This window comes from Niabella hirudinis (genome assembly GCF_051201075.1).
Taxonomy (GTDB): domain Bacteria; phylum Bacteroidota; class Bacteroidia; order Chitinophagales; family Chitinophagaceae; genus Niabella; species Niabella hirudinis.
Map to the genome: position 1 here is coordinate 213,423 of NZ_JBPEHJ010000001.1, position 57,671 is coordinate 271,093.

The following is a 57,671-nucleotide window of genomic DNA, read 5'->3' on the forward strand; positions in this document are numbered from 1 at the left end:
ACAAAGAGCTGTTTTAACCCCCGGGGACACCAGGGTTACGCTAAGTTCGCCAAAGCTATTTCCTTATTTCTTTTTGCGAGCGTTGCGAATTCCTTGTGCACATTGCGGTTAAACGTGAGGCACTGAAACACTGAATACTTTTGTTTTGCCACAAAGAGCTGTTTTAACCCCCGGGGACACCAGGGTTACGCTAAGTTCGCCAAAGCTATTTCCTTATTTCTTTTTGCGAGCGTTGCGAATTCCTTGCGCACATTGCGGTTAAGCCTGAGGCACTGAAACACTGAATACTTTTGTTTTGTCACAAAGAGCTGTTTTAACCCCAGGGGACGCCAGGGTTACGCTAAGTTCGCCAAAGCTATTTCCTTATTTCTTTTTGCGAGCGTTGCGAATTCCTTGCGCACATTGCGGTTAAGCGTAAGGCACTGAAACACTGAATACTTTTGTTTTGTCACAAAGAGCTGTTTTAACCCCCGGGGACGCCAGGGTTACGCTAAGTTCGCCAAGCTATTTCCTTATTTCTTTTTGCGAGCGTTGCGAATTCCTTGCGCACATTGCGGTTAAACGTTTTGTCTTCTAAAAAACACGCTGCACGGTACCGGGCAACCCGGCTGCATGGGCCTTTATATCCAGGCGACCGGCGGCTTCTGTTGTACGGACCAGGAAGGTGGCGATACCCGCTTCTGCCTGAACCGTAGCAGGGCTTTCCAGCGTTGCATTCCCTTTTATTTCCAACGTGACAGCAGAAGTAGCATTGACCGCCAGGTTGCCTTTTTCATCCGTGATCTTCGCGTATATAAAAACCAGGTCGGTAGTATGGGCTTTTAACGGTTTACCGTTTTCGGCCACCTGCAACAAGATCTTTGAAGCTGGTCCCGCCGTGGAGACCTGGTTGCTGGCAACCACCTTTCCAACAATATAACCGATGGCTTTAAGCGTGCCGGGTGCAAAGGAAATATTGCGGAAGGTGAACGGCGGATGCAACAAATGATTAGCGTTCCCCCCATCAAATGGTTTTCCCCCGTTTGAAAAATCCGTTCCATAGCCCGTTTCCGGTCCCCGGTCCGGTTTCTGGCGCCCGATCAGTTTGCCATCCAGGTACAGGGCAACTTCATCGCAATTGCTATATACCGTTACTGTTTGCCAGCGATTAGCCTGCTGCCAGTAATGGGCTATGGAAACCATGGGCCCGGTTGCAATAGCCGCACCGGTTAAGCGGTCAGCATCGCGCTGGCTTTGAAAGAACGCATAGGAAAACTTGGGAATGCGGAAAATATCTGCCACACCCCATCCTTCAATCCCCACAACTACCCCGGCCAACCCGTCAAAGAAGGCCCAGGTCAGATCGCCAATGGCACGCGGATAGTTTTTTTGATTCTTATTATGTTCCCACTGCAGGTTCCATGCCTGCTGCAACAGCGCATCCTGTCCATCGCCCCGTAGTTTGCGCGTGGTACTGTTGCCTCCTCCAAACTCATAATCGCCATATTCCCGGATCAAAAAAGGATGATCAGGGTAGGTCGTATTATTCCTTGCACCGGGGTCCCCGTTCCAGTCATCATAAGGTACATCCCAGCAGGCTTTGGTGAAATAGGAATCGCCGCTGGTAAAAAAGTTCGCTGTGCCCTTCCATTCGCTCCGGGCCACTTCGGCCTGTCTGCAGCGAAATGCAGCCGGCGGGTATGATTCATTCAGGCTAACCTCCCAAAGCAATACGCTGGGATGGTTACGATCCCTCCGGATCGTTTGGCGGATGTCCTCCATCACATGATCCTGGAAAGCGGCCGAGCGGTTGAAGAACTGCCAGCCCGGGATACAGTTGATGATCAGCAGCCCCAGTTCATCGGCGGCCTCCAAAAACGCCGGGTCGGGCGGATAGTGGCCGGTGCGTACCGCATTCATCCCCGCATTTTTTATCAGCCAGGCATCGCGGTAGCTGGCATTGCCTGACAATGCATTACCCACATAGGGGTAATTCTGATGCCGGTTAGTACCCGTAATCTTAAATGGCTCGCCGTTAATGAGCAGCCCCCTTTCTTTTGTAATTTCAAAGCTGCGGATGCCGATCGGGGTTATTCTTTCGTCAACGATCTTATTGCCGGATCTGATAATGGTTTTTAGCCGGTACCGGTAAGGATGATCCGGATGCCAGAGCAGCGGGCGTACAACAGTGAGCTGCTGCTCATAGTGGGCAGCGCCTGCCGCCACCAGGTTGTTGCCGGCCGAAACGGCACGGGCCGTCACCTGGTTCCGTTCATTTAACAACAGCTGCTCTACCGTAAACCTCCGTGCCCTTGGGTATTCATTGATGATATGCGTTTGTACCTGCACCGTAGCCTGCGCTTTGTTTACCTGCGGGTAGGTAACAAAAATACCGCCGCCCGCGGGCTGGCCGGCAGCAACAGCATCCGTAATATGCAGCGGGTCCTTTACATCCAGCCATACGCTGCGGTACAGACCGGAGTAATAGATAAAGTCCAGCTTTTCTACCGGCTTGCCAGGCGGCACTACCGGGTTGGCTTTATTGTTCAGCTTCAGGTAGATGGTATTATCCGCATTAAAACGGACCAGCTTTGTTATGTCGATCACAAAAGGAAGGTACCCCCCTGTATGCCGGGTTATATAAGTTCCGTTTACCCAAATATCGGCTACCTGCATGGCTGCTTCAAAATAAAGCGAGACCGATTTTCCGCGGTTCCCTTCAGGCAGGCGAAATGTTTTTTTATACCAGGCGATCCCTTCCCGGGGCTTTACGATCACCAGTGGCTCCGGAAAAGCGGTATGCGGAAGCGCCACCCGCTGCCAGGTCTTATGCGCAAGGGTGCGAAGCTGGAGGTTCAGGTTCCTTGCCTCAGCCGTTACCGTTGTATCTGTTACATTGGTTTGCTCCACCAGAAACTGATCATTCCAGTTGTTGCCCAACCGGCGAAAAGAATCGATCTGTTGCTTTGATACATATTCCTGCCCAATGAATTGCCAGTTGCCGTTAAAAGAACTGCGCTGTGCAAAACCCACCTGCAGCAATAGCAATGTACTTATGAACAGGCCAACTTTTTTATATTGCATAAAATCCTATTTTAATGCCACGAATGCACGAATATTAGATGTAAACACCTGCTGCGGATCGCCTACTACGGCACTTTAATACGATGCGATCTCCATTGCTTTTAATACCGCACCGTTCATGGTCTGACGCAGACCGATGGCAATAATATTGGTTGCTGCCGGCCCGGTCTTTAGCCAGCACTCCGGCAGGTAAAAGGCCCGTTGAGGTCCTACTTCCCAATGACGGCCGATATTATGTCCATTCAGATAAATATCGCCCACGCCCGATGCGTTGATCAGGGCTTTCCAGGTGCGCTGCTGTTCCGCTTTTGATGCGGGGATCGAAAAAGCAACACGATACCAGGTCATCAATGCCTCCTGCGTTCCTTTGGGTTGCAGGTTATTGCCTTTTGCCGGAATTTTCATTTCCGTATCAAGCGCCACCGTCTTCCAGCCGATGTTTGAAACCTTGCTACCCGTCCACCCGTTTTGGATACCGGAGAGCTGGCCTCCCAATTGCCAGCTCAGTTCCTGGCTAATGCTGCTCAACGTATCGCTGAGCCCCGCCCGGCGGATGCCGCAAAGTTCCTCCATGGGCACATAGCCATGTTCGTGACCAATATTTTCATACAGGGCGATGATCTCGTTCTTGCCGGGTTTCAACAGTCCGCTGATGTCAAATGCATTATCGAATTCATCCGGCCGGATGCGCGCAAAGGATTTGCCCACATTACGCGTAGCTTCCGCCGCATACTTATCCGATGGATACAGGCGGGGTGCTATTTTCCCATTTACCTGCACGCTGATGATATCCCGGGAATAGGTATTGAACAAGAGCCGCGTAAACGTTGCGGGATCCCTGACAACCGGCGCAGAACGGTACAACACATACCGGGGATCATTGATGTTCAATTCCGGCAGGGATTGCCCGTTTATGTTCTTCCAGGTCACTTTAAAATCCTCATCTCTTTTCAGTGCTGTTTTAATACGGATGTTTATCGGATCGCTCTTAACCACGGGATCCATCACCTGGTCTTCAAACCACCAGGTACCCTGTGCCGCCTGCTTTCCCGGGGGGATCACCAGTACTTTGGTACCCAGTCCGTCCAGCTGATAGCTGATATCAAAAGCAGGCAGGCCCTGCACCGACCGGTTTGCGGTATCGCCGCCGGCTAAAAGAAATACTTTATTACCGTTTTGATCAATATTATAGATTGGATCTTTAATAAGGGCGGTTGAACCGGGGATCAGGGTTGCCCTGCCCGATACAGCGCTATCCGGATGGGTATTGTGCAGGAACACAAAACGGGTACCATTGGCCGCCGTTCTTACGCCTCCATAAACACTGGCAGGCACCCCGGTAATACTGCAGGGGCCGCCCTTGCTGTGCAACAGCTGGTCCTGGTAGGTTTGAATAAACCGGCTTACCAGCTTTGCCACTTCATATTTTTTACTCAACGCTCCGTTTTCACGAATCGGGGCATTGTAATCATAAGTAGCCGTTTGCCCACGGGCGCCCCAGTTTGCAAAATGGGTACCTCCAGCAAACATGTAGGTATTGATACCTGTAGCGCCCCCCAGTATCGACATTAATGTAATGGCGCGGTAATGCCGGTAGTCCGAATAATGATCTTCGCTTAGAGCGCCTTTGGTGGTGGAGAACCAGCCGCCCTGCAGCTCCGTTACAAATGCCGGCGCACCGGGCTGCCGCTTCCGGAGCGACATGATGCGCTGGGCGCAGCTGGGCGCTTCGCGCAAGCCCACATAAAAATTGTCGGTATCAAATACCTCCTTTAGTACAGGGTCCTTGCTGCCCCGGGTTTCGTTGGTTAAACAGGTAAATACGGGAAGGTTAATCCCTGCATTGCGCACCGAATGGTACAGGGCTTTCAGAAACTGATCTTTTCCTTTGGCGCCATGGGCATTGTACTCATTTTCGATCTGTACCATGATGACACCCTTACTGCCGCGTGGTTTTGCCGTAAGCTGGTAGCCAGCCAATACCTTATTAACCGCATCAAACCAATGCAGGCTCCATTTTACATGCTCCGGTTCATTACTGCGCAGCCAGAATTCATCCGGAATATTTTTGGGCAGGAACTTTGCCAGCCAGCGCGGGTAGCCGCCGCCTGCCCACTCCGCACAAATAAAGGGCCCGGGGCGGGCTATTACGTACAGGCCAAACTCATCCGAAGCCATTTTCAGGTATGCCTTCAAAGTGGTGAAATCAAATTTCGACTGATCAGCCACACCTGATGGCATATTCAATTCCGTAATATTCCAGGGTATATAGGTCTCTACCGTATTGATGCCCGCTGCTTTTATTTTCCGGAAACGGTCGCGCCACAATTCCTGCGGGGTAAGGTAATAATGAAAGGCCGCGCTATAAATAAAAAGGTCCTTTCCATCGATCCTCATGCAATCGCCACTATAACTGATGCGGTCATTCATCGCCGGAAGCTCATTACTTCCTGTAAAACGAAACCAGTTAAAGTCTGCATAGCCGGCATTGGTGGCAGACCGGGTATTGAAATGAAACAGCATGAACCGGTTGGCCGTCCAGGTAAGTCCCAGCCCCATTTTCAGTTCGTTGCCAAAGGGACGAAAGTCCTTTCCATCGAGGCTATAAAAAAAAGTTGCTATAAAACCTTTATCCGTAGCAGCGGCTTTTAACCAGATCTTCGTGGTTTTGGGCAACGCAACACTATCCACCGTTTTTCCATTGTTGATCATCACCAGCTGCCGTTGCGCTCCTTTTTGTTCAACACCTACAAAGGCATAGGGTTTTTCAAATACGGCCAGCCCCGCCATATCCCCATCCTTCATGTGACCAAAATCCAGCTCGGTTACAGCAGCCGATGCCGGCCCCTGAACGCGCTGCGAAAGGGAGTTGCGGGCATTGAGCAGATCTTTGGCATAACCGCCATGCAGGCGCAGATAACCGGGACGCTCTGTTAATGACCATTTGCTGTTATCCGGGTTATGGTTCCATTGCCATTGCAGGCCAAGCTTTTTTGAACTGAACTCATCGGAGGTAGCAGGCACTATAACCGGGTAGGTTTTGCCTACACCGGGTTTTGTATGCACAACCACTCCTTTACCCTCCCCGTTCTTCCCAATCATGGGCCAGCCCTCCTTCCATACCACCGGCTCCAGGTGCGGCACCCGGCCCATGGGTCCGCGGTCCTGCATGATGATAAACCACCAGCTTCCATCCTGCACCTGTATCATGCCGCCCTGGTGCAACCCGTTTTGAGGGTAAGACGACTCATCCTGCACAATAATCTTACTTTCATAAGGCCCGTAAATATTCTTACTGCGCAAACAAACCTGCCAGCCTTCTGTACCGCCGGCCGGACAGGTAATATAATAGTACCCGTTGATCTTAGACACATGCGAACCTTCCATACCATAGTTTCCCTTTGGCGCCGATGATCCCTCCGGTACCGGGATGCCTTTATCCCAGATCAGCTTTTTTTCACCTTTTACAGAAAGCGCATCCGCAGCCAGTTCGGTTACATATAAATGATGCTGGCCATGTACCACGTATACTTTTCCATCATCATCAAAAAACAATCCGGGGTCATAGAGGTATTCAGGAAATACCGTGCGTTTCCAGGGGCCCTTTATATCTTTAGCAGTACAGATGGAGAACTGCCCTTTTTCCTTTCCCCAGTTGGGCGTACAGAACCCTACATAGAACAGGCCCTTGTGATGCCGGATGGTGGCCGCCCAGGAGCCCCGCAGGTACATTTCGCCTCCCTGCAGGTTATAGCGGGGGTCCTCATCATACCGTTCTACCGCATAGGAAGCCAGCTCCCAGTTGACCAGGTCTTTTGATTTTAATACCGGACATCCGGGAACATAATGCATACTGGTGGAAACCATGTAATATTCATCTCCTACCCTGGTAATATCCGGATCGGGCCAGTCGCCCCAGAGAAAGGGATTTTTATAGGTACCATTACCATTGTCTGCCGTCCATACGGCGGGTACCTGTTTTTGTCCATATACGGCCGGTATAGCAGCCAGTCCCATCCACAAAAGCAATAAATAAATTCCTGTAATGCGTCTCATTCGTTTGTTTTCTTGTTATGCAGATTGCAGTGCGCCGCACTGTCTGCTGTCAAAAGATCCAATCTTTTTGGCCCAAAACTATCAAATATGCCAAGACCTAATCCAATGGAATATTGACCAAAGCTGATGTTTTTTTTGCCCATTTGTAATCCAAAATGCCTGCTCACCATATCCGCATTCTTTGCGGTCCATCACTGCTCCATTCAAACGGACCGGGTTGCGGATGCCCGCTTCTTTGCCGCCCCAGGTAATCTTTATCAAATACGAGCGGCTGGCCGTCCGGGTCTTCAAATCCCTGTTGGGGGATCACCGCCATTCCAAGCTTCCCGGTAGTAATGATAGTCGTGTGCAGCTCATTGGCCCAGGCCTTTTTTATATCGATAGCCAGGTACCACCGACCGTCCTTTTCTTCCACCCGCAGGCCCGGGTCATAGCCGGTAAGTACCAGCGGCGTTTTTTCGTGCCGGGCAGGTTTGGTATTCATTAAATATACATTACCCTCCATGGCAATGGGCAGTGATGCCTGGTCATAAGGACGGAGATCGGCCTTTCCTATAAAAACATTATTATAAAAACGGGTATCGCCGCAGGGATTGCTGTGAAGGCCCGCCAGGGTTGTTGTATGCGGCTTTAAGAACGGGGTCTTCCGGTGGTCGATGCTGTCTGTAGGCCAGAGCTGCCAGGCGATGAGATTATGTATAAAGGCAACACCCTGCGAAAGCCGGACCTGCGCCAGCTGCGGCGAAAGAAACATATTATTATCAATGATCACCGGGCCATGATTCACTTCAAGAGAAAGATCCTGCACCCTGTTATCATGCAGAAAGTTCCCGGTAACCCGGGTGCCCTGCGCCATCCAGTCGAGCCAGATGCCGCCTTCTGTCTGAAAGATATGATTATGGCTGATTTCAACATCTACGGCCCCGTGTAATTTTATCCCCGCCAGTTCATACCCCCAAAAAAGTCGCTGAACGCCAATTCGATGAATCGTGTTGCCTGCAATTCTACTGTATACCGCACCCAGGCTTCCGGCAATGCCTGCCTGACCGCAATCGCTGATTTCATTATCCTGTACCTGGTGACTGCCCACATGCGCTTTATCCCAGCCATTATCCGCCGCCCTTTCGATGGTTTTAATATACCCCTCCACTGATTCCGACCGGTTGTCCCAGGCATCGCCGTATTTGCCCAGGGTTATACCCACGCACTTCGAGTTGCGAACGGTATTTTTTTCAATCACCCAGCCCTTGCTCCAGTGGGTGCCGATGAGCCCTATTTGTTCGGCCGTTGGCGGTGCCCAGGGAGTTGCCGCCTGGCTTAGCCGGAATCCTTTAACGCCAATATAATCGATCCCGGTCTTTGAAGGATAGAAGACGGCCTGCCGTACATTGATCTCCACCTGTGCCCGGTTGGGGTTTATGCCGTTAAAACCGGCCCATATACTGGTTTCATTTTCCGTTACCCGGCTATACCAGAAAGCAGTATCACCCCGCCCCGCCATCAGCTGGTCCAGGTTTCTTGCTTCCGTAAGCGCCTGGTCATTTAGGTACACTTCACCGGTATGGCACCAATTTCCTTTGGCAAGCCAGTCGCCATAAATGGTGTCCTTATACGGATTAAATCCTTTAAACAATTTATTGGGAATGGTTGCTTTCCAAACGGAGCCGGACACGCGCTTCCATCCTTTTACAAGTTCGGAGCCTTTGATCTCCACCTGTTCCCCGGGCGCAGCCAGGTACCAGATCCGTTCATTGGCTGCGTTTCCCCCACGCGGAGGATCTACCCGCTCCCGGTACACGCCGGCATGCACCAGCACGGTATCGCCCGGCATGGCCTTGTTGGCTGCAGCGGTGATCGTTCGCAGCGGGCGCAGCCGGTTGCCCGTATTGCTATCTTTTCCCTTAACGGATACATGAATGGTTTTTTGTGCTATTCCTGTCTGTAGTATACAAAATGAGCCTAATAACAGGGCCAACAGGCATTTGATTGAAAATGTAAAATAGGAAATACCCAATGAAAAATGCTGAACTGGGTCCCTGATTAAAGCCAACAAGTTTATTTTCGTAAACAAATATTTATTTTCCATTTTTCAAATTGATATCATCCTTCATCTAACTTTTTAGTCTGCGGGGCGGGCAACCTATTAAAAGTATAAATGCCCTCCGGCCAAACCCGCCTATGTCCCAGGTTCCGAAAGATCGGATCAGAAATGCAACCGGGTATTCAGTTGTTCATCCAGTGCGATCCGGCGACCGGCAACGAGGTTGATCTTTTTGCTGATTTTGCCATAGGTGATTGTGCAAACATCGTTTTTGCCGGGCAATAATACGGCCTGCTTTAACTTACCGTTTGTCCAGGAAACCGTTAGCTTGTGCCCGCCATGGACCCGTATCCCGGATAGGGTTCCTGCCGGAAAATCTGCCGCACACGCCGGTAGTAGCTCCATTCTTCCGGGCTGCGAAAAAACCAGCATTTCTGATAGCAGCCGCGGCAGGCTTAGCACTGCATCCAGGTTATAAACGGAATGATTGAGATTATGGGAGGTAACCAGTCCGTTGTAAACATATTTGCGATGGGCAAACCGGTTGAGGTTATCCATTACCTTGCCCGCATCCTGCAATCTTGCAGCCATTAAGGAAATATGGATGAGGCCATGGGCCGATTCCGTATCGTATTTAAAACGCTTATTCAGGGCCACCCTTGCCGCCTGCAGCAATGCCGGACTGGTACCTGGTTGTAAGAACTCCGTTCCGGGAAACACCGGGTATAGATGAGAGTTATGACGATGCGCATAATTATCCGGGTAGTTGGCGGGAGCCCATTCCGCCAGGGCGCCATCTGCATTGATCCGGTAGGGCAGCATCTGATCATGATAGTGCTGCCAGCGGTCCATGTCCTGCTTGCCGGCACCAAACATTTTACCCAATACCAGCAAATGTTCAAAAACCTCGCGGGCAACAGCAATATCAATGGTGCAATCCTTTGCCAGGTTGGATGACTGGTGCCCCACGTTGTTCTCCGGTGAAATACCGGGAATAATATGATAATACCCATCCTTCATTTTTACCAGGTAGTCTTCATAGAACTGCGCCATTTCCTCGTACAGGGGTAATACCCTTGTACGCAGAAAAGCCGTATCGCCCATCAGCATTCCATGTTCATAAAAAGGCATCAGGTTCCAGCCCGCCCCGGAAGGCCAGTACATCCAGGGATAATCGCGGCCAAAATGATTTAAGAATCCCCGTTCGGGGTCGCTGTAATGCGGCACCAGGAAGCCCCTGCAACCCAGGTAACTTTTAGCATTCAACCGCCACGCGGGCAGGAGGCGTTCCACATAACCAAAATAAGATGCGGCACATTCCTGCAGATCGCCGGTGGACATGGCTGCTATAGCCAGGTTTACGTTGGAGTCAAATACAAAGCCACCGTTCCAGGCCGGCGTCCAGCCCCCGCCCCATATACCCTGCAGGGGAGGCGGGTATTTACCGCAGGAAGAGATCAGCAGGTAGCGGCCCATGGCATGCAGCTGCTCCAGGAAAAGCGGCGTAATCCCCTCTTTATCGGCAGCGGCAAGCATTTCTTCCGTGGGCGTGCGGGCCCACTGCGCTTCAGCCCCCAGGTCCAGTACCACCCTCCGGAACATTTCTCCATGCTGTGCAGCATGCGGGCGCAGGAGTTGTTCATAGCTCAGGGGCAAACGGCTCAATTCATTTTTTACCGGCACGGCCTGCGAAGTGTTGCCATACTGCAGCGGCGTAATGCGTAGCACCACCAGGATCTCCGTTGCGTCTTCAATGCGGAGCTGGTTACCGCTTCGGATACGGCGCCCCCCAACGGTTGTTACCCTTGCCAGCCCTTCATAGCCGCCCGGGTCGTTGGTGTATTGTGCATGATAGCTAAGCCAGCCATCATCTGTAGCTGCGGAATTTATAGATCGAAAAGCCTTGCTGATGTCCACACCATCGATCTGCCCCGTCCTTCCTGGTGTTTCATCAAGGCTCAGGGATACGCTCAGCTTCCGCCCCCCTAACCCTCGGATCCGGAGCACATTTACATTGTTTACCCGTGAAGAAAAAACGGTCTGTTCCAATTCCCCTTTATCATCTCCCCAGCGGATCAACGACTCGCCCGTTTCCATATTCAGCTGCCGCCGGTAATTGCCTGCCGTACCAAAGGTTGCGGTTTGAATATTGAGATCAAAGGCGGGATGCGGCGATACCGGCCAGGCCTGCGGCGCTCCCATCGCTTCCAGCTGTTTGCGGGCGGCTTCGGTTGCAAAGCGGGCGGCTTCGGTGAGGCTGTCGTTCTCCGCCATCCGGCGTACCTGCGGCAGCAGTCCCGCAATATTTGCCACGGCGACCTTGTTGCGGTCCCAGGCCCTCAGGAACAACTCTTCCTGTACACAGATGATCCGCTCTTTACCGGGCGTGCCCAGGTGCATGGCGCCTACGCTTCCGTTGCCGGTAACAAACGCATCCTGCCAGGCCAGGGCCGGCTTTTTTGACCAGGCGATCCAGCGACCGGTTTCCGCTGTGCGTTGTGCTCTTTTTTTAAGACTAACAGATTGGGGAGCCCCTCCGGAACCCGGCTGTGCGGCTGCATAAAAAAACAGGGCTGGCAATAGCAATGAGGTCGTAAAAAACTTTTTCAATTGGAAACAATTTTATTCGGGTGTTATGGTTACCCGCCGGGTAACCATAACACCCGAATGTATTTAGCTGCGGTTCATCCATGAACCCGGCAATTCATTAATAGCCGTTATTTGGTAAAAGATTCTTATTAATGTCGATCTCTTTCTGTGGGATCGGCCACAAATAAAATTTATCTTCAAATGATCTTGTACCGGCTACATAGTTAGAGTTTGGCGTAAGCGTCAATGCTCCGTTTGTTGTATTTACGGTTCCTTTGAGGCTCCCTAACACCTGTCCATTCAGTGCCTGTGCACCTATTTTCCAGCGCTGGATATCATACCACCGCAATCCTTCACCCGCCAGCTCCACGCGCCGTTCCCTGCGTACAAGGGTACGCAATGCATCCTGCCCCGGATACTGAACTGCAGTTATCAGAGGCATCTCTACCGTTGCCCGCCGCCGTATCTTATTAATGGCATCATAAACGGACGCATCAATCTGTCCGTCTTCAATCTTTGCTTCTGCAAAGGTAAGTAATACCTCGGCATACCGGATCAGGATCATGGCTCCACCGGTATTCCATACATCCGTTCCATAGGCTGTGCCATCATAGTCATCGATATTTGCCACATACTTTTTAAAATTAAAACCGGTGGGCGATGCATTGTTATTGCCTACCAGGTCGAGCGAGCCATTGTTTAACGGAGCAAAATATTTGCCCATGTATAGCTGGCCGGGCCTGATAACGGTGGCATCCAACCGGGGATCCCGGTTGCCATAGGGCTGCAGGGCATTATAGGTGGGATCTTTGTCGATCGTTAACCCGTTGCGAGTTTCAAAAGCGTCTGCCAGGGATTGTGTGGCCGCCATCGAGCTCCAACCGCCAAAGGAGTTGGGAAGCATAGCACCCAATACCCATTGTGCATTGTCGTTCTGCAGGTATTGCACATCCAGGATCACTTCCGTATTGTTCGCATTTTGCGGGCGAAAGAGATCTTCAAATCCTCCCTGGTAAATATCATAGGTATACGGCGCCTTCATCAGTTGCTGGCAGGTGGCAATACAATCCTTGTACTGTGCATTATACAATTGTATTCTTGCCTTTAATGCCAGGGCCGCACCGCTGGTAATGCGTCCGATATCGCTACCCGAATAGCTGATCGGTAACACCGCTGCTATTTCAGTTAGTTCTTTCAATACGAACGCTGTTATTTCCGCCTTCGCTGTTTTGCCAATGGTCTTCGATTCATCGGGGGTCACATTCTTTGTTACCAACGGTATATCACCATATACCTGGCTCATCTTCCAATAACGGTAGGCCCTTAAAAACCGGGCTTCGGCCTTCATCCTATTCTTCAATTCATCGTCCAGGGAGCTGGTGGGTACTTTATCCACATTCTCCAGGAACCAGTTGCAGCGCTGTATAGTAAGGTAGTCAAATCTGTCTACGCCGGGATTGCTTGGACTGGCCGAGCCGGAAGCAAATACCTCGTATCCTTCCCAAGGAAACTGGTCGATGCCATTATCTGAGATACAATCGTCATACACAATATTTGCTCCATCCTCCCAACCGTTGTAACAACCGGTGAGGGCTGCATTTGCGTCATTTTTTGAGGTCCATAAGGAGCCATTGCTGTATTTATCCAGGGGCTCGGTATCTAAAAATGATTTGCTACACCCGGTAGCCAGCAGGCCCAATAACAACACATATATAAATCGGTTCTTCATCTTTCTTTTTTTTAAAATGTTACATTAATACCAAAGGAATTGATCAACATCTGGGGATAGTTGTTGATGCTGGCCGTCGACCCAATCTCGGGATCGATCCATTTGTAAAATTTGGTAATAGTCAGCAGGTTCTGACCGCTATAATACAGCTTTATATTACTGATACCTAAATGGTTCAGATACCGTTGCGGGATATTGTACCCCAGCATCAGGTTCTTAAGACGCAGGTAGGAAGCGTCTTTAACCCAGAAGGACGAAGGGTTGGTGGTGGGACTGTTCTGCGTATAGCTGTACCAGAGCCGCGGAAATACCGTACTGTGGTTTTCGGGTGTCCAGCGGTCGAGGAACACGCTGGTGGGTTTCTGAACATCGGGCCCTACCATACCGATCATGGTGCCGCCCATTGCTTTTACCGCAGCAGCGCCCTGGAAAAATACGGAGAGGTCAAAATTCTTCCAGTTGGCGGCCAATGTAAATCCATAGTTCACCTTTGGAAAATAGGTTCCCAGGTACACCCGGTCGTTATTGGCGTCAATTTTATTATCGCCGTTCTGATCTTTGTAGATGATATCACCAAGGGTTACCTTTTTATCGATCATTGCGGGGTATTTATCCAGGTCGGCCTGTGTCTGGTAAATACCGATAGCTTCGTACCCGTACAGGGAATTAAAAGGCGTTCCTACATCATAAAAGGTGCTGCCATCGATCACTTTGCCGCCGGTCAGTTTGGTTACCTTATTTTCAATATAGGAAAAGTTCCCGTTCACTTCATACTGGAATTCGCCGGCCCGGTTCCGGTAACCCAGGGTTACTTCAATCCCTTTGTTCGAGAGGCCGCCATCTACATTTACATAGGGAGGCTTAAATGCATAGGGCTTGCCTGCCTGTGCGGGCATTAGCGGGTTATCGGTGTTCCGTACAAACCAGTCAACGGAAAGGTTCAGTTTATTGCGCAGCAAGCCGGCGTCAACACCAATGCCAAAGGACTCTGTTTGTTCCCAGGTCACCAATGGGTTGCCTCCTGCGTCCGGCGCTACGCCTGTAAACAGGGTCTGGTTAAACGAATACTTCTGTCCACCTGCAATGGTTTCAAAGTAGGCATAGTTGTTCGGGATCTGCTGGTTGCCCAGTTTGCCCCAGAAACCGCGCAGCTTTAACAAGCTCAGAGTATTTTTCAGCGATCCAAAAAAGTTCTCATTTGAAATTACCCAACCAGCAGATGCAGAGGGGAAGGTGCCCCACCGGTGCCCGGGTGCAAAACGGGAAGACCCATCAAAGCGCAGGTTGGCCTCAAACAAGTAACGTTCGTCAAAATTGTAATTGATCCGGCCAAAAACGGATTGCAGTCCCCAGTCATTTGCCTTGCCCGATGTTTGCTGTCCTAATTGCGGCCCTGCATCAATCTCTGACAGGGAATTGTTCAGGAAGTCCTGCCGTGTAGCAGAAAAATCATTATAACGCGAATATTCCTGCGATCCACCGGCCAGTATTTTGAACTGGTGCTGGCCCAGCTTTTTTTCATAATCGGCAACACCCTGAACCAGTGTATAAGTGGTGCGGTCTGTGAAATTTCTCAAATTGTTGGGGCCCTGGGTCCGGGTTGGCTCCAATGGAGTTCCGGCAGCTCCGCCACTGTAATATTGAATATCGGCCACATATTGCTGCTGCTGACCAATACCCAGGCGGTAACCAAAGGAAGGTCTCAGATGCAGTCCTTCTATAGGAGAATAATCGAGCCCGGCATTACCCGTTACCGTATAATTCTGCCATTTGTTAATGGAGGGGGCATCCAGCCAGGCCATAAAGCTACCATCCGATACATACCCATAAGCTCCATTCTCCCACCGGTTGGGCACCGTATTGGAGATTCTGTTCGCCATCCGGATGATCTGTCCAAAACTGGTAGCATAGGTGCTTACCGGCTCCGAGAAGGGCGCAAACAGGAAGCCGATACCGGCATTCATGCTCAGTTTTTTTGTAAACTGGGAGTTAATATTAAACAGTGCATTGTATTTCTGGTAGCGCACTTTTTTTACATTCCCTTTCCGGTCCAAATACCCCAGGGAAAACATATATTTTGTTTTTGCATCCCCGCCGTTGATGCTTACATTATGGTTCTGCTGCCATCCGGGCTCAGTATAAAGCAGGTCGAGCCAATCTGTATTGGGATGCGCGCCGGTTTTATCGGAGCCGTCTTTGAATTTCTGAATATCGTCAGCCGACCATTTTGCATAGTCGCCCCTTCCTTCATTTTTAAGCGCTTCATTATACAGCTCTGCCTGCTGCCAGGAAGGCAAAAAGTCCGGCAGGCTGGTCGCTTTTTGTGTACCGGCATACATCGTATAGCGCACCTGTATATGGCCGGCCTTTCCTTTCCTGGTTGTTACCAACACCACCCCGTTAGAGGCCCTTGCCCCATAAATTGCCGAGGAAGCAGCATCTTTCAATACCGATATATTGTCGATATCGTTGGGGTTGATGTCGGATAAGGACCCGGGCACCCCATCTATGATCACCAGCGGTGCAGCGCTGGCCCGCACATCGGCCGGCCCCAGGCCCGCGCCAATACCCCGGATGCGGATGGTACCATCATCGCGTCCCGGCTGGCCATTGGTGGTGGTTATTGTAACACCCGCCATTTTACCTTGCAGGGCATTTACTGCGCCGGATACGGGGCGTTCTGCAAAATCCTTCGATGTAACGGTAGCCACCGCCCCGGTCACGTTCACTTTTTTCTGGGTACCATACCCTACTACCACTACTTCTTCTACGGGTTTTGCATCGGTCATTTTGAGCACTATCGTTATGTCGCCTGACCCGGTAATGGGTACTTCTTTTTCATCATAACCAACAAAGGAAACTACCAAAACACCATTCTGACCGGGCATTTTAATAGAGAACCGGCCTGTGGCATCCGAAGCCACGCCCCTCTCGGAGCCCTTTACCCGGATGGAAGCACCAGCCAGCGGAATGCCGGCTTCGTCCGTTACCAGGCCCCTTACCTCAACAGGAGGCAGCGGTTCCGATACAGTGGGCAACGGTGTTTCGCTGTTGCGAGGCACCACCACGATCGTGTTGTGGGAAATCGTATATCCCAGCGGAAGGTCCCTGAAACAGATGGCCAGTACATCCGTAAGCCGGGTATTTTTTACCTGGATACTGATGGTGCCGGCTTTCTCAAGCAACTCATCCTGGTACAGGAACTTATAACCTGTCTGGCGGTTGATCTCCTTAAATACTTTCTGCAGTGTAACATTTTTTTTTGCAAGCGTAATGTTTTGGCTATGGCCCGATGCATAAGCATGCATGCAACCGATCCATAAAATAACAGCCATAAATTTCATAACTAACAGCAATTTTCGCAATGGCTTCTTTTTAAAATGAAGAAGGCACATCAGATCTTCAAAAATCATAAATTTGTTATCGATTTGGGTTAAACAATCAGCAATACTGTCTTTAGTATGGAGCAGATCAGCCCGAACAAGTTGCCGCTCCGTCTTCCACACGGGGCGGTTTTTTCAGGCTTATCATAACTTATTGTCCGTTATTGGAATACCGTTATATTCCTGTCTTCAATCTTAAATTGCATGCCCGCCAGTTTCAGCAGCCGCAATACCTGGGATACATTTTCCATGCGACTTACAATCCCCGAAAAATGTTTCCGGCTTTCCCGGCCCTTATACACCACATCCACATCATACCACCGGGCCACCTGGTTCATCACCTGCTTAATGTTTGCATTTTCAAAATAGAACAGGCCGTTTTTCCAGGCTATAGCCTCATCCGCATTGGCCCGTTGTTGCAGCGCTATGGGGCTAAACTCCTCCATACGGGCCTGCTGACCGGGCTTTATCTTTAAGGCGGAATGCTTGTTCATTACATTCACACTCCCTTCCAGCAAGGTAACCGCCACGGTTCCCATGTCCTTAAAGGCATTTACAACAAAATGGGTCCCCAATACCTCGGTGGTAGTACCTGCGGCGCTTACCGTAAATTTTTTTCCGTTCTGTTTTGCTACTTCAAAATAGGCCTCACCGGTTAGCCCCACGGCTCGTTCCCCATTGCCAAATGCCTCCGGGTATTGTACGGAGCTGCCGCTATTGAGCCAGATCTTCGTTCCATCCTGCAGCGTTACCTGTACTACCGGGCTGCCCCTGGGATTTACCAGCTTGTGGCTACCATTGCCGTTGCCACTGTACACGATGCTTCCATCTGCGTTCCGGTTTACCAGAACACCGTTGCGGTCCACGAGGGTTCCGGCTGCCGCCTGGTCCAGCGCAACCACCGTTCCGTCCTCCAGTATCAGGGCTGCTTTACTCAGCAATGGCGCTTTTATATCTGCCGTAACATCCGTCTGCCGCGCTGTTTCATGTTGTCCGGAATAGGGTTTCCGGTCGGCCAGCAGGTAAACAGCCACTCCTGCCAGGAGCAGCAGGCAAGCCGCTATCATCCATTTTTTAAAATCGATCCGCTTTAGTTTTTGCTCCGGAAACGGGTTAGCTGCTGGCGGGTGCAGGATACGGTCCATAATAGCGCCCCGCGCTTCAGGTGGCAAGCCGCTCGCTTCGGGCATCTCGCCCCATGCTTCATCCAGCAGAGCCCTGACCTCCTTTTCACGGGCGGGCTCCAGCACCAGGTTGAAAAGTTCCTGTTCCTCAGCCGAGGAACAGTCTCCTGCCAAAAACTTTTTAAATAGATATTTCAGTCTTTTCCCGGACATAGTCAAACATATCATTTACCGCTACAACTACTATGACACCTGAAAAGGTAAATGGTAGTAGAAAAAATAACTTTTTTTTAATAATGCGGTAACTTTTGGCTCATAGGGCTACAAAAAAATGACGCCGGCCATATAGATTACAATAACCTGGGCTCCTAATGAACCTGAAATCTCTTTGCGCAGGAAATGAAGTGCATTGGTCAGATGCTTTTTTACGGTAAACACCGATATGCCTAAACGGGCAGCGATCTCTTCATTTTTGAGACCTTCTCCCCGGCTCATTTCAAATACCTGCTGTTGCTGCGGCGTCAGCTTTTTTGCAAGCGTTTTGATTAAAACACGTATTTCCTTAGCCGCATAATTGTCCTCTATCTCATTACCGGATCCGGCAGTACCATATATCAGCTGCTCCTGAGCCAGTTTTCTAACGGCCAGGCTTCTGAATCCGTTAAAGGCCCTGTTATGCGCCATCCGGTACAGATAGGCACTGAGCTGCTGCACCGCGGGGAGCTGCTCTTTTTGCTGCCATATTTTCAGGAACACATCATGTACAATATCCTGGGCCGTTTCGTGGGAACCGGTCAGTTTCTAGAGGTAATTATAAAGTTTTCCGTGATATGCATCAAAAATCCGGCGAAAGGCCTGTTCATCTCCTGCAGCAATACCCAGCAATAGTTCTTTCTCATTATATAGTACGCCTACTGACACTGAATAGTACCTGTTTCTGATTCAGACAGCAAACTTACGTAAACCCGGCGCAATGTGCAAATCATTGGGGCTTTGTGGCCGTCCATCCTGCATGACCCCAACCCGGCTGTTTCCCAGGCAGCGATCTTATTGCGCGCCATCATTGGCGGGTTTTATAAAGCCGGACCGTTTGCCGCCGCGTATCCCTGCTCACCGGCAAACTGTTGCGCACATCCGCTGCGGGAGCTGTTACTTTTTGTTCGGCCAGTATAAAGGATTCAAAAGGCCCGCCGGTTTTTGCATACCGGATGCGGATGGCCTTTCCCGCAAAGGGTGCCAGATCATAGCCCGCCATATTCCAATCCGCTGCTTTACTGCTCTTCATTCCCGCAACAGCATAGCCGGCAAAATTATTGAGCCGCGCCCGCGCAGTTTTTTGTGGCGCCTGTTCCTTTTCTTCGATGGCAATGGCTGGCAGGGCCGGATGACCGATCACCAGCAATTCGCAGCGGCCCTTTATATCTGCGGGCACTGTCATCACGGTTTCTGCGGTATGCGCATCGTCCGCAGTGGTATGAAAAGAGATGGCGGCGGGAGGGCGGGTTTGATTGCCGGATACCGTTCCTTTTTCAAACACCCATACCATTGTTGCATAGCCCGGGATATTGATCGTAATATCTTTGCCCGACTCAAAGGTTACGGGGTACTCCTCTTCATAAGGATAGAGCACACGGGCTTTATATGGCTGACGGGCGGTACCATAAAATCCCATGGTACTGTTGAAAGGGATCCGGAGCGTTTGCGTGGCTGCCGAGGGATTACGTGCCGTAAGAATGGCCTGCGACCCGTTCCACCCAATATACCCATAGGCATTGCCTTCATCCGGCCGGCCGCCGGCAAACACGGTATTATTGAGCTCCTTTTCATATTGCCCTGCCCATTTTTGTACACCGGCCAACGCCTTCCACAGTTCCGGCCGCATGGCGTTTAAAGAAATATACCATTCTTTTAATAAGGTGCCCCTGCCGTAATGCATGATGATATAATCGGACCAGTCCTGCAACGGAATATCTTTTTCTGAAGCTGCTGTTTGCAGGATCCCGTGCGTCATCAGCCGCGATACCGGAACCAGCGGCCGGTCTTCGGGGTTGCCGAACATGCGCCAGATATAGGTATCCCTGTCCGTGGTGAACATAGCTTTGCGCGATAGCTCGGGGGTATTGCCATTGATACCATCGTCCCCGGCCAGCATCCACAAAAAATCGGCATACTGCAGCCACCAGGGAGAGAACCAGATCCAGTTGGTGAGGTTCTGGAAGATCTCCGGTTTTACCTTACGGGTGGCTGTAAGCACCTGCAGCGCCACATCCAGGTTGGCCTCATGTCCGTGGCGCTCTGTAGGCGGATGGTTGTTGCCCTCCCCTGCATCGCTGAGATCATTAAAGTCGTGTTTAAAATAAATCAGGTCGGCTTTCCGGGCCAGTTCCGGCACGCGCTGCAGGATCTCTTCTTTATACTTGGTGGCCGACAGGCTGTAATAGCGGCCATATTGGGAAAAGTATTTATTCCGCTTTGCTTCTGCATAGCCCCTGCCCACCCCCCAGTCGATATTGCTGGTGTAATTATTAATGGACAACCACAACCCAAGCCGGGTTCCTTCCGCTTTCAGTTTGCGACTCAGCGCTACCAGGTCTGCATCCCCATTGGGAAAGTATTTGGGTGAAGGCTTCCAGATACTGTTGCGATCCTGCCAGCCATCGTCCGGCACCATCCCATCAATCTTGATCCCGTAAGGTGCTATGATGGCTTTATATTTTTTGTATACTTCTACAAACCGATCGTCCCGCAGGTCCTTGGCCGATGCATCAAACCAGTTATTGTAGTTTACAAAGGACCGGGGCTTTTTCCAGATCGTTTCCAGGTAGCGCATAAAAGCCCGGGTAATATCCATGCCACCTGCGGCAAAACCGGTAACAGCTGTTTTGCTCTGAATTTCATAATGCCGTCCGGCAGCAACAGCGTAGCCGGGAAAGTGCATCAGCCGCACCATGCCCGCTGCTCCCTGTGGTTCCACATCCCTTTCCTCCAGGTCTATAAAACTATAATTACCTACAGCATCATAATAGCGTCCGTAGCTTTTGGGCGTATTGCCATCCTTGCAGCGCGTATAGCCTGCCGGATATTCGAGCCCCGTAAACCATTGTTCGTTGATAAACACCGGCTCTCCCCGTCCCCCACCGCGCTGTGCATCGCCGTTTGTGAAACGCTCCACTTCCAGCCGGTCCACCGTTGCGGGCGCGTCATAAAACAACTGTATCCTTTTGCGGATAAAGGGTTCTCCTTTTACGGCAAAATAGGTCAGCTGCAGGCTGGCCGGACAGGCAGCATTGGCCTTTGCCAATTGCAGGGGCCGGTACCGGATATCGCAAAAAACGGTATCTTTTTTAACGTATTGCCGCGGCTTTTCCGTGGCTGTGAAATCGCCGATGGAAAGCCCTTCATTGCTGTTCATGGGCAGTATGAAGAACTCCTCACTTTTTACAGACAATACCCTACTCCCGTTGGCGCCCAGGAATGCCGAGGTGCGCCACACGTTACCATCAAACTGAAGTACCCGCTGTACCTGGTCGTTTTTTATGCGCAGGTCCCGGATAACCTCTATCTTTTGCGCTGAACAAAAACTGCTTATAAAAACGCCGGTTATCAACCCAAAAAACGCAACTCTTTTTTTCATTTATATACAATCTGAATTATCGGTTATTTTTTAATGCCCATGTGCGCAACATGGTGATCGCCTTTGCCAGCACACCTGCACTCCCCCTGAAGTCGGCACTGCCCTGTGGTTTTCCATCTACACTATACCATTCATAAAATCGTTTATTCCGGATCACGCGGTTGATCATGGGTTGCATTTCATCATAAGCCTCCTGTACAAAACCATGAGCAATCAATTGCTGGATCATACGGCCGCCAAACCAGGTCCAGTCGCCACCATTCTGGTAAATATAAGGCTTTGAAGCGTTGGAGCCTTTATAGATCCCCTCCGGATAAGGCGGATACAGGGTAAGGCCAATGGAGGGTGCTCCTGAAAGCTTTACATTTTTTAGCATTTGGGCATTGGCCGATCTGATCTCTTCCCCGGATAAAAGTCCCGCCTCAATAGCCACCGCCGTACCCCCGTGAAAAAAAATCTTATTTTCATCAAACCCCGGAGGAAAGGGGCTATTCTTAATATAAAGGTGCGGAATGAATTTATGCCGCCGGCTATCCCAGAGATATTTGCGGATGTTGCTGCGGGTCTGTTCTTTTAAGCGGCTCCATTTATTTTTTTCTGCCGCTGTAGTGGAAAATGCAACCAGGTTGTCGAGCGCCAGTACAAACATAGCGTTATCGTATACATCCACGGTCCAATGCGTATTGGAGTCCACATCAACCGTTGCGCCCCCTTCAATCTGTACATCGCCCCAGTCCTGCGTGGTGGCTCCCGTCAGCAACCCGTACCGGGCAGCATACCGGTGTTTCACCAGGTAATCAACAGATGCTTTCATGCGTTCCCAAACCGTTCTCCTCCCGATCATTTCCTGTAAAACAGCCGTGTCGCCGGTTATGCGGATATACTTCCCAAAAGCCTGGATCAGTGATGTTTCCTGGTCCGTTTCTACCGTGTTTTTAAACCCTACATGCAGCGGATCCATTTCCGTGGTATAAATATTGGGATCGTTCCAGGTTACATGCCCTTTTAGTACGTACCCATCAACAATTTCCCCGTTGGGCTGCTGAAGCTCATAAAAGGTAAGCAGGTATTTACGGATACTGTCAACAGGATACACTTTGCAGGAAGTTTCAATAAATGTGTTGAGATCCCTTATCCAAACCTGGGGATATCCATCCCCTGCGGCAAAGCCCCGGGCCAGTAAAGATCCGGCCATTGCGCTTACCGTATCCAGCCGGCTATCGGCAAGGATCTTTTTTGCAAGCAACTGTTTATTTTGTGCGCCGGCCACTCCGGTATACAAAAAAGCCGCGGCTATAAGCCATCTGTAAATGATCATACCAATAATTTATGCGGTCCTGTACGGTTATGTAGCCATCGCGGCTCCCAAACACGATACCATGAACGGTCCCGCCGGAACATAAAATTCAATATCCCCTGCATTCATCAATACCCCTTCGCCCTTTTCAAAACAATGGGCTGTTTTTTTGCCCCATCAATCATCTCGTATAAAGTCCAGGTATCTTTATCCGCCCCTGCAACCAGCCTCCAGCTTTTAGCAGGGTTGCGCAGCTGCTGCTTCAGCCAGCCGGGAAATGCATTGGCCGTACGCGCTGCCTCCCAGGTGCGGATCGCTTCAAAAATGGCATATTTTTGGGGACAGCTCTCCACATCTTTTTGCCCGATCTTTAAAGCATAGGTAACGCCATAACCAATAGCCGTGGCCTCAATATGCTCGTATTGCTCTACGGTAGAATTGGCCCTGATCGGAAAGTTACCTCCAAAAGAAGACGGGAAGAAATTTGCAAAGGTTACATCCCGTAAATCTTTTCCCTGGCTGGTGGTACTTCCCCAGACGCGCAGGTCCGCATCATATATATTCTTGCCTCCGCCCACATTCCAGATGCTTTGGTAGTGCCAGGATCCCTCCGAAAGGGTTGCCCCGGTAAAACGGATATCCGGCAGGTTGTATTTTTTTGCCTGCGCAAATACATTACGAAAAAAACGTTTTACCGAATAAGCGCCAAAACCGTTGTGAAACAGGAATTCCTGACCATCCAGATCAAACATACCCAAACCACTGTGAGCTGCAATATCCGCATAATGACGGGCAATTTCATCCTGTAATTCCAAACCGGGCACCAATCCCTGATAGGAGCCTCCCACCGTTACCTGCAATTTATCAACCGCATCTCCCTTTGAATGGGCAACCGGCCTGGTGTTCCAGTAACCGCGGGTAACCTTTAAGAGGCGATACGGTTTTTGGGAGGATACACCCAGATAATGAATGAGCTCTTTCCCGATCTTGACCATATTCAATTCCCTGGTATGCCCTTCCCAACAGGCAATTTCTTCCATGTGTGTGGGATCATCAATATAAATAAGCGTATCTGCAGCCGTTAAGGATGCCGTCAAAAAGCGGCGGTGCTGAATGCAAATACTGTCCGATGGAACAGGGCTGGCATCTTTGGTACCCGGTGCCAGGGAATTGGTAATACTGGTTCTTCCCAATATCAAACCATCTTTTGCCAGTACATCTGCATACTCCCTGTGTGAAAGATTGCCCGTGGTTAAACGAAATGGCTTCCGTTCATTGGCCGGCCCATCCAGATAGCCGCCGTTTCCGCGATCCGGCTTTAAAAAGGGATGATCATAAGCATGAATAACATACAGACCCATCTGTTTGGCGTAAGAAGCCATACTGTCATATTGATTGCCGTAGGTGGTCATATCCGGTTTGAAAGCTGTGGGGTCTTTTACCCACCGGCCCTTAAAAACAGGATGCGGCAATCCTTCTTTCAAAACAATATCCTGTATTACATCCATCAATGCAATACTGTCCGGACTTCCCCATAGTGCGATGGAAGACCCGATATAGTCTACCCCGGGCACATCCTGGCGCATCAGATGGTTGGGCTCATTATTAGCCATTATCGGAACCCCTTCAGGAGAAAAAATCATTTTGCCTTTGCGCCTGTCGCGCGAGCAATAACGGATATTGATGCGTCCGTTATAATCCACTCCCGCAGTATTTCCATAGAGGGTGCGGTAGTACGACTCCTTCCGGTTGTAAAACGCTACATCATTAATCCCATCGCCACCCCAGGTAGACTGCTGTCCCTCGTGCATCTCAAGAGGCAACGGATGGTTCACCGGGTCCGGCGAATGTACAATATAGCCGCCAGCTCCCGTTTCCGATGTATAGCGCGCTTCACCGCCAATGGTATTATCGTTCAGCGCCAGGGCGCCGATTGCGTAAGAAACGGCGGCAGACGTATCTCTTGCCACACCGATCATTTCGCCCAGGAGATTGCTGATGGAGGTATAATAATTGCCCCATTGGATGGCGCCAATACCATTACGGGGCGCCAGCGCCGCCAATTTCAATTTAATATATTTCCCTTTTTCTTCCAGCTGCACGGTGGCAACCGATCCGTTTGCATACTCCAGCCGGAGCTCCCCTGTACGCTTATTATAACCCGCTTTTTGCGGATAATAACTGCGTTTCATTTCCTCATCATAAAGCGACAACAATGGAGAGGGCTGATCAGCAGGGCTAAACTCGCGGGCAGGCTTTACCGTGGTGTTTTTCATACTGGTGATATAGCCCTTATTATTGATGTGAATATTAAAATAATGGGTTTTAAAATTCCACTGGGCAAAAAGAGGCTGCGCTGCCAATACCAATATTGCCGGGAGTAAAATCCCTTTAAGTAACCGTTTCATTTTTTGTCTGTATTATAAAGTTATTTGAACTTTTTGAAGCCGTTTACAAATAGAAGGATTAAAAACCATTAAGGCATTAAGAATAGTTTAGTAGCCGTAGCTCTTAATGATTCTTAACTTCTTAATGGTTTTTGAGGGCCTTAATGATTGTTATACGGAATTTTAATAATGAAAATTTAAACAGCTTCTGAGCCCCCTTTGTATTTCCTTCAGATCACCACGGATCCCCTGCGCAGATCCTGATTCTATAAAAAGTTTAAACAATTTCATTGAATTAATACCCCTTTGCTCTTTTTAACAGAATGGATCTTGTTTTATTTCCGTTAATCATCTGGTATAAAGTCCAGGTATTTTTATCAGCGCCGGCTTCGAGCCGCCAGCTTTTAGCCGGGTCTGAAAGGAGTGTTTTTACCCAGCGCGGAAAGGCATTGGCCGCCCGTGCATCTTCCCAGGTACGGATCACACTGAAGATCGCTTCCTTTTGCGGACAGCTCTCTACATCTTTCTGGTTCAGCCTCAGGCTATAGGTGGTACCCACGCCCACCGAAATAGCCTGCACGTGCTCATATTGTTCTACCGTTGAATTTTTCCCGATCGGGAAATTACCGCCCATACCCACCGGGAAAAAATTGGCATAGGTCACATCCCGCAGGTCCTTGCCCTGGCTGGTGGTGCTCCCCCATTCCCTTGTGTCCACATCATAAAGATTTTTGCCGCCGCCTACATTCCAGATGCTCTGGTAATGCCAGGAGCCTTCTGAAAGGGTTGCCCCCGTAAAACGGATATAGGGTACCCCCAGCGCCTTTGCCCGTTCAAACATTTTATGAAAGAACCGTTTTGTTGAATAATACCCATGGCCGTTATTAAACAGGAATTCCTGACCGTCAAAATCGTAATAAGCCAGCCCGTTTATTTTGCATACATCGGCATAGTGCTTTGCAATTTCATCCTGCAGCTGCATATTGGGAATAATACCATCGTAACCATAGTTAACCGTTACCTGGAGCTTGTAGATCGTATCTCCTGCCGGGTGATCTGCCGGCGTTGTTTTCCAGTACCCGCGTTGTACATTCAGCAGCCGGTAGGGCGGCTTGTCCGAAACGCCTAAATAATGGATCAGCTCCTTTCCTATTTTGATCATATTGAGGTTGGCGCAATGCCCTTCCCAGCTGGCGATCTCTTCAAGATACCGGGGATCATCCACAATGATCATCGTATCCGTTGCATTGATGCTCTTTGCAAGCAGCCGCTTTTGCTGGTAACAGAGGCTATCGCTGGGTACCGGGCTGGCGTCCATGGTGCCGGGGGCCAGTGAATTCGTAATGGGCGTTCGCCCGATGATGATCCCCTTTTTTGCCGCCAGTTCGGAAAAGGCTTTGTGCGACAGGTTGCCACTGGTCATTCTTATCGGCTTCCGCTCAAAATGCTTCCCGTCGATATACCCTTCATTTCCCCGATTGGGCCTTAAAAAACCCTGGTCGTACAAGCTGATGGCCTTAAAGCCCAGCCGGCTGGTATAGGAGATGATGCTATCGTTGAGGTTCCCGGCGGTGAGCGCATCCGGAACAAAGGCAGCCGGATCTTTGACCCATTTGCCATTGATAGTTGGGTAGGGCAGTTTTTCTGCTAATACGATATTTTGTACCACATCCATCAGTGCCGTACTATCCGGGCTGCCCCATAAGGCCACGGAAGAGCCGATATAATCCACTCCCGGCAGGGGCTGCACATCAATATGATTGGGAATATTAGCCGCCATGTGCGGGATCAGCGAAAAAAACACTTCGCGTTTTCCGGAACGGTCCCTGGATTGATAGGATACCGAAATCCGGCCTGCTTTATCGATCTGCGCTGCATCACCATACAGGATCCGGTACCAGGGTTCTTTATGCGCATAGAAGGCTACATCGCTGATGCCATTGCCACCCAGGCTAAAGACCTGCCCTTCGTGCAGGGAGTCGGGCAGCGGAAAGCGTTTGGCATCTGGTGTGTGAATGATGTACTGAAAAGGAGCCGCATCTCCCACTGTGGTGGCCAGTCCACCCAGGGTATTATCGTTGAGCGCCAGCATTCCGATGGCATAATTTACCGCAGCGCTGGTATCCCTTGCCACACCAATAATCTCCCCCATCAGGTTGGTGATATTGGTATGATAGGATCCCCACTGGATGGCCTCGATCCCCTCCCGCTTTGAAAGCGAAAGCAATTGCAGCCTGAAATATTTTTGCTGCGGTGCTATCCGGATACGCGCTACCGACCCGTTGGTATAAGTCAGCGTTAGTACCTTCTCCGCTGCTTTATACGATGCCTTTACCGGTTCATAATAGATTTTTCCGGCGCCGTCATATAACTGCATCAGCGGCGAGGGCCGGTCTGCCGGACTAAATTCGCGCTGGGGACTAACCGTACTGTTTTTCATGCTGGTAATAAAGCCGCGGTTACTGATCCGGATCTTAAAATAATCGGTTTTAAAATCCCATTGGGCGCAAAGATGCAATGTGGTTAACGCCAGTGCGCCTGAAAACAAAATCCGTTTTAAATAATGTCGGTCCATTTGATACAATTTTCTTTTTTAGCGGCTCACTATTTCTGCGGCGCCTGCTGATTTAAATTCAATTTCCAACTTAGGCGCTGTAGCGCTGCTGAATGCGGCCGCAACCTGTACTTCATTATTGTTCTTTTCCAAAACAGGGATGCTTCCGCTATTCAGCTCTTTTATTTTGTTCCAGTTGTTATCGCATTGGTAAATCTTTTTACCATCGCAATAGATCCGTTCTCCGGCCCTGAGTTCCACATCAAGCGTGAGGGTCTGATAGCCATTAACCTTTAACCGGATCTGAGAGACAGTTGCACCGGGATCATTTTGAACCGGTACAGCTGTTATATAAAACCGGAGCGACTGTTTTTCGAATGGATTCACCACCTGGAAGCTGCTTTCCAAAGGCTCGCCTGTTTGTACCTCCCGGTACTGATGCTGAAAGCCCCGGCTTAGCTTTATGGGATAAAGCGCCCAGCTTTTTTCCGTTTGCCGTTCGAGATGAAATTCATTTTTAGGATCTTTCATCCGCTCCCGCTGCTGTGCCGAAAAAACATTGGCATCTCTTGCTTCCTGCCATTCCCGGATGGCGCTAAACAGCTGATCCCTGAAGCCGCTTTTTTCAACGCTTCCATCAATCCGCATTAGGTAGCCGGCATTAAACCCGGCGCTTCTTGCCTGTATCCATTCGATCTCCTCGGGCCGGTAATTGGGCGTCATGGAAAACCAGCCCAGCATTCCCGGCATCAGGTTGCGGTCAAAATACCGCTGATTTTCTATACGATAGTTTACCTGGCTTTCCCGGAGCGCATTGTACCAGGGCTCTCCCCAGTTCATAAACGAGAGAATATGCCAGGAGTAATGAAATGCTCCCGCTCCGCAGTTGAGGCGGTAACGGTCCAGATTTTTGTACCAGGTATCAATAAAAAGCCCGGCGGCATAAAGATCGTGCCCTGTTGGTGAAGCCGCTCCATGCGGAAAGCCGTCAAAATCCATGAGGTCGATCCCCGTTTCATTACATACTTCTGCCAGTCGTTTTGCATATTGCTGCTGAAGATGTATATCCGGATAAAATCCGCTGTACACGTTATTGGTCAGCTTATCGATCGCATCGCCCTGCCCATGGGTACTCACCGTTGTTCCAAACGCGCCCCGCTGACAATCGAGCAACCGCCAGGGCGCTTCAGAAGAAACGCTGCGGTAATTGATCAGCTCTTTCCCGATCTTTACCGTACGCGTTCTGCCGGCATACCGGAAATAGACCGGGTCATCAATATAAATTTCCCTGCCGGTTTTATCCAATGCCTTTGATAACCGGCTGCTGCCTGTTTTGCAAAGGCTGTCGCTGGGGACAGGAGTAATATACGGGTCGTTGGCGGAAGTGAACATCGTAAGGGTGTGTACCCCCAACCCGATCCCCTGCCCGCGCGCAAAATCCGTTGCCTTTTTGATATCCGCCGCCCCGCCCGGAAAGCGTTTTGTTTTAAGTCCGAAATGCCCCCATGATTCAAAAAAATCGCCCAGATGAATCAACTTAAATCCTGCTTCCTTTGCATACTGAATACTTTTATACGGATCTCCCTCATTGAGCAGATAGGCCTGGCCCGGTACTTTCGACCGTTTGATCCAAACGCCATCGAGCTCAGGGTGGGGCAGCTTTTCAGCCAATTCAATTTTCTCAATAACATCCAGGGTAACCGGCTCGGGGCATCCGAACAGGGCAATGGCTGATCCTGTAAAATCCACATCAATGGGTTCTACATATTGTTTATGCATATCCGGCCCCTCCCATACGGGTATGACGCGCGCTTTCCTGTAATCCCTCGAAAAAAAGCGCAGCTCACTGCCATAGTCTTTTTTTACCGCAGCTGTTCCCCGGTAAAACCGGACGTACTCCGGCATATCGCCGGTTTTATTGACATCTACCCTGATCTTTTTACCAATCATTGCTTTTACCGAGTCCGGTACCTGCTGCCCCGGAAGCGGATGAATAAAAAAGCCCCCTGCATCATCACCTGCCGGCAGGCCTTCCAGTGTTTTAATATTTAAGGCCTGGATGCCGATCGCATACTCACGATCCCGTACTACGCCAATGGTTTCCCCAATCTTTTCATCAATAGTAGTGGCATAAGGCCCCCACTGGATCGCTTCGATCCCTTCCCGTTTTGAAAGGGACAGCAATTCGAGCCTGAAATATTTTTGCTGCAGCGCCATCCGGATACGTGCCACGGAGCCGTTGGGATAAGTTAACGTTAGTACCTTCTCCGTTGCTTTATACGATGCCTTTACCGGTTCATAATAGATTTTTTTGGCGCCGTCATATAACTGCATCAGCGGCGATGGCTGGTTTGCAGGGCTGAATTCACGATGCGTACCGGCCGCATTATTGCTCATGCTGGTAATAAAGCCCTTGTTGCTGATCCGGATCTTAAAATAATCGGTTTTAAAATCCCACTGAGCACAAAGATGCGATGTGGTCAGCGCCAGCAGTCCGAAGAACAAGATCCTCATTAATGGATTTCGGTTCATTTGATGCAGTTTTTTATATACAATGTCTGAAGTTATTTCAACTTCCCCTAAAAGTGGGGGGCCGATGTTCCTGCTTTTGCAATCATTTCGGGCATAAAGATGCCGAAAGGAGCCGGAATGAACATCATTTATATTGACAAGCCCTGATGTTTTTTTTGCAGGGCAGTTTCAAGCTTGTTTGTAAACTGTAATTTATCCAGGTTTCCGAACTATAGCCGGGGAGGAGATCCACCTATTATCATCACTTGTATACTGCCAACCGATATACAAACGATACAGCCAGGATACAGCCAGGATACAGCCAGGATACAGAACGGATACAGAATGGATACAGAAAGGATACAGAAAACATGCATTTTGAGGTCAGGAGGGGTCAGAAGAGATCACAAGGGATCAGAAGGGATCAAAAAAATGAAACAGCGCTTTAATTCCCCAACTTTATGTAATTAAACAATATTGATGCATTTTAAAAATTTAAAACTATGGGAAGCGTTACCCAATTCATTTTAAGTGGCGCATCCGGCCGTACAGGGCGCGTTGTTATTGCCATGGAAAGTATTCAACTTTCCGGCTGCGATATCGTCATCAATTACGCAACCCTGTTTATTTCAAAATGCCTCCGGCAATTGATCAAATTTCATCACAGAATGTATCCATTCATTACGGCTTGCTTATTTTTTCAGGGGTCATCCGGGTGTTGTACCTTACAACCACATCGGGTTTGGAGTCCCCTGCCACCTCACATGCAAAGGACACGCCGGATGCGCCTTTGGGCAACAGGGCCTTGCCCTGAACATGCAGTTCCGACAGTAGTTTATAATTTTGATCCGTTAGGGTGGCCCTGCCCTGGTGATCGAGCAGGATGTACTGGTTGGCCTCCAGCTTGCCTTCGATCTTTACCACTCCCAGGGGCGTGGTAAAAGAGGGATTGGCAATGGCCCCTTCGCCTTCCACCTTTATCCGCAGTGCAAAGCTGCTTTCTTCGGGGCTTTTCCAGGACCAGTCGGCCCCGCCCGGCTGCCCGGGCTGCATCTCCGATAAATTGCAACGGAACCGTTCAGAAATAAACAGGGGGTACAACAGGAAATTTTTATCATCCTTTTTTTCAAGATGCCATTCTGTTTCGGGGTCCTTCAACCGCTTCTTTTGATCGTCTGTAAATACATTGGCATAGCGCAATGCATCCCAGTTCTTCATCGCTTCCAGCAACTGGTCGATCTGCCCGTGGTTCTTCAATGTTTTCATATTGATGCTCATTGCATATCCGGCATCAAAACCCGCGGACTCCGACAGGGCCCATTCCAGGTCCTCAAGGGAAGTGGCTTCAAAATTACGTTCCGCCAATCTTACCAGGAACCATCCCAGCATCCGCGGAAACAGGTTCCTCCTGAAGTACTCCTGGTTCTTGATCCGGCTGGCCACCTGCCCCTTACGCATTTCTTCACCCCAGGGCTCGCCCCAGTTCATCCTTGTATGAATGTGCCAGAGATAATGATCCAGACGGCTGGCATCATTAATAATATCCGCTTTGTCCTGAAGCCCGTTGTAATATTGGGTTACAAACCGCGCCGTGGCATAGTAATCCTGACCGGTATACATACAGCCTTCGAGACCGTCAAAAGAGATTTGTTTAATCCCTGTTTTATTAAAAACATCAGCAAGGCGATGCGCAAATTCATCCTGCAATTCAAGGTCGGGAAACAGGGTCCGGTACGGATAGTCCCATAACTTGTATAGAGGTTCATTTTTTTCATGCCGGGCTTTCTGTGTGCCAAATGCGCCCCGGGTACAGCCGGTAAGTATGACCCGGCCGTCTTTATTTTCCGCCTTTCCAAAAGTGATCAGCTCATTGCCGATCTGCAGGGCGTTTAAAGTAAGAGGCACTGAAAACAGGTCAGAAGCTTCGACCTCCAGTGTTGTTTGTATATCATCGATACTGCCCGTAAGGTTTAACAGCCCCTGTTTGAGCAGCTTTTTACTGGGAACCGGCGTTACATAAGCATCATTGGTGGTTAAAAAGTTGGACAGGGTATGCACGCCGATTTTGATCCCTTTTTTTGAAGCTCTTTCTGCAATCGCTTTCATGCCGGCATCACCTTCTTTTGTTAAGGAAGGATTCCACTCAAAATGCCCCCAGGTTCTGAACGGATCGGGATGGTACAGGGTCCGGAATCCTGCACGCTGTGTTTTATCCAGGACAAAATCAAGATCCGGTTCCGAAAAATTGGTAATCAGGTAAGAGCGCATGGCTCCCCTCGACACTTTGCCCCATTCCCCCTCGATCATCGGATGCGGCAGTCCCTGCTCGGTTTCTACTTTGCCGATCCGGTCCAGGATCCGGCTGCGCCGGTCTCCGAACAGTGCAATTCTGGCGCCCGCAATAGCACCTTCAGTGCCGCTCACCGGAAGCACCAGGGCTTTTTCGACCTGGTTTACCTTTCGGTACTCCTGCTCAGAACGGTTCCGGGCCGATAACTGAAATACGGCGCCTTCCTTTGTATCGGCTACCGCAAAATGGAAATAGGGGGTGCTCGAAACCGAGAGGTCTGTATTGCTGCCGGCATAGCTAAACCGGGAGCCATAGGCCGCCGCATATTCCTGCGGAATGCCGCCATTGGTCTTTATATTCAGCGCCTGCATGGCAAAAGCAATATCTCCCCCCTGGGCAACCCCTACCACTTCCCCCACCACTTCATGAGGTGCTACTTTTACCGGGCCAAATACAACCGCTTTATAACTGCTGCTGATCTTACTGACTTCGTATGTAATGGCCTGCGGTTGCTGCCTTACCAGCAGCTCAATTACCTGCTGATCCTCCATGGTCACCAGGAATTTATCACCACTTGCCTTCAATGCCTTTGGGAGCAGGATCTGCCCGTTCTTTACAGCCGATATCAGGGGGTATGCGCCCTCGCCGATAATTTCCTTTCCTTCCACTTTGATAGAAGTGTAAAACCCCTTGTCATTAATAACAATGGCAGTGGAAGCTGTTTTCAACTCCACCGCATGGATCCACTGACTGCATAAAATAAAGACCAGGCTCAATACCCATTTGCTACCATTCATATTCCTTTAATTAAGTGATCAATTTACGTTGTTAAACTACGGTTTTATTTTGTTATTTCTGCCACGAATAAAATAGGGCGCATAACATTTTTCGTAATCCTTTTTTTACCGCAAAGTACGCAACGAATGCACAATACCCGTAACGGCGGGCTACTATTAAATATCTTTGCGAACCTCGCGTATTCCTGGCGCACCTTGCGGCTAAAGCCCGACTCCAAGAAAAATGCTTCAAACATCGGCATTTGTGTTCCTTTTTTTGCCGCAAAGTACGCAACGAATGCGCAATACCCGTAACGGCGGGCTACTATTAAATATCTTTGCGAACCTCGCGTATTCCTGGCGCACCTTGCGGTTAAAGCCTGACTCCAAACAAGTTTGTAAGAATGTTATGCACCCATAAAACAGATCAGTACCGGCATGGGATTAAATCCTAAAGTTCCGGCGCCTCCCAGCCCTTCCGGTATCGTCTTTTTATATATGCATTTGCTGCGGGGTAACTGGGGAACTGCATTTTAGCGGCATCCCACTCCAGCAGGGTATCCGGCACCCGGATGGCAATAGTCCCTAATAATATGGCCTCCGTCATTGGGCCCGTTTGTGCAAAATAAGATTCATTGTGCACCCGTCTTAAACAGGCATCTACAAAATGATGGTAGTGGTTACGGTCTTCCAACATTGGAGGTGATTGATCTTTAAACTGATTTTCCGGTAACAATACCGGCATTAACTGATGAGGGATCAGTAATGCGCCTTTTGTACCCACCAACAGGGCACACTCTTCGGGGTATTTTCCGTTATACAATTGCTGTACTTCAAGGGGTGGGTAAAATTGCCCGTCGAACCACTCGATCTGCAGGGTTTCCTTTTCCGTCAATTCATTGCCGGGAAATTGCCAGGTAATATGGTTTCCCTGCGGCCAGGTATCGGCCCGCCTTGCGGGGCTTTTTTGCCAGGATGGCTGCACTTCAGCTTTTACCGAAAGCGGAGCTTTAAGCCCCAACCCTTTCCATACGGCGTCAAAAATATGGCAACCGATATCGCCGGACCATCCTGTTCCAAAGTCCTGCCAGGAGCGCCATTTAGCAGGATGATAGATGTCTGCCGCATAAGGGCGCATGGGCGCTGTCCCAATCCATACCTCCCAGTTTACACCCTCCGGCACAGGGGTGGCTGATGATGGTCTTGGCCCCTCAATCCGGTAGGCCTCAATACCACTTCTGTTGGAACAGAGGTACACTTTTTGTACCTTTCCAATGAGCCCTTTTTTAATCCACTGAACGGCGGTCCGGTCGCCTTTACCAGATGCATACTGCGTTCCCAACTGTGTTACAACTCCTTTTTTTACCGATGCCCTGGTAAGTGCGCGAACTTCCGCCACATCATGACAGAGGGGTTTTTGACAATACACATGCTTACCCAGCTTTATGGCATTTATCGCAATGATATAATGATTATGATCAGGAACGGATACGTTTACAGAATCGAAGTGGTGTTTTTCTTTTGCAAAAAGCACCCTCCAGTCGTTATAAGTACGCGCTTCCGGAAACAGTTCGGCAGCCTTTTTTAAATTTGCCGCATCGGTATCGCACAGTGCAACAATCATCACATCCGGATGTTGCTTAAAATTTTGCAGGTCGCCCCAACCCATACCGCCTACACCGATGCACACATGCTTTAGCTTTGTGCCCGGCCAGCGGAGACCTGTGAGGTCGCCCACTACTAATGGAAGCGATAATGCGGTAGCTGAAGACAGAAACGATCTCCTGGAAACGGTACTTTTTTGGGCCATAGTATATTCATTTTATGCTACAGAAATAATTTGTTTAACCTCTCCCGCTGATTTTGGGCAGATTCAATATACCGCTGATTCCCGCTGATTGATTTTCTGTGATCCCGAAGGTTCGGGACTGCGCAAAAAATTGGCGTAAATCTGCGGGAAATACAATTACTTTTATTCATCATTGAAGTTTAAACAACTTCATTAAAAGAATGCAAACATATCACAATAAAGTTCATTTAAAAACCGCAAACCAACCGATACAGTTTTGACAATATCTGATGCTTTTTTGCTCATAAAAAGGGGCTGCGCAAAAGCGCAACCCCTGTGCAATTCAAACAAATTGCCTTGCCTATTCGAAAATGTTCCTATTTCATCGTCATCACCTCATCAAAGGAAGTACGGTGCGCATCCTTTTCATTCATCCAGTATTTCACCTTCAGGACTTTGGTTGCGGGATCAAATTTATTGATGCCGGAGGGATCCAGCTCGCCGGCGCGGTTATTGCCCGAAGGCTGGCCATATTTATTGACAACGCTGATGACATTGTATTGGTCATCCAGATTAAATACCACCCCAAACTGACCGTAGTTAGAATTGCTGGTTCCACTTTTAATCCAGTGGTACACGTCCTTTGTATAATCCTCATCATAGAGTTCCAGTGTTCTGGGGCCCACCTGGCGCAGGGTCACGTTCCAGGGGTAGGCGCCGGTTAACGATGCACTGGTAACATCCACCATGGTGCCCGTACATACATAGCGGCCTGCGGCCAGGCTCATCGTTTCTGTTTTTTGCGCATAAAAAGTGTCGATCCCTTTTACCGGCACATAAGCCGTTCTCAGGTCTACCGATGCTGCCAGCGGATCGATATCCACCAATGTATCCATTAATGCCGCCATGTTGGCGATCTTTTTCTGCACCAGCTGGCCGCCAATGTTCCGATAGGTTACCACGGTAAATTTGCAGGTGGTATCCACAGAAACAAAAGCAAGCGACATGCCTTTTCTGCTGTTGGTGACTGTAACGCTCCGGGTAAACAGCTGCCCTTCATAATTAGCGCCCAATGAGGGACCAGAGATCAATGCAGAAGCCGGGGTAGAACTGTTGCCATCTTTATCCATTGCTACAATTTCAAATGTATAATCCTGTTCCGTAAGGTTGGTCACCATTACTTTCTGTATGGTACTGCTTTTGTCGGCCGGTACTTCCAGGCTTTTATTCTTGTTATTCCAATAAATAATATACTTAACAATATTGGGATCTTTTGATTGGGTAAACTGCAGTTCTACCCTTCCCCTTCCCGGATGCGCTTCCAGTTTGTAAGGGGTTCCTATGTAAATAATCTCCCCATCCTTTAAATAAGGAGCGTATTCATGATCCATCTTGGTGCAGGAGCATAGCACCAGAAGGGTACAAATGACTGCAAAATATTTATAATTCATATACTGATTTTAATAATAAAAAATGCTACTGGTAATCGCCCATAAATTTGAGAGAAGCCATTTCGAGACCATTGCCACCGCTGTAGTTCTGAAGGATCACCAGCCGGAAATAGCGCATGGGTACGGCAGGCAGCGGCATAATAAACTCGGTACCATTATTCACTTCTGCCTGGTCGGCTGCATCCAGCTGTCCGTAAGGAAGGCCGGAGGGCTTTACCAGCTCAAATACATCGCCAATCTGCGTCCAGCTTTCATCTAAAGCCCCGTTGGGGTTGGGATTCATACTGCCATAGATCTTAAAGTATTTCAGCGTACCGTTGCGGAATTCGGCGCCGCCATTTTTGCGCATATAGTACCGGATCCGGCTCAGTACTACCGGCTTGCCCATATCCACGGTGACTCTTTCGGGCAATGAATCGGTTTTTCCGTTATTGGGAACCCCGTAAAATGCCCAGTCTCCTGCCTTGTAACCATTACGCAGCGGCACGTTGAGGTCTGATCCACAACAAGCGATCTGGTCGCCGGGCAATACCAGGGCCTTCATAACGCTGCGGTCCAGCTCGATTTCATTCATTGAGCGAACCTTGGTCCATACGGTATCCGACAAATTTCCCCAACGGTCTCTTACACAGGCTCCGTATCTCCGTTCGCCGGCGCCAAATCCGCGTATGGAAAAATTGCCGAAGCTGGCCTTGGAATAACTGGTATACACATACTCGGGCTTGCTGGTGGTATCTACCATCGTAACTATGGCCAGATCTGCAGAAGAAGGATTCTGATACTGGATATTGGCCCCTCCAAAATCGCCATAGATCTGCAGCGACTGTTTAACGGCAAGATAGGGTGGCGTATCGGGGTGCACCGTCACTTCCACCGGGTCCGACAGTACTTCCCCACGGCTCACGGTGCGCAGGGATACTTTATAATCGGTCGATTTTGCAAATCCGCGCACCACCAGGGTGTCGGTGAAATAGGAGGCTTTTACCTGCTGCTTTGAATGATCATTGATCATAAAGTCGGCCTGTACATACATGATGGCCGGGTTGGGCGGAATATCATAAATGATTTGAGCCCCACCCGCAATATTGATCACTCTTACATTGGTAACAGCGGCGGGCTTTTCTGCGCTTTTGTAAAGCGGCTCCTGATTGGTTCCGGTTTGCTTCTGACAGGAAAAGAATCCGGTAAGAAGAAGTGCCATCAGGCTTCGTATAATATTTTTATTATTCATCATCGTATAAATCAGATTAAATCATGAAACAATTACCATAAAGGGTTTTGTACCAGGTTGGGATTTACCTGCAATGCGTATTCCCTGATTGGGGCGAGGAAATCCCTGTAGGTATTATGCGGGGTATAGATCGTTTTTAAGCGATAGAAATCTGCGGTCGTTTTTTGCTGAAAGTCCCAGCCGGTAATGGGGCGGTTCATCAGGTCGAGCCGTTTCCAGCGGCGCATATTCCAGTAATTTTCTCCTTCAAAGATCATTTCGATCATCGTTTCCTGCTGGATGATGCTGCGCAGCCCTTCTTTGGTGGCGGGCTTGGCCGCATTGCGGGAGTGGTTGGCCCAGGATTCCACTACCCCATGCAAACCGGCACGTGCCCGAACAGAATCCAGGTACTGATAGGCTTTTGCACCGGGTCCTTCTGCTTCGTTAACAGCTTCTGCATACATCAGATAAAGCGTAGCCAGGCGGATGGCCGGCCAGGCATAAGAATCCGGTGTGTAGGAGCTACCGCTTCCGGTGGTTTTCCAGCTTACCAGTTTCTTGGGATAATAACCGGTAAATGAAACCCTGGAAAGACCACCACTGGTAGACGGGGATCCCCAAAGCGTAGGCAGGTAAAGTAAATTGGTTTCGCTGGGGCGCTGCGACATAAAATAGGCGGCTCCATCAAAAACCAGGTCGGCATAAAACCGGTACTCACGATCCATATTAAAGCTGGAGGTCGTATAGTTGGGCTTCATGATACTGCGCTGTTCGGCAGGTACCGTTTTTAAGGCGGTGTACCGGTTGGCATAATCCCAGGAGGGATCTTCGTTGATAGGTACGCCGTTTTTGGTATAGAAAATTTCGCAGGCATTGAGGTTGGCTGCCCATAAGGAGTAAGTATAGGAATATACTTCATTGCGGGGAGCGCAAAAACGCTGCAACTCACCCGTACTGCTATTTGTAAGTACCCAGATCTGCTCGGGGTTCCATTGTTCCGTTACCGCACCGCGGATATCCATCAGCTTACGGGAGCTATCGCTTATGGCGTTCAGATCAAAGGGCGCATTGAAATAATGCAGCCTGAACCCCGCACTGTGCGCGGCTTTTATGGCATCCTCACAGGCCTGTGCGGCTTTTGCCCATTTGCTGTTATCGGCGGTGGTGTTTACCAATGCCTGGCCATCCTTGCTCTTCAGATCAGCATAGTCCGTATTTCCATTAAATAAGGGGCTTGCATTCAGTGTCAGCGTATAGGCTTTTATAGCAAGCGCAATAGGTGCCGTAATGCGCCCCAGTTCCTCGCGCTGGTTGTATACTACCGGCGGCAGGTCCGGCGTTGCTTCATCAATCAGCTGCGCAATATAGCTGCTTACCTCATCTACCGGAGCACGGGTAATACGCACGGCTTCCACATCAGCCGATACCGGCAGGTTTTCCCGCACAATGGGTACAGGACCATACATCCTGAGCAACAGGAAATGATAATAAGCTTTAAGCGTTTTTACCTCCGCAATCCACCGTTTGCGTTCCACATCTTCTATATCCGGCACTTTGCCGATATTCTCCAGAAAAATATTACAGGTACGGATCGCCTGAAATAACGCTATACCGCCATTGGCACCATCCCAGTAATTGTTGATGGGCTCTACCGTGTTTTGGTAATCGTATCCGAGTTCCAGTATCGAATTAGGAATACCCGGAGCCTGCGACCCGGGATAGGGAGAAGCGATCTCCCGGCTTCCGAGCAGTCCGTAATTGCTGCTGGGGCTTCCCAGTTTGGGTAAATAGGAATAACAGGTAAATAAGTATTTTTTTGCCGTTACCTTTAGCTGAAAGGCCTGGTCCAGGGTAGCAATATTATCCGGCACAATGTCCATAAATTTATTGCAGGAGAAAAATCCCAGGAGCAGGATTACCGGCAGAATTTTTATAAATTTCATATCCACAGATTTTCTTTTTTGAATTTTATTTTAAGGTAAGGTTGACGCCGGCATTCAATACCAGCTGGATGGGGTATCCCAGGCCATTGCCCCCCATTTCCACATCCCAGAGTTTAAACTTGCTGAACGTATGCAGGTTGAGGCCGTTCACATAAAAACGGGCATTTGAAAAATGCAGCCGGTTCATCAGGTTGCTGGACAGGGTATAGCCCAGTTCTGCAGATTTGATACGTAGCAAGGCACCGTTGCGCATAAACCATGTATTGGCTACCTGCGGGTCGTTCTGAGATGCCTTACCCATACTGTTCATACTTGCTTCCACTCCCAAACGCGGCCATAACGCATAGATATTCTGGTTGTCTTCGCTCCAATGATTATCAGCCCAAACCTTCAGCAACTGCCGCTGCTCGCCAACAAAGGGAGAAGTTGCGTTCACATCAATCCAGAAAGATTCGCGGGCCAGGCCCTGGAAGAATACCGAAAAATCAAACCTTCCAACCCCGGTTGATACTCCAAAACCATATACAATCTCCGGTGTTGTAGGATACCCGAGGGGCACCTGATCCAGGGTTGTGATCTTTCCATCCCCGTTTACATCCCGGTACTTGATATCTCCACCGCCGTAAGGGCCAAAACTCTGTTTGGGAGAGTTGAGCGCATCCAGATCATCTACAAACAAACGTTCCGCTATATAACCCCAGCGCTGCGAAAGCGAATGCCCGGGATGCAGCATATTCAACTCCTTGTATTGCGGCTCTTCATATACATCAAAGGCGCTGGTGGCGTAGGTAAAATTGGCCATTCCCTTGGCCCACCACTTATTGTTGATCTGCTGTGAGTAATCCATTGCTACATCTACACCATGCGAACGTGCTTTTCCCACATTGGCACGGGTAGTAGCGGAAAGCCCCATCGTGGTTGGGATAGAGGCCCGGTCCATCAGGATATTGGTACGTTTCTCGCGGTAAATATCCACATCAAGATTTAACTTACCAAAGAAAGAGGTTTCAAATCCAAAGTTGGTTTTAGCAGCCTGCTCCCAGGTAATCTGGTCATTTGCATACCGGCCGATGCTGATGCCCGAAAGTGAGAAGTCCTTGAGGGTACCAAATGTCATCCCTCTTCCGCCATCATTCATATTTACTTCAGACAGATAGAAGAAGCGATCTGCGGCAGACCCGATATTATCATTACCCACTAAACCGTAGGTAGCTCTCAATTTCAATTTTGAGACCACATGCTTGATACCGTCCCAGAATTTTTCGTTAGATACGGTATAGGCCGCACCCGCAGACGGGAAGAAACCAAAGCGATGGATCCGGGCAAAGCGCTCTGAGCCATTGTATCCAAAGTTGAATTCCGCTGCATAACGGCTATCGTATACATAAGATACCCGGCCTGAAAGACCCAGGTTACGGAAGGGTAATGAGCTTTGCAGTGAGCCGGGATTACCGCTGGTGCTGTTTTTTGCAATACCCACCAGGGTACCGCTCAGGCTATGTACCGTGTTGAATTCTCTTCTGTAATCCAGCGCCACTTCACTATAAAAATCCGCAGAAAGCGTTTTATCTCCTTCCTTATAATCCAGGTACTCAGTGCCCTGCGGAGCAGCCGAGCCGGTTTCCATATTCAAAGGCAACAGGTCATAATGTTTGGTAGCGTAGTCGTAGTTAGTAGCTAAATAGTAAAAGGGATTATAAGCCCTGGTTAAGGAAAAGGCTCCATTACGCTGCAGGTTTAGCAAACCACGGGCAGACAGGCCCTTGGTAATAAACTCCAGTTTCTGGTTTACCGCTATCTGCGCATTCAGGGCAAAGCGGTTGGAGGATTTATAACCTCTTTGCAGCTCCGCATAGGGGTTATTGTACTGCGCATTTCCCGCATTACCAAACATGATATGTTTTACAAACCTTGTTTCGGCTGTAGGCTCATAATAGGCCGGGAACATAACAGGATTGGACTGCATGATCTTTCCAAATATATCCGCACCGCCAGACAGCGGGCCATTATAATCATCGAAGGCACCGGAGAGCCGCACGATCATTTCTGTTGTTTGCGTAAGATTAATATTTACATTACTCCTTAGTGAATAGGACATGAGTTTTGAATTGCTGTTAAAATTCGTTCTCCTGTCTACATTTAAAATACCATTATCAATGTTCAATCCACCGGAAACATAGTAGCGGGCCACTTTGCCGCCCCCGCTCAGGTTCAGGTTAAACCGCTGGTTGTTTGTTGCTTTTTTTAACAGCATTTTCTGCCAGTCTGTAGCGGGATATACCACGGGATCGGTGCCCAGCACCGTTCCTTCGATCTTGTTTTTTGAGTATAACAAGCCACCTAAGGGGTTGCGGGTCAATACTGCTTCATTGGCCAGTTCCATATAGGTGATGGGGTCCGCAAGCTCCACATTGCGGGTAGATTGCGACCTGGAATTTTCAAACCGCAGCGAAACATTTACTTTACTTTCCTTACCTTGTTTTGTGGTGATCAATATAACGCCATTGGCCCCTTTGGAACCATACAAGGCAGCCGCTGTAGCATCTTTTAAGATAGAGAAGCTGGCAATATCATCCACCTGTAACCGTGCCAGGTCCGTTGTTGTTACCTGGATATTATCAATGAGGATCAATGGGGAGGAACGGTAACTTTCTCCAAACGTACTTACACCGCGTATAAAAAAGTCGGCGTTATCGGCACCCGGCTCACCGCTTCGCTGGAAGGCAATAATACCTGCCAGTTTACCCGCCAGTGCATTGGTAAGGTTGCTGGCTGGGATCTTTAGTTCCGCAGGGTTGATGCTGGTAACAGAGCCCACAAGCTCCTTTTTGCGCTGTGTACCATGGGCCACCACCACCACTTCATCATCGGTGCTGGCTTCGGCCGCTTCGAGCGCAATTTTCAATGCGCCGGGTTTTGTAACCGTTGTCTCTATTGATTTGTAACCTATAAAGGACACCAGCAGGGTGCCGCCTTTTTCCGGAACATCAATGGTAAAAACACCATTAACGTCAGAAACGGTCCTCTTTCCGGTACTTTTTACTTCAATAGTAGCACCCGGCAGCGGTGCCTCATCCCCTGAGGCCACAACACGTCCTTCCACTTTTATCTGTCCCTGGGCATTTGCCGGCAGATGCATTAATGCAAGAGATAGCATGCCTGTAAGACATAACAGGAATCTCGTTAGTTTTAACATAATTAAATAAAGGTTTAATGCGATAAGCGAATCGTTTTTAACAATGACGTAACAAATATTGTATTATAATTTTTTTCCTACAACAGCCGTTTTGACCAAGATTGATGCTATTTTTGCAAAGAAGTTGTTTTTTATGTAATCGATTACATAATTAGTAAAACTCAATCCTCCGTTATGCAATTTATATACGAAAACTTTACATTTCCACCGGATCAATCCTTTACGATCCGGTCCGAATTTCTGGAGACGAAAAAGTATCAGACATTCAAAAGCCATGTAAATTTTGAAATCGCATTGATAGAAAATTGTACCGGCAAGCGTTTTATCGGGGACCATATTGAGGAGTTTGAGGGTACCGAGCTGGTGCTGATGGCCAGCTACCTCCCCCATTGCTGGCAATACTACCAAACCCCCGACCCGCTGATACCCCCCCACGCCATTGTGGTTCATTTTTTTCCGGACTTCCTGGGCCAGGAGCTGTTCCTGAAACCGGAGGCTAAACATCTGGCACAATTGTTTGCCAATGCCTCAAAGGGGATCCTCTTTTCCGGCGAAACGCTGGTACGGGCTAAAATAATCCTCCAGGAAATGCTGTATGAAAAAGGGCTCACCCGGTCTGCATTAATGCTGCAGCTGCTTGATGTAATGGCCCGGTCCACATCTGCCCGCATCCTGAGCTCACCGGGTTTTAATATCATCGAAAGCTCCTCCGAAGCCAACAAGATCAACAATGTATTTGAGCATATTTTCAAAAACTTCAGAGAGGCCATCAGCCTGGAAGAAGTAGCGGCTATTATTCCTATGTCTTCCGCCGCATTTTGCCGTTTTTTTAAATCCAAGACCGGGAGAACCCTTACCGATTTTATAAAAGAGGTGCGGATCGGGCATGCAGCAAAGCTATTGCTGGAGCGTACCCATAATGTTTCTGAAGCCTGCTACAACAGCGGATACAATAATATCTCCAACTTTAATAAGCATTTCAAAGAGATAAAGGGCGTTTCTCCGAAAGAGTTTGTAAAACGCTACCAGGCGGCGTGAGGGACGGGGTTTCACGTTTGAGGTTTAAAGTTCCGGGTTAGCTCCTGTTTTATACACGATGCCCGATCGCTGCAATGTGCTTTTACTGGTTGAAGAAAGGCCGAAGGCTGAATGCTGAACGCTAAATGCTAAATGCCGAAAACTCAGTGTTCAAAGGAATAAAACGGCTTCGCCTCTACCCATTTTTGACCGGGTGTAGTACCGGGCACTCCTTCCTGGTAGGTATCCATCAAACGGTTCCATGCTGCACAACGCTTGTCATAGGATTCCGCTACTTTGCCCATACTGTCCAGATCAGCACCGGCCGGCACAACAACCGACATTACCACGAGGTGCTCAAAACGCGAGAGGGTTATCTTTTTGTATCCTGCCTTTTTAAACCCTGCTTCAACCTCGGGCCATATATGCTGATGATGCTCCAGGTATTCCTGTAATTTTTGATCACCCGGCGCTATGTTAACCACAAAGATATGCTCCTGCAGCGGCTGCTCCGTCTGGTGTTGCTTACAACCCGTCATTCCTGCCAGCAGCAAGAGGTAAAAGCAGATCATTTTTTTTGTATGCATCGTTTGTATTTTATTTTTGATTGCCACTGAAACACTGAGGCCCTGAAACCTTATCAACTTCCCCTCTTTATTTGCCACAGAAACACTGAGGCACTGAAATCTTATTAACTCCCCTCTTTGCTTGCCACAGAAACACTGAAGACCTTGCTTTTTCTTAAATTAAAAGCATCTGTACCTCTGTGCTCAGTGGCACAACAAAATCTCTGTGCTTCAGTGGCAATCCGCGCGTTCCTACCGGAATACCCAGTAGATCAGTGCCATCACCAGCGCCAGCAATGCCCAGCCCACCCAAACCCGGCGGAGATCGGTTCCCCGGTTTTTATCCGTTTCCAACAGCGAGGGCAGCGATGCTGTATCCCCCCGGGGCGCCGATAGCAATGAAACAACCACACCTACTACCAGCAACCCTATAAAAAGATAAACAGAAAGGATCAGGAAATGCGGCCAAAAGCCCGGGTATGGGAAATTGAGCACATTACAGATCCCAACGGCAAGACAAACCAGTCCGCCACCATACAATACAATTTCGGCCGCCAGGCTACTCATCCGCTTCCAGGTGATCCCCGCAAGAAACACCACCGATAAGGGAGGGGCCAGTATCGATACCATCCCCTGGCTCAGTTCAAAGAATCCTTTCCCCGAACGGGAAAACAGGAATGCGATCCCAATAGCAAGACCACCTGCAACGAGTGTGATCCACCTTCCCATGCGGCGCTTTGCAGCATCATCCATTTCCCGGAAGCGACCCGCAACATCCAGTGTAAAAACCGTACTGAATGAGTTGAGCCCCGAGGAAACCGTGTCGATCAATGCGGCGATCAATGCAGCCAGGCACAGTCCCAGTAAGCCATGCGGCATCAGCTGTTTTACCAGCGTAATATATGCATTGTCTGCCTGCGCCGTATCTTTAAATAACACAAAGCACATGATCCCCGGAAAAATAAAGATCAGCGGCATAATGATCTTAAGTACAGCCAGGAACAAGGCTCCATATTGCCCCTCCTTGAGATCGCGGGCCGCCAGTACTTTTTGTACAATGGTCTGGTCTGCGCACCAATAATAAACTGCTACCACGGGATAACCTGCCAGGATGGCGATCCAGGAATACTCAGGATCAGAAGCAGGACGAAACAGTTTCCAGTAATGGTCGGGCACGGCCTTTGCAAAGGCATCGATACCACCAATCCGTTTTAGTCCCAGCCAGGCAAGCACAATGGAGGAAACAATAATAATAACCGATTGAAAAATACCGGTACGTACTACGGCCTTTAGACCGCCTACGGCTGTAAAGCTGGTAGCTATAATTGTGACGAGCACCACCGAGAACATTAACGGCCAGTCAAATATCTGCGAAACAATAAGTCCGCCGGCATAGAGCGCGCTTCCCAGCCAAACCAGCAGGATGGAAATGAGGCTATAGATAACCAGGAAATTATAGGCCCGGGTACCAAACCGCAGCTTCAGGAATTGCGGCATGGTGCTGATCTTTGTAGCCATATAATGCGGGAGAAAGAACATGGCCAGCAATAACAGGAAGATCCATGCCAGCCATTCAAAATTACTGCCTACTACTCCCTGCGAAAACCCAATGCTTGCAGCGCCAATCAGCATCATAGGGCCGGCATTGGCGCTAAAAAGCGAAAAGCCGATCTGCCACCAGCGAAGCGTTCGCCCCCCCAGAAAAATATCTGAACCGCCCTTGGTTTCCTTTTTACTGAGGTAAAACCCAATGACCAAAAGCAGTACCAGGTAGGCAAGCAATACAACGTAATCGATTATTCCCAGGGATAGTTTCACTATACATTTTTAATGTGGTCACATATTTACGGCGGGCTCATACCGGGCTACGTCTTCTTTTGTCCAGGTATGATGCTGCAGGATCCGGTTGTTCTGTTGCCAGTAATCCCAATCGATCCGGATCGGCAGCCCCTCTATATCCGGCAATATAAACCGGCCATTGCTCCACTGTGGGTGCACCATAAAATATTGTTCAAGACCATACATAATGGAGTACAAATATTCCACCGGCCATTCATCCGGCGCTGTTGTGAGCAGAGACGCGGTATAGAGCGAATAGCCGCCCGATGAAAAGTCCAGATTATTTTTTAATGCGAGGTCCCGTACTTCCTGCCATTCCTGTATCCCTCCCAGCTGCGTAGGCACCGGCTGCAAATGGGTTACACCTGCGTTTACCAGGGCCGGAAACATCTTTGCCGTTCGTTCAGATTCACCATAAGCAATTTTAACAGCCGATCTTTTGCAGAGTTTTTCGATCTCGGCATAAGCCGCAGAGTGGATCGGTTCTTCGAGCCAGGCAATATCCTGGCCCGCCACCTTATCCATAAACTCCAGTGCCTGCGCCAATGTCCAGATCTGGTTGGCATCAACAGCAAGCTGTACCTTGTTGCCGATCAGCGCTCTTACAAACTTTACCCGCTCCACATCCTCAGCCATCTTTGTTCCGAAATCGCCTCCCACTTTGATCTTTATACAACCAGCCCCGGCATCCATGAAGCGGCCTATTTCCGTTTCCAGTTCCTGCAGGCTGTAATTGGTTCCTCCCCCGCTTCCATACATCCGGGTCCAGTTGCGCGACCCGTTTAAATACTTATAAAGCGGCTGGCCGCTTCTGCGGGCGGCGAGATCATGCAGCGCCATATCCAGCTGGCCCAGCAATGCGGCGGCCTGGCCTCTGAATCCCTCATTGCGGATGGACCAGTACAACAGGTGATAAAGCTGCCCGTAAGACTGCCCGTTATTATGAAACAGTATCGGGAAAAGACACCGCTCCAGGATATTGATATAGGTGTTAAAAACCGGGGCCTCCCCCACATTTCCGTCCTTATCCTCAAGGGTAAGGATGGAGAGACCAAATGTATGAAAGGGTCCCATTGTGGCATCCTGGAAGGGCGTAACAGCCGTTACCGGTTCCAGTACTCTTATTTGCGCACGGGTAATACAAAATACCTCGCTATCGATCTGCTGCATTGTAGTTACTTAACGGTTAAATATTTTTTGTATAATGAATGATCTTATGATACAGGTTTTCCTCAAGCGGTCCCTGGGAGATCGCCGCAAGACTATCGCTGAGCTCTTTTTGACTGGACGGCCCTATAACTATATTTACGGGGAGCGGTATACTTTGCAAAAAACGGAGCGCCAGCGATGGAAGCTGAAGGCAGTGCTCCGCCGCCATCTGATGAACCCCCAATGCCGCATCAATGTACCGTTGCATTAACCAATCGGGCCTCGCTGCTACAAAAGAACTAAAGCGCCTGCCCAGTAATCCCATGTGAAGCGGACTGGCGGCCCAGTATGTAATATCCCGGCTATGGCATTCGGGCAGGGTGGTATCCAGCGCATCGTTACAACAGGCATTCAGCCGGTTATATTCCATTACTACATCAAATATGCCTGCATCAAGATACTTAAGAAAGGAAGGCGGGTAGTTGCCGCCCAATCCGATTTTCTTTGCATAACCCTGCCGTTTAAAATCCATCATTTTTTCAACTGCCGGTGCAATCTCCTGTTGCGGGATCACCTCCGGCTCATGAAGAAACAGCACATCAATAGCCGGTATACCTAACACTTCAAGGCTGCTTTCCACACTTTTAGCCATTGCTCCGGGTGAGTAATCATAAATGCCATGATCAGAGGCGTAGCTCTTTAAACGCCCCACCTTTGTACTAATGCGGGGCCGGGCGCCCTTCCATTGCCGCAATGCCTCACCCACCATCTGTTCTCCGTTGCCATAAGCGGGTGCCGTGTCAATTGCCGGGATCCCGGCTTCCAATGCATGGATGATCGTATTAACAGATGCTTCCGGATCTACAGTGCCCCAAACGCCACCCACACCAGCTGTTCCTAAAACATACTGCTGCAAAAAAAGGGGGGTACTTCCTTGTTCATTCATACGACATTCATTTGTTCTTCCGGGTAAAACTATTCCATTTTATACGATTCAGCCATTCCTATATTGCTTATTTCTTATGTTATTTTGCTTTCGGTGTTCATTCATTGCAATAGCGGGTGTATTTATCATACAAGACAACCACCCACCCGCTTTTGGTGATCATTGTGACCGGCGGCGCCGGAACTGTTTTATACCTGGTGCAAGCTGCACAATAAACATTACCGGTAATCGTTTCCGGAGCCCGGAATATAAACAGGCAGCGTAGCCCCAATAAAAAGGAGTTGCCACTCGAGGCGACAACTCCTTTTTAATACTGAACCCAAAATTTTATTTCTTCCTTAACGAGGCGCGGATCTCTTTCACAACGGCTTAACCCTGCGCTTAGTAATGATCTTTGGGCTGTGAGCCCATCCGGAGCACCAGTTTTCCTCCGTTGGTAATACGCTCCCAACCGACAAACGGGCGATGTAAAAGCCGGTCATTGAGCCGCATGGATTGTACATAGCCCTGCGCGGCGCTGTTGGCCCTGGTTTCAATGACAAAGGTTTTACCCTTATAGTACCGTTGATTTAAGTGGATTGTTACTTTGTTGAACAACGGACTGCCCACTCCCATTTCCGGATGGGGCGCCGTTAATCCTTTTACATCAAACAAACCGATGGAAGAAAGAACATACCAGGCGCCCAGCTGGCCCTGGTCTTCATCCTGTCCAAACCCATAACCATGCACGCCCTCCTTACCATAAAACTGGTTGCAGATAGCGCGCACCCATTTCTGTGTAAGCGATGGTTTTCCGGAAAAATTAAACAGCCAGGAAACATGCAGGTTGGGCTGGTTGCCATGGTTATAAACACCGGCAATACCCGCAAAAGCATCAATAGTGGAGCCCCCTCCAAACAAAGCCTTTTGGGCAATGATAAAAACGCTGTCCAGTCTGCGGTTAAAAGTTTGTCTTCCGATTTTTTGTATCAGCGCTTCCATATCGTGCGGTACAAAATAGGTATACTGCCAGGCATTGCCCTCCTGGAATCCGCGCCAGGGCTGCGATGGATTGAAGGGCTCCACAAATTTGCCGTTGGCCAGCTTTGGCCGCACAAGTTTTAACTCCGGGTCATAAACCTTTTCCCATGCCTTTGACAAACGCATCAGCGTTTCGTAGTCTTTTTTCTTCCCCAGCAGTTTGGCCCACTGTCCTACGGCATAGCCGCTGAATGCATATTCCAGCGTGTGCGAAACAGAAAACTGCCATAGCTCTGAACCGCCCGCTCCTTTATCAAGATGATTCACGTACCCATATTTTAAGAACCGGTCTATATCCATTTTACCCGCGCCAAAAGGGCGCCCCCTCCATTCCAGCTCATTTTTTAATGCTGCCGCATAAGCCTGTTGCACGTCAAAATCCCTGATCCCCGCCATATAGGCACTGGCAAAAATAAGTCCTACAAAATTCGTTCCTACCCCCGAAACGTACCGGCTGTTGGCAATACCATCGCCCAGCCAGCCCGCATCCTTATATACCAGCAACTGGCTCTTGATAAAGTCTGAATAATATTCCGGATACACAAGCGCCCAAAGCTGTGCCAGGTTCCAGTAAATTCCCCAAACAGCATCGGTATTATAATGCTGATGCAGTGGTTTTCCTTTTTGGTCCAGCGGGATCTGGCCAATAGTGCCGTCATTCCTGGGATAAGCGCCGTTGACATCACTGGCCAGTCCCCGGCCCAGTACGGCATGATAAAGCCCGGTATAAAACTTTATGCGGTCCGCTTTATTGGTTCCTTCCACAACGATACGGCCCAGATAGCTGTTCCATATTTTCCTGGATTGCGACCGGGCCTGATCAAACGAGAGCTCCGAAGCCTCCTGTTGCAGGTTCTTTCTTGCATTTTCAACCGAGGTATAGGATAAACCCGCTTTAATGGTTACCGGTTCATTGTTTTGGGTGGCAAAACTCAGGTAGATGCCCGCCCCCCTGCCGCTGGCCTCAGTGGCTCCGGCTTTTATATTTGCTCCGTTAAAGGCGCCACAGGCCGTATACTTCTTACTTACAACGGCCGAAAAATACATCGTTACAGAGGCGCCAGGCTGATATTTTTGCACGTATGCGGGTAAGGTAGTAACCCATCCTTCTATGCGTCCATCCGGCAATATGGATACTTTTGCATCTTTAACGGGGCCGCTTTCTCCCTGCTGGTTACCTACATCAAATAAAAGATGCGCTTCCTCTGACGCCGGGAAGGTATACCGGTGAAAAGCCACTCTTTTTGTTGCCGTTAGCTCGGCCCGGATCCGGTAATCCTTCAGCCATACGGAATAGTACCCCGCAGTACTGATTTCCTCTTTATGATCAAACCGGGACCGATAACCGCTGTCCGGAGCTTCCAGCTTTCCTGGAACGGTTTGCAATGCCCCCGTGATGGGAGCAAAAACAATGCCCCCTACCTGAAATTCATGAAAGTTGGGAAAGCCTTCAATGGAGCTATGCCGGTAGTCGTACCCGGTAGCCTCCCAGCCGCTTGCATTGCCATAGCTGCCATTGGTAGATGGCGCCGGTTTGGCCATACCAAACGGAAGCGCCCCGGGTGCGTAGTGGAACCACCGGCAATGCGCCGTGCCAATATTAGGATCTACAAATTGCGTAAAATCATCCTGTGCAGACGATGGCCGGCAAAACAGCAAACCCGCCATCGTTAGAAAAAATATACGGATCCGCAAACGTTTTTTCATTAATGTGTTTTAAAATGATACCATCAATGTACTTCAGGAACGTTCCGGCTGTTTTTGAAGAAAGGGATGCACCCCCGAAGACAGCTCCCTATCCCTCCAAAAAAAGCACCTAGGATCTTTGGCGCGCCCATTGAACTTAATGTACATACATTTAAACAAACATACAAAATATTTTTTCTTATTTTTATAGTTTTATGAAACTATCACTTGATCATACCAATCCCGTACCGCTTTACCTGCAGGCGGAGCAGCTGCTCCGCGATCTGGTGAAGGATCCTGAATATGTAAATGGAAAATTGCTGCCAAACGAAATTGATCTGGCGCGGCAGCTGGCGATATCCCGCACCACCCTGCGGCAGGCTATTAATAAATTGGTGTATGACGGCCTGCTAATCCGGAAAAAGGGAATCGGCACCCGGGTGGCGGGCATTACCGTGAGTTCAAGATCCAATAACTGGTTAAGTTTTTCACAGGAAATGCAGGCCCGGGGCATTCCCATTAAAAACTATGAACTGCATGTAAGCTGGGTAATTCCGGAAGATATTATTGTTGATTTTTTTCAGGTACCCCCCGATAAAAAAGTACTCAAACTGGAGCGCCTACGGGGCCGCCATGAAAATCCTTTTGTTTATTTTGTGTCCTATTTTCATCCCCGCACAGGATTAACGGGTGAAGAGGATTTTAACACCCCTCTATACGAGCTCCTGGAAAAAAAATACCATGTCATTGCCAACCTCTCCAAAGAAGAAATCAGCGCAAAGCCCGCATCTAAAATCATAGCGGATAAGCTGGAGATTGCTACCGGCGACCCGGTTCTTTTTAGAAAACGCTTTGTTTACGACCATGGCGACCGGCCCATTGAATACAATCTTGGGTATTACCGGGCCGACTCTTTTGTTTACACTGTAGAAAGCCGGAGAACAGTTGATGGCTGATTGCTTACCTTGCAGCCAAAAACAACCTGCAACGTAAAATTATTCATATCGACATGGACGCCTTCTACGCTTCGGTAGAACAGCGCGACTTCCCGGAATACCGCGGTCGGCCCATTGTAGTGGGCGGCAGTCCTGAAGGGCGCGGAGGCGTAGTGGCAACTGCCAGCTACGAGGCCCGCAAATTCGGTATCCGCTCGGCAATGCCTTCAAAAACGGCGCAGCGGCTTTGTCCCGGAGCCATCTTTGTTTTTCCGCGGTTTGATGCCTATAAAGCCGTGTCGGGGCAGCTGCACCAGATCTTTCACCGTTATACGGATATCATTGAACCCCTGTCGCTGGATGAGGCTTACCTCGATGTTACCGAAGATAAACTGGGCATCGGGTATGCCATAGAAATTGCCGCCGCCATAAAAAAATCGATAAAGGATGAATTACAGCTAACAGCATCAGCAGGTGTATCCGTTAATAAATTTGTGGCCAAGATGGCCTCCGACATGGAAAAGCCCGATGGGCTCACTTTTATTGGCCCTTCAAAAATAGAAGCATTTATGGAGCAGCTTCCCGTAGAAAAATTTTACGGCGTTGGCAGGGTTACAGCCGCTAAAATGAAAAACATGGGACTTCGTACTGGCGGCGACCTGAAAAAACTGGAGGAAGCAGTGTTGATCCGGCATTTTGGCAAGCCAGGAAAGTTTTATTACCAGATCGTAAGAGGCATTGACGACCGGCCGGTGGAGCCCGACCGGGAAACCAAATCCATCAGCGTGGAGGACACTTACCAGGAAGACCTGACTGCGAGGGAAGACATGCTTCATGAATTGGAGATCCTTGCGGAAAAACTGGCGGAACGCCTGTCCCACACGGGTGTAAAAGGCCGAACGGTGACGGTAAAATTCAAGTTTCACGATTTTATCATCAACACGCGGAGCCACTCCCTCATCACCTCATTTAATGACAGCGCCCGTTTATTTGACACGGTCCGTATTATCGTTGACAAAATGGATCTCTCTGCTAAAAAAGTGCGCCTGCTGGGTATTGGGCTCTCCAATTTTGATACATCAACAGAACAAAAAACAGCCCCTCACAATAACCAGTTGCGGCTTTTCTAATACCGGTATCATAACAAACCCGCCATAACCAACCATCATAAAAAAAGGCCTGCCCTGAAAAGAGCTGGCCGTTGCTAACCTATGAAAAACACCGGGTGCAAGATACAGATATTATTTTAAAAAATAAAAAGATTATTTTTACCCGTTTTATGACCCCTGGTTACCGCGCTTTTTACATCCTTTTGATCCTGACGGCTGCCGGCGCTTCCTGCCGGAAAGTGATTTATCCCCGGTTTAAGGCAAACACTACCGTGCCGGTGGTGGTACAGGCCGCGCTTTCTGATTATAAAGACTCCGCCAGCGTATTTATTTCGGAGGTTCTTGACATTTATGCCCCCAACGTTTATACCGGCAAAAACGGCGCTACGGTGTCTGTAATGCGGGATGATAGCATGCCGGTATCCTTAAACCCGCTTGGAAACGGCCGGTATGGAGGAAACCTGGGCGCCATTCCGGGACATCATTATCTCCTGAAGGTTGACCTGGGCGGTACCAGCTACACCGCAACAACCGTGATGCCCCCAAAAGTACCTTTCGACTCGCTATTTATTACCCACCGGACGGTGCTGGGAAGGGAGATGCGGATACCAACCGTTCGCTTTACCGACCCGCCCGGCAACGAAAATTATTACCGGTTTGTTCTTTCCGTTGATGGATTTGAAAGCACCACGATCTTTATTGAAACAGACAAATTGTTTAATGGCAACAAAATGACGCTTGAGCTGCTGGATCTTTTTACTGACAGTAAGGCTCCAACCTTTGTTGATAAATTTGACAAAGTGATCGTGGAAATGCAATGCATCAGCAAGCAAACCTACCAATACCTGTACCAGCTTAACGCCAGCGCACTGGGACAAGGCAACAGTTTAAACCCCGGCAACCCGCAATCCAATATTACCGGCGGCGCACTGGGATACTTTAGCGTGCATAGTTCCGAAAAGAAAACAATTTTCGCAGACTGAGCACTGAAAGCTCTTGTGTTTGCGATAGAGCGGCTGAGCACAGGACCTCAGAACGTTGAATTCAGGCGGACGAGACCTTAAACCAGTAAGAGCCTTTATCGGGATGAACATAAAAACTTCTGTGTTTCAGAGCCTCAGTGGCATCAACCATTTTCAAATTCTCAAATTTTCAAATTATCTTTACCAAAACCATCATTCATGTCATTACTCAACCAGAAGGACCAAAAGGATAAAAAGAATAAAGACAAAAAAGGCGGTGCATCGGCAACCACCAATTCAAAGTTCATCCAAAAGCCCAAGAGTGCGGGTTTTGTGAGCAAACAGCAAAATACCGGCTCTCAGCGGGGAAGCTGACCGTTAATCGAATTGCTCCAGTATTTTAAAATGTTTCCGGGAAGCGCGCAGGAATGCCATCCCTTTCCTGAATGACCAATAGGGAATTCCGTGTTTATAATTATACCGGCTGATGGTATACAGGGCTTTCCAGTGCTGCAAAATGACTTTATAGGCAGCACCCAGCCGCATATTGCAATCATAAATATGATTGGGCTCGGCCCCTGCCCCGTTAAACTCCAATATTTTAAAATTTCTTCCGGCCTTCAGGTCTTCTATAGATGCAGCCTTAATATCATAACGGCCATAAAAAAAGCTTTGATTATAGTGGCTGAGATGATCAAAAACCCGGAGCAGCTGATCATCAATTTCGGCGTGCAGGTTGGTAAACCGGGCGCCCCGGTTGTGATTACCTGCGTACGACAAATAAAATATTTCCTGGTTGGGCAGCACACGGCTATAACGGTGCTGGTGCCGGTGCTCCATTTCCTGTAAACGGTACCGCGCCCGGGGATGCTGCTCTATCAGCTGCTGAAGCGTATGCACTCCATCGCCTTTTACCTGCAGGAGCTCTTTATGAATAAAGCCGGAAACGGTTCCCTTTTGCTGCCAGGGATAACGATAGTAAAATACACTTACTTCTACCGGGTAATCAACTTTTTGCTGGGCAATATAGAGTACCGGCATGCGGGTATGGTATTTGAAAAGTTGCTCTTCGTCCTCAATGACCCGAAACAGGATCCCCTTCATGCCCACATCCGGTTTTACCACAAAAGGATATTGCAATCCTGATGCATAAACCTGCTCCAGCACTTTTTCAAAAGGAATACCTTCCCGGATATAGATGGTAAGCGGGATCGCATCAGCAGGAAGCTGTTCATACATTTCTTTTTTCCCCTCGCCCTCAAAACCACCAAAAGCAATGGTGGGATTGCCGGGGGTAAAAAACCAAAAAGACCTGCTACGCAAACAATACCAAAGCCATATAGGGCTTATGGGGGCGTAAAGCAGGTTAAAATTCCACAATTCCCAGTTAGCGATCCTCTTAAAAAATTTCCTGACACTCATTAATAAAATATGCACAAATATAAGGGTATCTGCTCCCCCTCCGGGAATTTAAAATAACCAGGGAGAAATATATTATAATTTGAAAATTTGAATCCCAATTCCTATCGGGAGTGGAAATGAAGATCCGGGCGTCATTCCGTAATTTTCAGCCATCAGTCTTCAGTTTTCAGCGCAGATCATCATGGAGTGTTAAACGGGGAATCACACTTAAACGATGAATCCTGTCGAATGTTTGAAAAATTCAAAAGTCTCCCCAGCCTACAGTTTGTAGTTGGAACCTCATTTTCTAATTCCCACATTTCCACATTCCCACATTTTCAAATTCTCAATTCTCACATTTCCAAATTTTCAAATTTTCAAATTCATCCTTCGTACCTTCGTGCATAATTGAATGATAAGAGCATGAGTATAGCAACAGCAGCGGAATTGTTTGCCCGGGGAGAGCACCCGGAAGTGTTGTTTTGGGTGGGCTGCGCCGGAAGTTTTGATCAGCGTGCACAACGCATTACCCGCGCATTTACAGCCCTGTTGGACAAAACAGGAATTAAGTACGCCATCCTGGGTAAGGAAGAAATGTGCACCGGAGACCCTGTGCGGCGGGCGGGCAATGAATTTATGTTTCAGATGATGGCCTATCAGAACATCCAGATTTTGAACGGCTACAATATTAAAAAAATTGTTACGGCCTGTCCGCATTGTTTCAATACGCTTAAAAATGAATATCCTGCACTGGGTGGCAATTACGAGGTTATCCACCATACCACATTCCTGCAGCAGCTGATTGAGGAGGGCCGGATCAAACTAAAAGAAGGAGGCTCCTTCAAAGGAAAGAAAATCACCTACCACGACAGCTGTTACCTGGGTCGCGCCAATGATATTTATGAAGCGCCCCGCAAAGTGCTTGAGATGCTGGATGCCGAGCTGGTGGAGATGAAACGTTGCCGCAGCAAGGGATTGTGTTGCGGGGCGGGTGGCGCGCAGATGTTTAAGGAAGAGGAAAAAGGCACTACGCGCGTAAACCTGGAGCGGAGCAGCGAAGCCATTGCTACCGGCGCATCGGTGATCGCTTCGGCCTGCCCTTTCTGCAATACGATGATGACCGATGGCGTTAAAAATGCAGAAAAAGAAGACAGCATACAGGTACTGGATATTGCAGAAATTATCGCCGGCGAATTGGAGTAACCTGGCGTTTAAAAAATAACAGAAACTGAAAACAATGAATTTATCCTATAAAAACCTTTTAAACCCTGGTTTTTCCCCCTATTCAAGGGTATGGGTTTATCAATCGAACCGCTTACTGAGCCTATCGGAAGCTTTGGAAGCTGAAGAGCTCCTGCAAAACTTTGTAAGCTCCTGGGCCAGCCACAGCGATGAAGTAAAGGCCGAGGGGCATCTGTTTTTTGGCCGGTTTGTAATACTGATTGCTGATGAAACGCTGGTAAAAGTAAGCGGCTGCAGTACAGACAGCTCGGTTCGGTTTTTAAAGAAACTGGGCGAAACCTTTAAGGTCGATTTCTTTGACCGCCAGAACCTGGCGTTTGTAAAGGATGATAAAATCGAGATCGTTCCCCTGTCGCAAGTCAAATATGCCCTGCAGCATAACCTGCTGACGCCCGATACCCTTTATTTTAACAACCTGGTACTTAACCGCGCGGAGCTCGAAAACGACTGGATCATACCGGTAAAGAACAGCTGGCTGGCAAAGAAAGCGGGCATCGCCGTTTGAGTGGGCAAAAAGCCATTACCCGGGGCGAAAATGCGCGGGGATTGAAAAAAAATGAACAATCCTTATATTTGTTCTTCAAAACATTAAACAAGGAAACTGAATATGTCCAAAGAGATTGAAGATTTTGATGCCGACCTGAGCGGGGCTGGTCAGGATATGGATAAAACAGGCTGGTTCAAAAGAATCAAAAAAGGTATTCTTACCAAAACCTCCGAAAAAAGGGAAACACAGGAAGGGCTTTGGACAAAATGCCCCGAGTGCAATTATA

At 49.1% G+C, this 57,671-nt stretch carries 33 protein-coding genes (1 of these 33 only partly in view); 8 read left to right on the top strand and 25 right to left on the bottom strand.

Annotated features, from left to right (window positions below):
- Positions 1-573: 573 nt before the first annotated feature.
- The 19 genes from GGU45_RS00780 to GGU45_RS00870 all read right to left on the bottom strand — a co-directional run bounded on the left by GGU45_RS00780 (position 574) and on the right by GGU45_RS00870 (position 43,026).
- On the bottom strand, positions 574-3,063 hold the full coding sequence (locus tag GGU45_RS00780) for a glycoside hydrolase family 2 TIM barrel-domain containing protein (protein WP_435221120.1): 2,490 nt from the start codon (positions 3,061-3,063) through the stop codon (positions 574-576).
- A gap of 75 nt (positions 3,064-3,138) precedes the next feature.
- Complete coding sequence (locus GGU45_RS00785) at positions 3,139-7,119, bottom strand: beta-galactosidase (RefSeq protein ID WP_435221122.1); 3,981 nt, start codon at positions 7,117-7,119, stop codon at positions 3,139-3,141.
- A 163-nt stretch (positions 7,120-7,282) separates the two neighbouring features.
- Positions 7,283-9,094, bottom strand: a complete 1,812-nt coding sequence (locus tag GGU45_RS00790; protein WP_435221123.1) for a DUF1565 domain-containing protein — start codon at positions 9,092-9,094, stop codon at positions 7,283-7,285.
- 228 nt (positions 9,095-9,322) lie between these two features.
- Positions 9,323-11,770 carry a glycosyl hydrolase family 95 catalytic domain-containing protein gene (locus GGU45_RS00795; protein ID WP_435221125.1) on the bottom strand — a complete coding sequence of 816 codons (2,448 nt, stop codon included), beginning with the start codon at positions 11,768-11,770 and terminating at the stop codon, positions 9,323-9,325.
- A 97-nt stretch (positions 11,771-11,867) separates the two neighbouring features.
- Positions 11,868-13,478 (bottom strand): RagB/SusD family nutrient uptake outer membrane protein, encoded by a 1,611-nt coding sequence (locus tag GGU45_RS00800; protein ID WP_435221127.1) that lies wholly within the window; start codon positions 13,476-13,478, stop codon positions 11,868-11,870.
- A gap of 11 nt (positions 13,479-13,489) precedes the next feature.
- Positions 13,490-16,822 (bottom strand): TonB-dependent receptor, encoded by a 3,333-nt coding sequence (locus GGU45_RS00805; RefSeq protein ID WP_435221129.1) that lies wholly within the window; start codon positions 16,820-16,822, stop codon positions 13,490-13,492.
- A 200-nt stretch (positions 16,823-17,022) separates the two neighbouring features.
- On the bottom strand, positions 17,023-18,198 hold the full coding sequence (locus tag GGU45_RS00810; protein WP_435221131.1) for a FecR family protein: 1,176 nt from the start codon (positions 18,196-18,198) through the stop codon (positions 17,023-17,025).
- A 108-nt stretch (positions 18,199-18,306) separates the two neighbouring features.
- A complete protein-coding gene (locus GGU45_RS00815; protein ID WP_435222015.1) occupies positions 18,307-18,783 on the bottom strand; it encodes an RNA polymerase sigma-70 factor in 477 nt (158 codons plus the stop codon).
- 262 nt (positions 18,784-19,045) lie between these two features.
- Positions 19,046-21,619 carry an alpha-amylase family protein gene (locus tag GGU45_RS00820; RefSeq protein ID WP_435221133.1) on the bottom strand — a complete coding sequence of 858 codons (2,574 nt, stop codon included), beginning with the start codon at positions 21,617-21,619 and terminating at the stop codon, positions 19,046-19,048.
- Positions 21,620-21,635: 16 nt separating this feature from the next.
- Positions 21,636-22,937 (bottom strand): GH36-type glycosyl hydrolase domain-containing protein, encoded by a 1,302-nt coding sequence (locus GGU45_RS00825; RefSeq protein ID WP_435221135.1) that lies wholly within the window; start codon positions 22,935-22,937, stop codon positions 21,636-21,638.
- A 107-nt stretch (positions 22,938-23,044) separates the two neighbouring features.
- Positions 23,045-25,324 (bottom strand): hypothetical protein, encoded by a 2,280-nt coding sequence (locus GGU45_RS00830; RefSeq protein ID WP_435221137.1) that lies wholly within the window; start codon positions 25,322-25,324, stop codon positions 23,045-23,047.
- 274 nt (positions 25,325-25,598) lie between these two features.
- Positions 25,599-27,878, bottom strand: a complete 2,280-nt coding sequence (locus GGU45_RS00835) for a hypothetical protein (RefSeq protein WP_435221139.1) — start codon at positions 27,876-27,878, stop codon at positions 25,599-25,601.
- 18 nt (positions 27,879-27,896) lie between these two features.
- Positions 27,897-30,389 (bottom strand): hypothetical protein, encoded by a 2,493-nt coding sequence (locus GGU45_RS00840; RefSeq protein ID WP_435221141.1) that lies wholly within the window; start codon positions 30,387-30,389, stop codon positions 27,897-27,899.
- Positions 30,390-31,049: 660 nt separating this feature from the next.
- Entirely contained in the window at positions 31,050-33,455 is a 2,406-nt protein-coding gene (locus GGU45_RS00845; RefSeq protein ID WP_435221142.1) for a hypothetical protein, read from the bottom strand.
- Positions 33,456-33,885: 430 nt separating this feature from the next.
- A complete protein-coding gene (locus GGU45_RS00850) occupies positions 33,886-35,244 on the bottom strand; it encodes a Gfo/Idh/MocA family protein (RefSeq protein ID WP_435221144.1) in 1,359 nt (452 codons plus the stop codon).
- 356 nt (positions 35,245-35,600) lie between these two features.
- Positions 35,601-36,674, bottom strand: a complete 1,074-nt coding sequence (locus tag GGU45_RS00855; RefSeq protein WP_435221146.1) for a DUF4998 domain-containing protein — start codon at positions 36,672-36,674, stop codon at positions 35,601-35,603.
- 25 nt (positions 36,675-36,699) lie between these two features.
- Positions 36,700-37,908 (bottom strand): DUF5000 domain-containing lipoprotein, encoded by a 1,209-nt coding sequence (locus GGU45_RS00860; protein WP_435221148.1) that lies wholly within the window; start codon positions 37,906-37,908, stop codon positions 36,700-36,702.
- Between the two features lie 29 nt (positions 37,909-37,937).
- A complete protein-coding gene (locus GGU45_RS00865; protein ID WP_435221150.1) occupies positions 37,938-39,830 on the bottom strand; it encodes a RagB/SusD family nutrient uptake outer membrane protein in 1,893 nt (630 codons plus the stop codon).
- Between the two features lie 25 nt (positions 39,831-39,855).
- Positions 39,856-43,026, bottom strand: coding sequence for a SusC/RagA family TonB-linked outer membrane protein (locus tag GGU45_RS00870; protein ID WP_435221152.1), 3,171 nt, complete (start codon positions 43,024-43,026; stop codon positions 39,856-39,858).
- Positions 43,027-43,200: 174 nt separating this feature from the next.
- Between GGU45_RS00870 and GGU45_RS00875 the strand changes: the two genes are divergently transcribed.
- Positions 43,201-44,064, top strand: coding sequence for an AraC family transcriptional regulator (locus GGU45_RS00875; RefSeq protein ID WP_435221154.1), 864 nt, complete (start codon positions 43,201-43,203; stop codon positions 44,062-44,064).
- Between the two features lie 143 nt (positions 44,065-44,207).
- Here GGU45_RS00875 and GGU45_RS00880 read toward each other — a convergent pair whose 3' ends face one another.
- From GGU45_RS00880 to GGU45_RS00900, 5 genes are all read right to left on the bottom strand, one after another.
- Positions 44,208-44,630, bottom strand: coding sequence for an L-rhamnose mutarotase (locus GGU45_RS00880; protein WP_435221156.1), 423 nt, complete (start codon positions 44,628-44,630; stop codon positions 44,208-44,210).
- A 231-nt stretch (positions 44,631-44,861) separates the two neighbouring features.
- Positions 44,862-46,427 (bottom strand): SLC5 family protein, encoded by a 1,566-nt coding sequence (locus GGU45_RS00885; RefSeq protein ID WP_435221158.1) that lies wholly within the window; start codon positions 46,425-46,427, stop codon positions 44,862-44,864.
- Between the two features lie 18 nt (positions 46,428-46,445).
- Complete coding sequence (locus tag GGU45_RS00890) at positions 46,446-47,618, bottom strand: enolase C-terminal domain-like protein (protein ID WP_435221160.1); 1,173 nt, start codon at positions 47,616-47,618, stop codon at positions 46,446-46,448.
- Between the two features lie 16 nt (positions 47,619-47,634).
- Positions 47,635-48,543, bottom strand: coding sequence for an aldo/keto reductase (locus tag GGU45_RS00895; protein ID WP_435221162.1), 909 nt, complete (start codon positions 48,541-48,543; stop codon positions 47,635-47,637).
- Positions 48,544-48,924: 381 nt separating this feature from the next.
- Positions 48,925-51,270, bottom strand: coding sequence for a GH92 family glycosyl hydrolase (locus GGU45_RS00900; protein ID WP_435221163.1), 2,346 nt, complete (start codon positions 51,268-51,270; stop codon positions 48,925-48,927).
- A gap of 194 nt (positions 51,271-51,464) precedes the next feature.
- On the opposite strand from GGU45_RS00900, the gene GGU45_RS00905 reads away from it, so the two are divergent.
- The 4 genes from GGU45_RS00905 (at position 51,465) to GGU45_RS00920 (ending at position 54,630) form a co-directional block, all read left to right on the top strand.
- Positions 51,465-52,205, top strand: a complete 741-nt coding sequence (locus GGU45_RS00905; protein ID WP_435221165.1) for a GntR family transcriptional regulator — start codon at positions 51,465-51,467, stop codon at positions 52,203-52,205.
- 53 nt (positions 52,206-52,258) lie between these two features.
- Positions 52,259-53,314, top strand: a complete 1,056-nt coding sequence (gene dinB, locus GGU45_RS00910; RefSeq protein WP_435221167.1) for a DNA polymerase IV — start codon at positions 52,259-52,261, stop codon at positions 53,312-53,314.
- Between the two features lie 95 nt (positions 53,315-53,409).
- Positions 53,410-54,276: a DUF4249 domain-containing protein gene (locus tag GGU45_RS00915; RefSeq protein ID WP_435221169.1), complete on the top strand. Its 867-nt coding sequence runs from the start codon at positions 53,410-53,412 to the stop codon at positions 54,274-54,276.
- A 198-nt stretch (positions 54,277-54,474) separates the two neighbouring features.
- On the top strand, positions 54,475-54,630 hold the full coding sequence (locus GGU45_RS00920) for a hypothetical protein (protein ID WP_435221171.1): 156 nt from the start codon (positions 54,475-54,477) through the stop codon (positions 54,628-54,630).
- Positions 54,631-54,633: 3 nt separating this feature from the next.
- Here GGU45_RS00920 and GGU45_RS00925 read toward each other — a convergent pair whose 3' ends face one another.
- Positions 54,634-55,677: an ATP-grasp domain-containing protein gene (locus tag GGU45_RS00925; RefSeq protein ID WP_435221173.1), complete on the bottom strand. Its 1,044-nt coding sequence runs from the start codon at positions 55,675-55,677 to the stop codon at positions 54,634-54,636.
- Between the two features lie 402 nt (positions 55,678-56,079).
- Here GGU45_RS00925 and GGU45_RS00930 point away from each other — a divergent pair, with 402 nt between their 5' ends.
- From GGU45_RS00930 to accD, 3 genes are all read left to right on the top strand, one after another.
- The gene (locus GGU45_RS00930; RefSeq protein ID WP_435221175.1) at positions 56,080-56,859 is read left to right on the top strand and encodes a (Fe-S)-binding protein; all 780 of its coding nucleotides are present in this window, start codon (positions 56,080-56,082) and stop codon (positions 56,857-56,859) included.
- 34 nt (positions 56,860-56,893) lie between these two features.
- Positions 56,894-57,403, top strand: a complete 510-nt coding sequence (locus tag GGU45_RS00935) for a hypothetical protein (protein ID WP_435221177.1) — start codon at positions 56,894-56,896, stop codon at positions 57,401-57,403.
- Between the two features lie 102 nt (positions 57,404-57,505).
- Positions 57,506-57,671: the 5' end (the start) of an acetyl-CoA carboxylase, carboxyltransferase subunit beta gene (gene accD, locus GGU45_RS00940; protein ID WP_435221179.1), read on the top strand. 743 nt of this gene lie beyond the right edge of the window; only the first 166 of its 909 coding nucleotides appear in the window; the start codon lies at positions 57,506-57,508; its stop codon lies off the right edge, out of view.

Coding starts and splice junctions, on each gene's coding strand:
- GGU45_RS00810 (WP_435221131.1), bottom strand. CDS start 18,198: ATGTCCGGGAAAAGACTGAAATATCTATTTAAAAAGTTTTTGGCAGGA.
- GGU45_RS00800 (WP_435221127.1), bottom strand. CDS start 13,478: ATGAAGAACCGATTTATATATGTGTTGTTATTGGGCCTGCTGGCTACC.
- GGU45_RS00855 (WP_435221146.1), bottom strand. CDS start 36,674: ATGAATTATAAATATTTTGCAGTCATTTGTACCCTTCTGGTGCTATGC.
- GGU45_RS00780 (WP_435221120.1), bottom strand. CDS start 3,063: ATGCAATATAAAAAAGTTGGCCTGTTCATAAGTACATTGCTATTGCTG.
- GGU45_RS00930 (WP_435221175.1), top strand. CDS start 56,080: ATGAGTATAGCAACAGCAGCGGAATTGTTTGCCCGGGGAGAGCACCCG.
- GGU45_RS00805 (WP_435221129.1), bottom strand. CDS start 16,822: ATGAAATTTATGGCTGTTATTTTATGGATCGGTTGCATGCATGCTTAT.
- GGU45_RS00870 (WP_435221152.1), bottom strand. CDS start 43,026: ATGTTAAAACTAACGAGATTCCTGTTATGTCTTACAGGCATGCTATCT.
- GGU45_RS00890 (WP_435221160.1), bottom strand. CDS start 47,618: ATGCAGCAGATCGATAGCGAGGTATTTTGTATTACCCGTGCGCAAATA.
- GGU45_RS00895 (WP_435221162.1), bottom strand. CDS start 48,543: ATGAATGAACAAGGAAGTACCCCCCTTTTTTTGCAGCAGTATGTTTTA.
- GGU45_RS00935 (WP_435221177.1), top strand. CDS start 56,894: ATGAATTTATCCTATAAAAACCTTTTAAACCCTGGTTTTTCCCCCTAT.
- GGU45_RS00865 (WP_435221150.1), bottom strand. CDS start 39,830: ATGAAATTTATAAAAATTCTGCCGGTAATCCTGCTCCTGGGATTTTTC.
- GGU45_RS00830 (WP_435221137.1), bottom strand. CDS start 25,324: ATGAAACGGTTACTTAAAGGGATTTTACTCCCGGCAATATTGGTATTG.
- GGU45_RS00850 (WP_435221144.1), bottom strand. CDS start 35,244: ATGGCCCAAAAAAGTACCGTTTCCAGGAGATCGTTTCTGTCTTCAGCT.
- GGU45_RS00925 (WP_435221173.1), bottom strand. CDS start 55,677: ATGAGTGTCAGGAAATTTTTTAAGAGGATCGCTAACTGGGAATTGTGG.
- GGU45_RS00840 (WP_435221141.1), bottom strand. CDS start 30,389: ATGAACCGAAATCCATTAATGAGGATCTTGTTCTTCGGACTGCTGGCG.
- GGU45_RS00785 (WP_435221122.1), bottom strand. CDS start 7,119: ATGAGACGCATTACAGGAATTTATTTATTGCTTTTGTGGATGGGACTG.
- GGU45_RS00900 (WP_435221163.1), bottom strand. CDS start 51,270: ATGAAAAAACGTTTGCGGATCCGTATATTTTTTCTAACGATGGCGGGT.
- GGU45_RS00835 (WP_435221139.1), bottom strand. CDS start 27,878: ATGGACCGACATTATTTAAAACGGATTTTGTTTTCAGGCGCACTGGCG.
- GGU45_RS00820 (WP_435221133.1), bottom strand. CDS start 21,619: ATGAAAAAAAGAGTTGCGTTTTTTGGGTTGATAACCGGCGTTTTTATA.
- GGU45_RS00845 (WP_435221142.1), bottom strand. CDS start 33,455: ATGAATGGTAGCAAATGGGTATTGAGCCTGGTCTTTATTTTATGCAGT.
- GGU45_RS00905 (WP_435221165.1), top strand. CDS start 51,465: ATGAAACTATCACTTGATCATACCAATCCCGTACCGCTTTACCTGCAG.
- GGU45_RS00860 (WP_435221148.1), bottom strand. CDS start 37,908: ATGATGAATAATAAAAATATTATACGAAGCCTGATGGCACTTCTTCTT.
- dinB (WP_435221167.1), top strand. CDS start 52,259: ATGGACGCCTTCTACGCTTCGGTAGAACAGCGCGACTTCCCGGAATAC.
- GGU45_RS00880 (WP_435221156.1), bottom strand. CDS start 44,630: ATGCATACAAAAAAAATGATCTGCTTTTACCTCTTGCTGCTGGCAGGA.
- GGU45_RS00825 (WP_435221135.1), bottom strand. CDS start 22,937: ATGATCATTTACAGATGGCTTATAGCCGCGGCTTTTTTGTATACCGGA.
- GGU45_RS00875 (WP_435221154.1), top strand. CDS start 43,201: ATGCAATTTATATACGAAAACTTTACATTTCCACCGGATCAATCCTTT.
- GGU45_RS00920 (WP_435221171.1), top strand. CDS start 54,475: ATGTCATTACTCAACCAGAAGGACCAAAAGGATAAAAAGAATAAAGAC.